Genomic DNA, 54642 nt, shown 5'->3' with positions numbered 1-54642 from the left:
TCACCCTAGCGCAAGGCCGCCTCTCCTAGCCATCTGGTTAAGTCGAATCAAGGTTTCCGCGCAAGGGAAAGTCCGAACGCGGCCAGCGGCGTTTTTGCGGTGTAGCAATTCCTTAACCGCGTCGCTTAACGAAATGCGGCGAAACCGCTTTCCCCCGGAGAACCTTCCCCTACAGTTCAACGTTGAACCTCACCTTCTCGCGTTCAAACAGGGGGAGTGCCATGATCAGGAAAACTGTTTGCCTCGCCATTTCCGGCCTTGCCGGTCTCGGCATCGTGTCCGATGCGGTTGCCGGCGGCCGGGCCGCCGAATGCTATGAGCCGGTGCACAGGCCGGCGCTCTATGACACCGTCTATGAAGACGTCATGGTCAGTCCCGGCGGGCAGCTGGTCGACTATGATCCGCCGATCTATGGCACCATGGAGCGCGTCGAGCAGATCGCGCCGCCCCGAGTCACCTATGACATCGTACCGGCGAGAACCCGCACCGTTTACCGCACGGTCCAGGTCGACGATGGCGGCTATGCCTGGGAATGGCGCGTCATCCAGGGCCGCAAGGTGCTGTGCAAGGTGTGGCGCAAGGCCCGCTACGCGCGTGTCGCCGAAACGGTGATGCTTGAACCGGAGCGCACACGCCGGGTTGTGCTGCCGGCCGAATATGAAAGCGTCGCCCATGAAGTGCTGGTGCGGCCCGAGCGGCGGCACGTCACCCAGATAGCGCCGTCATACCAGAGGGTGGCGCGCCGGGTGGTGGTGCAGGAAGGCTCGACCAGCTGGCGCCGCGTGCATATTGCCAGGCATTGCCAGGATTAGACTTCGGTACTTCGCCGAGGTCCGTCTCAGTTGGCTCAATTCATAGGCCCGTCGGGGCCAACATACGGTCTGGCACCAAGCCGGCAAGCCGCGCTAATGGTCTGGCATGACCACATCCATGCCGCCCTACCTCGCCTTTGATCCAGCCACGCGCCGCCTGCGGCTCGATCCGCACGAACCGGCGTTTTTCCAGAACCCTTACGACGCCTATGCCGTCCTGCATGGCGCATCGAATGCCTTCTTCTGGGAGGAATTCGGCTTCTGGTGCTTTGGCGGCTTCGACGACGTCAACCGGCTGTTGCGCGACCGCCGCTTCGGCCGCCAGAACCCGGCCGGCATTCCCGACAGCCGCGGCATCGGCGAGGATCGCTCGCATTTGGCCGCTTTCGACGGCATCGAGAGCAATTCGATGCTGGAGCTGGAGCCGCCGGTGCACACCAGGCTCAGAACCCTGGTCAACCGCGCCTTCGTCTCGCGCCAGGTCGAGCGGCTGCGGCCGCGCGTGGAGGCGCTGGCCAATGAGCTGATCGACCGTTTCGAACCGCGCCAGGTCGATCTTTTGCCCAGCTTCGCCGCGCCGTTGCCCATCACCATCATTGCCGAAATGCTTGGCGTGCCGGTCGAAATGGGGCCGCAACTGCTCGACTGGTCGCACCGGATGGTGGCCATGTACATGCATGGCCGCACGCGCGAGACCGAGCAAGCGGCCAATCGCGCCGCGCGCGATTTTTCCGACTTTTTGCGCGGCTATGTCACCGAGCGGCGCAAGAAGCCTGGCGACGACCTGCTGTCGCTGCTGATCGCGGCGCAGGAGGATGGCCAGAAGCTTTCTGAGGACGAACTGGTGTCGTCCGCCATCCTTTTGCTCAATGCCGGCCACGAGGCGACCGTTCATCAAACCGGCAACGCCGTGCGCACGCTGCTGGCGCAAGGCGGCGACCCCGCCCGCTTCTTCACCTCGCCGGAAGCAACGGCTGCAACGGTCGAGGAGTGCCTGCGCTTCGACGCGCCGCTGCATATGTTCACCCGCTACGCCTATCTAGAGGTCGAGGTGACATCGGGGGTTGTCGTACAACCGGGCGAGACGATCGGCCTGCTACTCGGCATGGCCAATCATGATCCGCTTGCCTTTGCCGAACCCGGCGCCTTCCAGCCCGGCCGACTAGACCAGAAGAATGTCTCGTTCGGCGCCGGTATCCATTTCTGCATCGGTGCGCCGCTGGCGCGGCTGGAATTGCAGGTGTCGCTGAAAACCCTGTTCGAGCGGCAGCTGCAACTCCATCTTGCGGAGCAGCCGCGCTTCCGCGACACCTATCATTTCCATGGGCTGGAAAAGCTTATTGTGAGCTTGTGAGGACGGCGGAGCCGACGCATGCCCGAGAAAATGAGATTCGCCTTTCTACAAGAACCACCCTTCTGCTTTATCGACGGATCGGGACGTCTGGGCGGCAGCGATGCCCAACTGGCCAAGAGGGTCTGCCTGACGCTCGGGCTGGAACTTTTGCCCATCGAGACCGAGTTTGCCGAGCTGCCGCCTGGGTTTGCCGAAGATCGGTGGGACATAACCACCGGCCTGTTCTTTTCCGACGACCGCCGGAAGCTGGTCGACTTCACAAGGCCGATCTGGATGCTGGCGGATGGATTGCTGGTCGCGAAAGACAATCCCCGCGCCTTCGATGGCTATCGGTCCGTCGCCAATGATCGGACGGCGCTGATCGGCGTCATATCGGGCCAGATCCAGCACCGGACCGCCCTGCAAAACGCTATTCAGCCCGAACGGCTAAGGATATTTGCCACTCAGCCCGAAGCAGCTAACGCCGTCGCGGCCGGCGTGGTGCATGCCTATGCGAGTGCAGCGCTCGCGCATCGCGGCTATCTGAGCCGGCGACCCGACGCGCCTCTCGACGTCGTCGACGTCCCGGCAGTCGAAAAACAGCCAGCGCCCGGCGCTTTCGCTCTCGCCAAAGGCAGTGCCACCCTGCTCCAGCGCGTTGATTTATGTCTCAGTGATTTGCTTGGAAGTCCCTGGCACAGGGAGATGATGAGCGGATACGGCTTTTCCGACACTGACATCGATCGGCTTTTGTGAAGTCCAAGCGCGACCGAGCGGTCAGAGCTTGATCACATACTCCTTGCGGGTCGTTTCAAGCACTTCCCAACTGCCCCTGAAGCCTGGCCTGAGCACGAAGCTGTCGCCGGCGCGCACCGTGCGCGCCTCGCCGCCATCCTCGGCAACCACCGAGACGCCGGACAGGATGTGGCAGAACTCCCATTCGTCATATTCGATGCGCCATTTGCCCGGCGTCGCTTCCCAGATGCCGGCATAGAGGCGGCCATCGCGCTCCTCGACATTCCAGGTGCGGAACTTCGGATCGCCCGCAATCAGACGATCCGGCGCCGGGGCGCCATGTTCGGCGTCGACGCTGTCGGTCGATATTGCCAAGTAATGCGCGGACAGGGCTTGCCTCCAACAGATTAGTGAGTAGTGAGTAGTGCAGTGAGTAGTGACTAGTGAGTAGTGAGTAGTGAGTAGTGAGTAGTGAGCGGAAAGCGCTCCCTCGAGCGGGTGGCTGATCACTAATCACTGCTAAATGGTGAATACCGACTACTACTCACTACTCACTACTCACTACTCACTACTCACTACTCACTACTCACTACTCACTACTCACTCAAAAAATCAAACCTTGGTCAAAGCCTGTTCCAGATCGGCGACGATGTCGTTGACATCCTCGATGCCGACGGAAAGCCGGACCGTGTCCGGTCCGGCACCCGCCTTGACCTTCTGCTCGTCGGAAAGCTGGCGATGCGTGGTCGAGGCCGGATGGATGACCAGCGACTTGGTATCGCCGACATTGGCGAGGTGCGAGAACAGTTCGAGCGCCTCGACGAACTTGATGCCTGCGTCGTAGCCGCCCTTCAGGCCGAAGGTGAAGACAGCACCGGCGCCTTGCGGCGAGTATTTCTTCTGCAGCGCGTTGTTCTTGTCGCTGGGCAGGCCGGGATAGTTGACCCAGGCGACCTTGGGGTGGTTGGACAGCCAGCCGGCTACGGTGATCGCATTGTCGCAATGGCGCTGCATCCTGAGCGGCAAGGTCTCCAGCCCGGTCAGGATCAGGAAGGCATTGAACGGCGAAATCGCCGGGCCGATGTCACGCAGGCCAAGCACGCGCGCGGCGATGGCGAAAGCGAAATTGCCGAAGGTTTCGTGCAGGACAAGGCCGCCATATTCGGGGCGCGGCTCCGACAGCATCGGATATTTGCCGGATTTCGACCAGTCGAACGTGCCGCCATCGACGATGGCGCCGCCGATCGAATTGCCGTGGCCGCCGATGAACTTGGTCAGCGAATGGACGACGATGTCGGCGCCATGCTCGATCGGCCGCACCAGATAGGGCGAGGCCAGCGTGTTGTCGACGATGAGCGGCAAGCCGTGCTTGCGGGCGATGTCGCCGATCTTCTCGATGTCGACGAAGGTGCCGCCGGGATTGGCCAGGCTCTCGATGAAGATCGCCTTGGTCTTGCCATCGATCTGGCTTTCGAAAGTGGAGATGTCGTTGGTGTCGGCCCAACGCACCTCCCAGCCGAAATTCTTGAAGGCATGGCCGAACTGATTGATCGAACCACCGTAAAGCCTTGTGGCGGCGACGAAATTATCGCCAGGCCGCATGAGATTGTGGAACACGATCACCTGTGCGGCATGGCCGGAAGCAACGGCAAGTGCAGCCGTGCCGCCTTCGAGCGCCGCGATCCGCTCTTCCAGCACCGCCTGGGTCGGGTTCATGATGCGGGTGTAGATGTTGCCGAAGGCCTTCAGCCCGAACAGCGAGGCGGCATGGTCGGCATCGTCGAACACAAAGGAGGTCGTCTGGTAGATCGGCGTGGCGCGTGCGCCCGTTGCCGGGTCGGGCTTGGCGCCGGCATGGACGGCGAGCGTGTTGAAACCGGGCGTGCGGGTCATCGAAAACCTCCCTGAGCGGTAAACGTGTGAATGGTGAAATGATGAATGGTGAGCGATAAATGGTGGTCGCAAAGTCGGCCAGTCCCACCTTGATTGCAAGCCGCTCATATGCGGCTTTACCCGGCTTCCAGGAAAATCCTTCTATTCACCATTCACCATTCACTGCCTTACTTCTGGCGCACACCGAAACTCTGGAATCCCGACCGCATCAGCGGCTTCTTCGACGAAAGCACACCGGAGTTGACGCCGGTCCAGCCGATCTCGCCCGACAGCTTGCCATATTCGATCTTCGGGCAGCGGTTCATCACCACCTTGATACCGGCCGCCTCGGCGCGCGCGGCCGCCTCGTCGTCGCGCACGCCAAGCTGCATCCAGATCACCTTCGGCAAGGGGTCGAGCTTCAGCACCTCATCGACAATGCCGGGCACCGATGCAGAGGCGCGAAAGATGTCGACCATGTCGACCGGCTCCGGCAGATCGGCAAGGCTGGCATAGGTCATGCGGCCGAGGATTTCCTTGCCGGCCTGCCCCGGATTGATCGGAAACACCGAAAAGCCCTTGGCCAGCAGATATTTCAGCACGAAAAAGCTCGGCCTGACATCGTTGGCCGACGCGCCGACCATGGCGATGGTCTTCACAGAATTGAGGATGCCGCCGATATAGGCATTGTCGTAGCTATCGTGATTCACTCGTCGGTCTCCCTCAGTGCTTCCTCCATAAAGGACTGCGGGTCCGTGCAGAAGTCGCGCATCATGCGAAAATGATCGGTATCGGTGAAATCGGTCGGATCGAGGCCGAAACGGCTGATTCGGAAGAGCCGCGCGCCGGGACAAGCCATCAGCAGCGGCGAATGCGTCGCCATGATCACTTGCGCCGTGCCTGACTGGTCCATGCGCCGCAGCATCTTCAACAATTCGATCTGCCGCGACGGCGACAGCGCGCTTTCGGGCTCGTCGAGGATGTAGATGCCTTGCCGGCGGCAGCGCTCCTCGAAAAAGCGAATGAACCCTTCGCCATGCGACCACGATAGAAAGTCCGGCGGCGGCGGTCCGAACGGGTCTTCGAGTGCCGCCTGGTCGAGATAGCGCGCGACCGAGTAAAAAGATTCGGCACGAAAGAACCAGCCGGCGGTGACTTTTGGCAGCCAGTGGCCGCGGAATGTATTCGCCAGTGCCGCACCGCTCTTGTCGATGGCGATGGAATGATCGACCGGACGATAGCCCTTGCCGCCGCCGGCCTCGTCGTAACCGGCCAGCGCGCCGATGGCTTCCAGCAGTGTCGATTTGCCGGTGCCGTTTTCACCGACAATGATGGTGATCGGCGTGGTGAATTCGAGCTCGAATTCACGGCCGCGAAACAGCGGCAGGTTCCATGGATATTTTTCCCAATCTTCCACGCGCTCGGGGTCAATCAGGATGCGTTTGAGATAAGGCGCCTTAAGCCGGGTCAGTTGCTTGCGATAGCCCATGCGGGCGCTCAGTCCGGCAGCGAGATGGTGCCGTCATCCGCGATCGGGAAGGCCGGATTGTGTGCGACTTCCCAGACATGGCCGTCGGCATCGGCGAAATATCCATACCAGCCGCCCCAGAAGGCGCGGCCTGCCGGCTTGACGATCCTGCCGCCGGCCTTCTCGGCGGCCGCCAGCACGTCGTCGACTTCGGCATCTGAGCGGGTGTTGTAGGCGAGGTAGACCGCCGACGGTGCTGCGGCGAAGGCAATGCCTGAATCCTCCTCGGCGCTTGGCCTCGGGAACAGGCCGAGAATGGCGCCGCCCATCTGGAAGAAGGCGACGCCATCGGTGATGCCGGCGTGGCGCTTCAAGCCCATGCCTTCGTAAAAGCGCACGGCGCGCTCGAGATCGTCGGTGGCGATGGTGATGATGGAGATGCGCGGTTCCATGGATCGAAAACCTATTCGTCCGTCCATTCCGGTTTGCGCTTGCCGATGAAGGCGCCGATGCCTTCCTCGGCGTCGCGGGCCAGCATGTTCTCGACCATGACGCGGCCGGTATAGGCATACGCGTCCGCCAACCCCATCTCGGCCTGCGCGTAAAAGGCTTCCTTGCCGGTCTTGACCACCAGAGATGATTTGGAGGCAATGGTTTGCGCGTATTTGGTGACGATCTGATTCAGGTATTCGCGCGGCACGACGCGGTTGACCAGGCCGAATTCCTTGGCGGTTGCGGCATCGATGGTCTCGCCGGTGAGCAGCATTTCCATGGCGTGCTTGTGAGACACGTTGCGTGACAGCGCCACCATCGGCGTCGAACAAAACAGGCCGATATTGACGCCCGGCGTGCAGAAGGTCGCTTCATGCGAGGCAATGGCGAGGTCGCAACTGCCAACCAGTTGCAGCCCCGCAGCAGTGGCGAGGCCATCGACTTCGGCGATGATCGGGAGCGGATGGCGCACGATCTGCTGCATCAACGCCGCGCAAGCCGAAAATGTCTGCTCGAAAAACCCCTTGCCCTTGTCGGCGTCGGCGCGGCGCGCGGTCATTTCCTTGAGATCGTGACCGGCGCAGAAGACTTTCCCGGCGGCCGCCAAGACGATGACGCGGACCGATTTGTTGGCCTTGGCACGGTCGAGCTCGGCGCTCAATGCCGCCATGACGGAAAGCGACAAGGCATTGGCGGGCGGATTGGCGAGCGTCAGGCGCAGCACGCCCTTGTCCAGCCCGGCGATGACCGGCCCGTCTATGGCAACAGGTTTGATCGAAAGGATTTCGGCCATGACAAGGGTCTCCGCGATTCCGCCGGGCGCCGCCAGACTATCTAATATCGGATCGAGTTTCATCAACACCCATCGCTTGCGCCAGAGGTGTTGCCAGAAGCGCATCATTGCGTTCATACAGGCCCGGCATAGAACGAGAGACCGACATGCCCGCCCAGGACAATCTCAAGCCGGTGCTGACGGCGGCTGAAGTCAATGCGCTGATGGCCAGCGTCTACCCCCAGCTCAACGACGAGTTCACGTCGTATGAGGCGCTCGATGTGTTTCCCGGCGGCTGCACGGTGCGGCTCAACGCCAGCGAACGGCATTTGCGTCCCGGCGGCACGGTGTCCGGGCCCTCGCTGTTCACGCTGGCCGACATTGGCGGCTATGTCTGCGTGCTCAGCCATGCCGGGCCGGATGCGCTTTCGGTTACCGTCAACCTCAACATCAATTTTGTCCGCAAGGCCGAAGCCGGGCCGATCGACGGCCATTGCCGCATCCTTAAGCTGGGCAAGAGCCTGATGGTGTTCGATATCGACATCGTCGCCGGACCGAAGGGACACACGGTAGCGCATGCGACCGGCACCTATTCGATCCCGCCGAAGCGCGCCGCCGATGTGGTAAAATAATACCTTTTGATCAAACCTTTGTTTTTATTACACTTTACGAGCAGACGTGCTTTTCCCGCGCCTTGACGTGCACCACCCCCTCGCCTATAAGCCGTCACGAAGCAGCGGCCCGCAAAGGCCGCCGTTTTGTTATTGGCGGCGGGCAAGTGCCTTGTCGCCAATCCAAGCAACAAGAAACGCCTTCTTCGGAAGGTCAAAATCGAAAGCAGAAAATCCATGGCAACCTTTTCGCAGAAGCCTGCGGATGTGGTGAAGAAGTGGGTGCTGATCGACGCCGAGGGTCTCGTCGTCGGCCGTCTCGCCACTGTCATCGCCAATCATCTTCGCGGCAAGCACAAGCCCACCTTCACCCCGCATGTCGACGACGGCGATAACGTCATTGTCATCAATGCCGACAAGGTGGTGTTCACCGGCAAGAAGTTCACCGACAAGGTCTATTACTGGCACACCGGTCACCCCGGCGGCATCAAGGAGCGCACCGCGCGCCAGCTGCTCGAGGGCCGTTTCCCCGAGCGTGTCGTCGAGAAGGCCGTCGAACGCATGATCCCGCGCGGGCCGCTCGGCCGTCGTCAGATGAAGAACCTCCGCGTCTATGCAGGCACGGAACATCCGCATGTCGCCCAGCAGCCCGTCACCCTCGACGTCGGCGCGCTGAACGCCAAGAACAAGAAGGTTGCATAAGATGGCTGAGCTTTCCTCGCTCGCAGAATTGGGCGCCGCCACCGGCAACACCAACACCCAGCCGGCAGCACCCGTGCATGTCCAGAAGCTCGACAAGTCGGGCCGCGCCTATGCCACCGGCAAGCGCAAGAACGCAATTGCGCGCGTCTGGGTGAAGCCGGGTTCCGGCAAGATCGTCGTCAACGACAAGGAATTCGCGACCTATTTCGCGCGTCCGGTCCTGCAGATGATCCTCAACCAGCCGATCATCGCTTCCAACCGCGCCGGCCAGTACGACATCGTCGCCACCGTCATCGGCGGCGGCCTCTCCGGCCAAGCCGGTGCCGTTCGTCACGGCATCTCCAAGGCGCTGACCTACTATGAGCCGGCACTGCGCGCCGTGCTCAAGAAGGGCGGCTTCCTGACCCGCGACAGCCGCGTCGTCGAGCGCAAGAAGTACGGCAAGGCGAAGGCCCGTCGTTCCTTCCAGTTCTCGAAGCGCTAAGCGCTGCGACGTTCCAGACATCGAAAGGCCGCCTCCGGGCGGCCTTTTCTTTTGGGTCTCGGCAGTCACCCCACCCGGCGCTTCGCGCCGACCTCCCCATCGAGGGGAGGTAGGAGGTCGCGGCAGTTTTGCCACCCGGACAATCCACGATGGTCCAGCGGCTAGCAAACCAGTTCGACCATAAAAACGCGGCACCCTACCTCCCCTCGATGGGGAGGTCGGCGCGAAGCGCCGGGTGGGGTGATGGCGCCGGCCTCGGTTCAAGTCTCAGAACTTGCCGGCCTTAATATAATCGATAAACGCCCGTAGCGGCGCCGGAACCAGACGCCGTCCGGGATAGTACAGAAATGGCCCGGGAAAGCTCTGCCACCACGGTTCGAGCACGGGCTCCAGGGCGCCGCTTTCGAAGTGGGGGCGAAGCCAGCCCTCGAAGAGAGCGACGATGCCGCTGCCGGCAATGGCCGCATGGACGGCAAGATCGCTCGCCCCGCCGATCCGCACGATCAACGGCCCCGTCGTGTCGACCCGCACCACCTCGCCGTCGCGCTCGAATTCCCACGGCAGCATCGCACCGCTGGCAAAACGACCGCGCAGACAAGCATGGCCAAGCAGGTCGCTCGGGTGCTGCGGCCGCCCATGGCGCTCGAGATAGGCGGGGCTGGCGCCAGTGGCGAAGCGCTGGACGCGCGGTCCGATCGGCACCGCGATCATGTCCTGCTCCAGTCGCTCGTCATAGCGGATGCCGGCGTCGCAGCCGGCCGCCAACACGTCGACGAAGTTCTCATCGGCGATGACCTCCAGCCGAATGCCGGGATAGGCGGCGAGGAAGCCCGGAACGATGTCGGGCAATATCAGCCGCGCGGCGCTGACCGGGACGTTGAGGCGCAGCGAACCGGCCGGCCTGTCGCGAAAGCCATTGACCACGTCGAGGGCCGCCTCCACCTCCGACAGCGCCGGGCCAAGCCTTCCCAAGAGGCTGAGGCCTGCGTCGGTTGGAACAACGCTGCGTGTGGTGCGGTTGAACAGCCTGACGCCGAGCTGCGTCTCCAGGCGGCGCACCGCTTCGCTCAGGCCCGACGCGCTGCCGCCGCCGGCGCGAGCCCCTTCGCGAAAACCGCCGGCACGCGCCACCGTCACGAAAGCGTTCAGATCGCCAAGGTCCATCATTGTTCGCCATTCCGCACAAGCTGTACGGATTGTACCTTATTATCCCGAGGTTGAGCAGCGTCTATCTTCGCCTCCTCAAAGGAGACCGACCATGTCCACCATCCAAAAATCCGGCACATTCACCCTCGGCAGCCACACCGTGAAACGGCTCGGCTACGGCGCCATGCAACTTGCCGGCCCGCACGTTTTCGGTCCGCCGAAGAATTATGACGCGGCCATTGCAGTGCTGCGCGAAGCGGTGGCCTCCGGGGTCAACCACATCGACACCAGCGACTATTATGGCCCGCATGTCACCAACCAGCTGATCCGCGAAGCGCTGGCGCCCTATCCGCAAGACCTCGTCATCGTCACAAAGATCGGGGCGCGGCGCGGCAGCGACGGCTCATGGCTGCCTGCCTATTCCGCCAAGGAACTTGAGCAGGCCGTGCACGATAATCTCAGGAATCTCGGTCTTGAGGTGCTGGATGTCGTCAATCTGCGCATCATGTTCGGGGTGATGGGTCCCGCCGAGGGCTCGATCGAGCCGCAGTTGACCGCGCTTGCCGAACTGCAGCGCAAGGGTCTGGTGCGCCATATCGGCCTGAGCAACGTCACCCCAGCGCAGGTCGAGGAAGGCCGTGGGATCGCCGAGATCGTCTGCGTGCAGAACCAGTACAATCTGGCGCATCGCGACGACGACGGGTTGATCGATGAACTGGCGCGCGCCGGTATCGCCTACACGCCGTTCTTCCCGCTCGGCGGTTTCAGCCCGCTGCAGTCGTCGACCTTGTCGGATGTGGCCGCGCGGCTCGGCGCCACACCCTTGCAGGTTGCGCTCGCCTGGCTGCTGCGCCGCTCGCCGAACATCCTGCTGATCCCGGGGACGTCGTCGATCGGGCATTTGAGAGAGAACCTGGCGGCGGCGGAACTGGAGCTGTCGGCCGATGTGCTAAGGGAATTGGATGGGGTGGCGAAAGCGGCGTGAAGATTTTGCGGGCGGCGCTGTCACCCCACCCGCGCCTTCGGCGCGACCTCCCCATCGAGGGGAGGTAGGAGGTCGCGGCAGCCTTGCATGCCTCGCAATCGCTACGACTGTCGGAATCTAAAGCGCCAACGCCCTACCTCCCCTCGATGGGGAGGTCGGCGCGCAGCGCCGGGTGGGGTGATGGCGCCGACGTACGATTACTAATTGATACTCGCCGTATTCGCGGCTCGGCCGGCTTCGCCTCATCCACATAAGGCACCCTAAACCCGTTGGCCCCCAGCCAGCCAATGGCAGCCTTCGGTTCGTCGGTCTGGATGATGGTGGCGCCGCGTTCGGCCCAGAAACCGTGGTCTCGGCCGGCATGCCGGCCTGCACCGCCAGTTCATCGCCGCAGCCGCCGGAGAGGAAGCCGCCGGGCCTTGCACCTTGGCGATACAAGTCCTTCGCCAAGCTGTGACTGGCATCTTGCGTGCCGGTTCTGTAGTTGTGGCAGCCCGATGAACAAAGAAGGACCCGTAATGGCGAACCAGACCATCGACAACGCGTTCACCGCCCGCTCCAAGACGGGGCCTTCCTTCGAGCCGACCTATGCCGGCGCGCTGTCGTTCATGCGGCGCAAATACACCAAGGATGCAAAGGGCGCGGACGCCGTCGTGTGGGGCATTCCGTTCGATGCCGCCGTCACCAACCGGCCGGGCGCGCGCTTCGGGCCGCAGGCGATCCGCCGCGCCTCGGCGATCCTCGACAACGACCCGCAATATCCGTTCTCGCGCGACCTGTTCGAGCATCTCGCCGTCATCGACTATGGCGATTGCCTGCTCGATTCGGGCAATCACCAGAAGACACCAGGCACGATCGAGCGCGAGGCGGCGAAGATCCTGAAATCGGGTGCCTTCCTGTTGTCGCTCGGCGGCGACCATTTCGTCACCTGGCCGCTGCTCAAGGCGCATGCCGCCATCCATGGGCCGCTGGCGCTGGTGCAGTTCGACGCGCATCAGGACACCTGGCCTGACGATGGCAAGCGCATCGACCACGGTTCGTTCGTCGGGCGCGCCGTCAATGAGGGCATCATCGATCCTGATCGTTCGATCCAGATCGGCATCCGCACGCATGCCCCCGATACGTTCGGCATCAAGATCCTTTACGGTCACGAGATCGAGGAGATGCGGGCTTCCGACATCGCCTATGCGATCGTCGACCGCACCGGCGGCAGGAAGACCTATCTCACCTTCGACATCGACTGCCTCGACCCGGCCTTTGCGCCCGGCACCGGCACGCCGGTTGCCGGCGGACCGTCCTCGGCGAAAATCCTGTCGACGCTGCGCCAGCTCGGCCAAGTCGATATTGTCGGCGCCGACGTCGTCGAGGTTGCGCCGGCCTATGATCACGCCGATATAACGGCGATCGCCGGCTCGATGGTGGCCATGCACTATCTCGGCCTGGTGGCCGAGCGAAAAGCGCGGGCGGAAGAGCTGAACAGCGGCAACCATGGCGCGGCAAACCATGGCCAGGGCATATAGGCCTGAATTAGCAGGGAATTGACGGGCACATGAAACCGAAAATCTTCATCGATGGCGAACACGGCACCACCGGCCTGCAGATCCGGGCGCTGCTGGCCGAGCGCGGCGACCTCGAGATCATCTCGATCCCGGCCGAGCGCCGCAAGGAAACGGCGGCGCGCGCCGAGTTCCTCAATGCAGCCGATGTCGCCATCCTGTGCCTGCCGGATGCGGCTGCCAAGGAAAGCGTATCGCTGATTGCCAACGACACCACCAAGGTGATCGACGCCTCCACGGCGCATCGCGTAGCCGAGGGCTGGGAATATGGCTTTGCCGAGATGGAAAAGGGCCAGGCCAAGATCATCGCCAATGCAAAACGCGTCGCCAATCCCGGCTGCTGGCCGCAAGGACCGATCGCGACACTGCGGCCGCTGGTCGCCGCCGGCCTGCTGCCGGCGGATTTCCCGATCACCGTCAATGGCATTTCGGGCTATTCGGGCGGCGGCCGGCCGATGATCGAGGACTATGTCGCCAAGGGCGAGGATGCCTCTGAATTCCAGGTCTATGGGCTGACCCTGCAGCACAAGCATGTGCCGGAGCTGCGCACCTATGCGAAGCTGTCGCACGATCCGATCATGCAGCCGGCGGTCGGCAATTTCGCCCAAGGCATGATCACGGTGGTGCCGCTGCAGCTCGGCGGGCTTGACCATGTGCCGGCCGGCGCCGAACTGCACGCGGCAATCGCCGACCATTTTGCCGCCATCAAGGGCGGCGTGGTCGAGGTAGCTCCTTACGAGCACGTGGAGCGCCTGCCCGAGATCAATCCCGAGGTCTATAACGGCACCAATCGGATGAAGGTCTATGTCTTTGCCAATGACGACAGGGCGCAGGCGCTGCTGATTGCGGTCTATGACAATCTCGGAAAGGGCGCCTCGGGTGCTGCCGTTCAGAACATGGATCTGATGCTCGGCCTTTAATTCAGTTGGAGAGAGCATGTTGCCCGAAAACCGCTTAACACTTTTCGGCATCACGCTCTGAATGGACGCGCCTGCATTTCCAAAGCGCTGGAAGATCAGCGCGCCCGAGCTCATTGCGGAGACGTTTTCGAGCCGCATCTGGAAGGTGCGGCGTGAGGACGGCTCGCCGGCCATCGTCAAGGCGCTCAAACCATTCGACGATGTCGAGGACGAGTTGCGCGCCGAGCACTACCTCGCATGGCGGCGCGGCGAAGGCGTGGTGCGGCTGCTTGGCCGGGACGGCCACCGCATGCTGCTCGAATATGCCGGCGACACCCTGCTTTCCGACGTTCTGGCCAAAGAAGGCGACAACGCCGCGACCGCAATCGCGGCCGAGTTGATGGGGAGACTGTTCTCGCCCACAAGACACCCTGCCCCGCCGGACCTGCAGCCGCTGCGGACACGGTTTGCCAGCCTGTTCAAAAAGGCCGGAGCCGATCGCGACGCCGGAGAGCACAGCCTCTATATCGAGACCGCCGAAATCGCGGACCGGCTGCTCGATGCCCCGCATGCGGTCAAGCCGCTGCATGGCGACCTGCATCACGACAACATTTTGCACGGTGCGCGCGGCTGGCTGGCGATCGACCCGAAGGGCGTGCTCGGCGATCCCGGCTTCGACGCCGCCAATCTGTTCTACAACCCACTGGGGCGCGACGACCTCTGCCTCGATCCCGAGCGCATCGCGCATATGGCCGAGATCTTCGCCAGGACACTCGGCCAGACGCCGGCTGCCATTCTCGACCATGCCATCGCCTATGGCTGCCTGTCGGCCGCATGGCATCATGAGGACGAGAATGCGGTCGACGAGAACCGCGAGCTGTCGGTTGCGGGAGTGATCCGAAAGGTGCGGCTCAGCTTCTGACCGGCGCAGCCTCGCGCGTTAGACGTAGCGAGGCAGTTCGTTCGCGAAATAGATTATTGCGACGGCCAAGACACCGTAGACGATGTACCTGCGTTCATGGGCGGCCGCGTTGGCAGTGGATAGGCGCCCTTGTTGCCGCGCCAGTGGGCGGCGGCAAATCCCAGCAGGACAAGCGCGAAGGCCTGATGGGTCAGCGCCATGTGCAGCGGCACCTGCATCAGCAGCGTGCCGATGCCGATCGAGGCCTGGACCAGCACCAGCAGAAACAGCAGCGTCGCGCGGCGTGCGTGTGTCGTGCCTGGTAAACGCCGGCGTGTCGCGATCATGTGCCAGAGCCCGACGGCAAAGACCGTGTAGGCGCCCAGTCGGTGGACGAACTGCACCGTCTTCGGGTTCTCGAACAAGTTGCGCCAGGCCGGCTCGAGCAGAAGCAAATCTGACGGGATCACCTTGCCGTCCATCAGCGGCCAGGTGTTGTAGCTCAGGCCGGCGTCGAGCCCTGCGACCAGGCCGCCGAGATAGATCTGGACCAGCACCAGCAGCACGATGAAGCCGGCCAGCCTTTGTGTCGGCCGGTCGGCGGCAGGCTCCGAATGCGGCGCCAGCCCGCGCGCGACCACCATGGTGGCAGTGAAGATCAGGGCGGCAAGCGTCAAATGCGTGGCCAGCCGGTACTGGCTGACGGAGACGCGGTCGACCAGGCCGGAGGCCACCATCCACCAGCCGATGGCGCCTTGCAGGCCACCAAGCAGCAGAATACCGACCAGCTTTGGCCCAAGGCCGCGCTCGATGCGGCGCGTCGCCCACAAGACCAGCAACGGCAGGCCGAAGACCAGGCCGACACTGCGCGCCAGGATACGGTGCGCCCACTCCCACCAGAAGATCGACTTGAAGGCATCGAGGCTCATGCCCTTGTTGAGCTCGGCATATTGCGGAATCTTCTGATAGAGCTGGAATTCCTCCTGCCACTCGGCGTCGTTGAGCGGCGGTATCACGCCGTGGATCGGCTTCCACTCGGTGATCGACAGGCCGGAATTGGTGAGCCTGGTGGCGCCGCCGACCAGCACCAGCGCAAACAGCACCAGAAGCACGACATACAGCCAGCCGCGCACCAGCGCCCGATTTTTCAAGTCGCGATCGCGGTCAATGTAAGGCGCGGCGGCTGATATGGCGGCCATGGTTGGTCCCGGCAGGTTGACGTGGCGGATTGGTGAACCATCGCAACCCGGCTGACAAGACCGGACGGCGCGGCACGCCGTCGCGCCGCATCTCCCGGGTTGCACAGGCGCGCGGTTGGGCCTAAGCGGAGGCGATCAACGAGAACGCTCATGCCCATCCGCCTGAAAAAGCTGATCGGAACTTTCCTGCTGGTGGCGCTGGTCATCATCTATGCGCTGGTCGCGTCGATCATAGCGGTCGCGCAGCTGTCGCAATCCAGCCCGCTGGTGCACTTCCTGTTCTTCCTGTTCAGCGGCCTGTTCTGGGTGCTGCCTGCGATGGGCATCATCAAATGGCTGATCCTGGAGCCGCCGCCGAAAGGCTGAAGAGCCCGCCCCAGGTTAGATGGTGACCACCATTTTGCCGGCATTGGCCAGCGGCGTCGTTAAGCCCGACAACATGGTGCGGATATGGGCGACGCTCTGGTAGCGGCCGTTGATCGAAATGCGCGGCAGCGCGTGCAGGAAGCCGGCGTGCTCGGCGTGCAGCACGCCGTGGCGAGTGGTCACCGCCGAGGCGTAGCCGGCGTCGCGGGCAAAGCCCACTTCGCGGCAGCCGACAGCGCTGGCGTAACCATAGGGGTAAGCGAGATGACGTGGGTCTTCGCCGAGCTGCGCCTGCAGCTGGCGCCTGACGTCGACGATTTCATGGCGCGCATCGGCTTCGTCGAGCCGCTTCAGGTTGCGGTGGTTGACCGTATGCGCGCCGATCGTCACCAGCCTGTGCCCGGCCACGGCGCGGATATCGTCCCAAGTCATCAGCGTGCTTGGGCGCAAGCCATCGAGGTCGATGCCGTTCGAGTGCGCCAGATCGCGCAGCACGGCGCGCTGATCCTCCTCGCGCACCTCGAGCGTCAGATAGGCATGCAGACGCGCATTGGCGTGGAGTTTCTTGCCGTGGGTCGAGCAGTCTATGGTCACCGGCCCCTTCGGCGTCGCCAGCGTCAAACGCTCCCGCGCGTTGACGATATCCTCGACCACGTCCCACCATAAATCGGCGCTGCCGTCGATCAGACCCGGCGCGACATAGATGGTGATCGGCGCGTCGTGCTTTTCCAGCACTGGCAGCGCTTCGGTCATGTTGTCGCGATAGGCGTCGTCGGCGGTGATGGTGGCGAACTGGCCGTCCTTGCCGCCGGCCTTGATGCGCTCGATCGCCTCGTCAAGGGTGACGAAGGCATAGCCCCTCGACTTCATGTCGGCGACGAGAGCGTCGAGGAATCGCGGGGCGATGTTGAGGTGGCGGTTGACGCCGTCCGGCTTCTCCGGCGTGGCGGTGACCCGATGCAACATGAGGATGGCGCCAATGCCGCCGACGAACGGCTTGGCCAGCGGTGCAAGGCCGGTAAAGCGGGCGATATTAAGCGCCAGTTTCCGAACTGCCTCACCACCGTCGATCATTCATTCACCTTTTGCGCCTAGGCTCGATCCAAGCACGGAACGCGCCGACGCGAACTCCTGATCGCGACGAATACGCCTTAAGGATTGAGGTATGGTTGACGCCACCGCGTCATTTGACGGCAATCGGCTCGCCGCAAGCAAGGCGTCTGCGCGCACGCCGGCTGCCGACCAGACCAGTCTGTCGGTGTCGATCGCAGATGCTGCCGCGCTCGCCTCTTACGGCGAATTCTGCCGTTCGGCGCTGTTTGCGCCGGCGCAAAGCGCGGCCTGGGTTCGTGCCTGGACGGCGCAGGCCAATCCCGATGCAGTCGTCGCCACGCTCAAAATCGAGGACAGGCCGGTCTTTGCACTGGCACTGGAAATCACGCGAACTGGTCCATTCCGCGTCGCCCGCTTCATGGGCGGGCGCCATGCCAACGGCAATTTCGCCGCCGCCGATCCGGCATGGCTGGCAAAGGCCGATGCTGGGGGGATCCGCAGGCTGGTGACGGCGATCGGCAAGGCGCGTCCCGACATCGATCTCGTTGCCTTGGAAAGGCTTCTGCCCGAACTCGATGGCGTTGCCAATCCGCTGGCGGCGTTCTCCAACTTTCCGAGCCCAAACCTGTCGCTCGCCGTCAATCTCGACGGTGGTTTCGATGCGCTGCTGTCGCGTGTGGGCGGCAAGCGCAAGCGCAAGAAGCACCGTTCGCAGACACGCAAGTTCGAGGCGGTCGGCGTTCATCGCCGCATCGAGGCGCAGACACCGGAAGACGTGAACCGGCTGCTCGACGCTTTCTTCGAGATGAAGGAGTTCCGCTTCGCCAAGATGGGCATCGCCAATGTCTTCGGCGAGCCGGAGGTGCGGGCTTTCTTCCGTGCCCTCTTCGCCGGCGCGCTGGCCGAGGAGAAACCGGCCTTTGTGCTGCATGGGCTCGAAGTGGCCGGCAAGCTGCGCGCAATCACCGGCTCGAGCCGCTCGGGCAAACGCCTGATCTGCGAATTCGGCGCCATCGCCGAGGACGATCTCGGCCACACCAGCCCCGGCGATTTCCTTTTCTTCGACATCATCGAGGAAGCCTGCCAAACAGGCTTCGATGTCTATGATTTCTCGGTCGGCGACGAGCCCTACAAGCGGCTCTGGTGCGATATCGAGACCAGGCATTTCGAGGTGCTGGCGCCCCTGACGCTGAAGGGACGCGCCCTGGCGTCGGCGCTGCGGCAGGGCGCACGTGCGAAAGCCTTCATCAAGAACAACCCGACGGTCTGGAAGCTGACCAAGATGCTGCGCCGCAAGGCCGTCGGACAGGCAGCGCCCGCTCCAGCGGACGACGAAAACTAGCCATCAGAAATTCAGCGCTTCGCGGAGCGCCGGGCCGGCCCTGACCCGCAGGTCGAGATCTGCCTCGATGTGGTCGATATGGTGCAGCATCAGCCGGCTCACCAACCCGCAATCGCCGCTTTCCAGCGCGCCGACCATTTCCGTGTGCTCACTGTGTCCGCAGGCCGACACGCCGGATCGTCCGTAAAGGGCGATCACCAGCGACGAACGCGCCACCAGCTCCTCCATGAAGCGCTGCAGGATGGCATTGCCGGCGACGGAGGCGAGCAGCAGGTGGAAATCGCCTGATGCCTTGATTTCGGAGCGCCGCGCGGTTGGGCCGCGCTCGGCGATGAAGCGGCCTTCCTCGTCGAGCTGCGCGCGGAACGCAGCGATATCGGTGGCTGTGACCCGCCCACAGGCGGCAATGGCTATGCCCGGCTCGATCAGCCGGCGCGATGCGAACACCTGGCGCGCTTCCTCGGGCGAAGGGTTGGCGACGAAGGCGCCACGGTTGCGCTCGGTACGCACCAGCCCCTCGAAGGACAGCATCTGCAGCGCCGCGCGCGCGACGGTGCGCGAGACGTCGAACAGCGTGCCGACCTCGCCTTCCGACAGCTTGGTGCCGGGCGTCAGCCGACGGTCGACGATGGCGTCCCGCAGATTGTCGCGGATCGCCTGGGCGCGATCCTGGTTGGCGCTGTCGGCGGAATGGATCTGATCGGCAATGTTCATGGCGATGATGGTTCCCAGCCTCTTCTAGCGCAACTCGTCGCCTGCGCACGAGAGGCAAAGTGGACACCAAGCCAAAAAAGATTGCATACGATTCTTGTGCAGATCGCGCACAATCGCCCATAATTTGTGCAATGCACAAGATAGCCTACCGGCTAGGCAGTGGGCAAGAACCCCGATTTTGCTGACGATTTAAACGCTTGGGCCGATTGCCGCCGATTGGCACGCATAATGCATTGGTTAATGCGACCAAACGGGGAAGCCTGAATGTCCAAAGCCGCCGAGATCGACATCGTGTCCGTTTCGAAAGTGTACGGAACGACGACTGCCGTCGAGGCCATCAGCCTGAAAATACCGGCAGGCACCTATTGCTGCCTGCTTGGCCCCTCCGGCTGCGGCAAGACCTCGACGCTGCGCATGATCGCCGGCCACGAAAGCATTTCGTCGGGCGATGTCCGCCTCGGCAACATTGTCGTCACCGACCTGCCGCCGGCAAAGCGTGGCACGGCGATGATGTTCCAGTCCTATGCGCTGTTTCCGCATCTCGACCTTGTCGACAATGTCGCCTTCAGCCTGAAGATGAAGGGCGTCGACAAGGAGCAGCGCCGTGCCAAGGCGCTCGACATGCTCAAGCTGATGCAGATGGAGGCCTATGCGACGCGCCGGCCGGCGCAGCTTTCCGGCGGCCAGCAGCAGCGTGTTGCACTCGCCCGCGCTCTGATCACCGATCCCGAGGCGCTGCTGCTCGACGAGCCGCTGTCGGCACTCGACCCGTTCCTGAAGATACGCATGCGCGCCGAGCTGAAGAAATTGCAGACCTCGCTTGGCATCACTTTCGTCCACGTCACCCACAGCCAGGAAGAGGCCATGGCCTTGGCGGACCTGATCGTGGTGATGAATGACGGCCGCATCGAACAGGCGGCACCGCCGCGCGATGTATTCGAGCGGCCGGCCACGGCCTTTGTCGCGCGCTTCATGGGCGACCACAATGTCATCTCCGGCCGGGTCACCGGCGAGCGTGGCGGCATGGTCGTCTTCGACGTCAATGGTGGCGCCTCGCTCGCCGCCCGCGGGCAAGGCCAGGAGGTGGGCACGCCGATCGACATCGCCATCCGCACCGACCATGTGCGCATCGGCGAAGCACCCTCTCCCGGCCTCGGCTTCACCGGCATCGTCTCCAACATCGAATATCGCGGCGCCACGGTGAAGCTGTCGGTCACCGGCGGCGGCATCGACGATTTCACCGTTATCATCGACGATTCCGACTTCTTCGCCAAACCCGTCGCCCTTGGCGACGCCGTACCGCTCGCCTGGGATTCCGAGGACGCCATCGTCCTCGGCCGCCTTCATTCATGAATTCAACGAAGCAAAACAAAACAGGGGAATAGGAATGACAAAAACAGTAGAAACAAAGACCGGAATTTCGCGCCGTTCGTTGCTCAAGACAGGTGCGGCCGCCGTCGGCCTCGCCGCAGGCTCGGGCGCCATTACAGGCTTCCCGACCATCTGGGCGCAGTCCAACATCACGCTGCGCCAGTTCGGCACCGGCGTGTCGAACCTGAACGCCATCGCCGACAAGTGCAAGGCCGACCTCGGCATCACGCTGGAAATGACGGCGACCGATTCCGACGCGGCCGCCCAGCGCGCCGTGACCCAGCCCGACAGCTATGACATCGCCGACATCGAATACTGGATCTGCAAGAAGGTGTTCCCGAGCGGCGTGCTGCAGCCGATGGATGTCAGCAAGCTGAAATATTACGACGAGCTGGTGCCATTGTTCAAAACCGGCAAGCTGACCCCCGACAGCGTCATTGCCCAAGGCACCGCGCCGCACACGGTCGGCTATGTCGAAGCGCAGGACTCAAAGACCTTCGCCAAGGCGCCGACCAACTGGTTCACCATGGTGCCGACGATCTACAACGCCGATACGCTAGGCATCCGGCCCGACCTCGTCGGCCGCGACATCACCACCTGGGCCGACATCATGGACCCGGCCTTCAAGGGCAAGACCGCGATCCTTAACATCCCGTCCATCGGTATCATGGATGCGGCCATGATCATGGAGGCCACAGGCAGCATCAAATATGCCGACAAGGGCAACATGACCAAGGAAGAGATCGACAAGACGATCGACTTCCTCATCAAGGCCAAGCAGGCCGGCCAGTTCCGCGCCTTCTGGAAGTCGTTCGACGAGAGCGTCAACCTGATGGCATCGGGCGAAGTGGTCATCCAGTCGATGTGGTCGCCGGCCGTCGCCGCCGTCCGCTCCAAAGGCATCGCCTGCCGCTTCCAGCCGCTCAAGGAAGGATACCGCTCATGGGGCGGCGGCCTTGGCCTTGCCGCCCATCTCAAGGGCGCCGAGCTCGACGCGGCCTACGAATACATCAACTGGTATACGTCGGGCTGGGTCGGCGGCTATCTCAACCGCCAGGGCTACTATTCCGCCAATATGGTCTCGGCCAAGAAGTTCATGTCCGAGGACGAATGGGGCTACTGGATCGAAGGCAAGCCGGCCAAGGGCGAGATCAAGGCGCCGGACGGCACCGTCATGGAAAAGGCCGGCGCCGTGCGCGACGGCGGCTCGTTCGAAGAGCGTATGGGCAAAGTCGCCTGCTGGAACTCGGTCATGGACGAGGACCGCTACATGGTGAAGCGCTGGAACGAGTTCATCGCGGCGTAGAGCGGACGCGTTCACTGTGATGTTGCGATCCTTCGCGCCCCCCGCTGTCCTGCCGGACATCTCCCCCACTTGGGGGGAGATTGGCAGCGTCATGGCCGGCTCTTCGTTAGCAACGTTGGAGATTGGCGAAGGCCGTTATGAGAGTTCGATCTCCCCCCTCGTGGGGGAGATGTCCGGCAGGACAGAGGGGGGCGCGAAGGATCGCAAGTCATCGCGATCACGCGGAGGATTTTCCCAATGACAGTCGCGCTCGAACGCCCCGCCATCGCAGCAGCCAAGCCCGCCAGACGCCGGCGCTTCTCCATCAGTGCCGTCACGCCCTACCTCCAATCGGCGCCGCTGGCGCTCATCCTCGGTGCGTTCCTGCTCTTGCCAATCATCATGATCGTCGTCGTCTCCTTCTGGGATTATGACTTCGCCGCCATGTATCCGGATTTCCTGACGACGAACTATTCCGACGTGCTGGGATCATGGGTCACCTGGAAGACCTATCTCAACACCATCAAATTCGCTGCCATCGTCTGGGCGCTGACCTTGTTCATCGGCTTCTGGGTCGCCTATTTCCTCGCCTTCCATATCCGTACCATCGCCATGCAGATGGTGCTGTTCCTTGTCTGCACGGTGCCGTTCCTGACCTCCAACATCATCCGCATGATCTCGTGGATCCCGGTGCTTGGCCGTAACGGGTTGATCAACTCGGCGCTGGTGCAATTGGGGCTGGTGCCAAAACCCATCGAATGGCTGCTCTATTCGGAATTCGCCGTGGTGCTGGCCATGGTGCATCTCTACACGCTGTTCATGGTAACGCCGATCTTCAACACGTTGATGCGCATCGACCGCTCGCTGGTCGAGGCCGCGCGCGATGCCGGCGCGTCCGGCTGGCAGGTCTTGTGGAACGTCGTCATCCCGCTGGCCAAGCCCGGCATGGCGATCGGCACCATCTTCGTCGTCACGCTGGTGATGGCCGATTTCTCCACTGTGCAGGTGATGTCGGGCGGCCAGAGCGCGTCGGTCGCACTGATGATGAAGAACCAGATGTCGCTGCTGCAGTATCCCGCAGCCGCCGCCAATGCCGTAGTGTTGCTGGTGTTGGTACTGTTGATGGTCGCGGGCATCCTGCGCATCGTCGACATCCGCAAGGAGCTTTGAGGTGAGCCACGAAAAACGCACCCTCGAATTCTATGTGCTTGCGGTCTTCTTCACTCTGTTCGTGCTGTTCCTCTACGGCCCGCTGTCGGCGATCCTGATCCTTTCTTTCCAAGGCGAGACCGGCGGCCTCACCTTCCCGCTCAATGGCGTGTCGCTGCACTGGTTCGCCAATCTGTTCGAGCGCCAGGCGGTCGGCGATTTCGGCGGCAGCTTCAAGCGCTCGCTCGTGCTCGGCCTTATGGTGATGATCGTCACCGTCGTCGTGTCGCTGCTGGCAGGGCTCGCTTTCCGGCAAAAATTTCGTGGCGCCACCGCTTTGTTCTACCTGGCGGTCGCCAGCCTCGTAGTACCCTCGATCATCATTTCGCTCGGCATCGGCGTCGTCTTCCAGCAGGTCGGCTTCCGCCCAGCCTGGTACACATCGGCCTTCGGCGCGCACCTGACCTGGACCTTGCCCTTCGGCGTGCTCATCATGTTCGCCGTCTTCAACCGCTTCTCGCCCGCCTATGAGGAAGCCGCGCGTGACCTGGGCGCCAACTCCTGGCAGACCTTCGCCCATGTCGTGCTGCCGATGATCGCGCCGAGCCTGATCGGCGTCGGCCTGTTCGGCTTCACGCTGTCCTATGACGAGTTCGCCCGCACGCTGATGACGTCGGGCACCTTCAACACGCTGCCGCTCGAGATCTACGGCATGACCACCAATGTCACGACGCCGGTGCTCTATGCGCTGGGCACGGTGACCACAGTGTTCTCCTTCCTGGTGATCCTGGCCACACTGGGCGCCATCCTCTATGTCGGCCGCAAGCGGGCCAGGGTTTGATCGTGCAGATACTGGTGGTGAATCCCAACACGACGGCGAGCATGACCGAGACGATCGCGGCGGCGGCGCGCGGCGTTGCCGGCGCCGGGACCGAGGTGATCGCGGTCACCTCCTCGATGGGCCCGGCCTCGATCGAGGGCTATTATGACGAGGCATTGGCCGTGCCCGGCCTTTTGATGGAGATCGCCGCCGGCGAACGTGCCGGGGCTCAGGCCGCCATCATCGCCTGCTTCGACGATACCGGCCTGGATGCGGCACGCGCCATGGCCTCCATTCCGGTCATCGGCATCTGCGAGGCCGCACTCGGTGTCGCCTCCTACATTGCCCAGCGATTCACAGTGGTGACGACCACCGAACGCTCGCGTGTCCCTGTCGAGGGGCTGGTGCAGCGCTATGGCATGGCCGGGCGTGCCCGCGTGCGCGCCGCCGACATTCCCGTACTCTCGCTTGAAGACGCTGCTTCCGGCGCTGTCGAGAAACTGCGCGCCGAGATCGCCCGCGCCATAGCGGAAGACCGCGCCGAGGCCATCGTGCTCGGCTGCGCCGGCATGGCCGACCTGGCACACCGGTTGCAGCACGAGTTCGACCTGCCCGTCATCGACGGCGTCGGCGCCGCCCTCAAACAGGCCGAGGCGCTGATCGCATTGGGCCTGTCGACCTCGAAGCGCGGCTCCTATGCCAGTCCGCTGGCCAAGCCCTATCGCGGCGTGCTGAAATCCTTCTCGCCGGGGGTGGTCGCCGCGGAGTGAACGCTATGAAGCCTACCGTCCGCGCATTGTCTCCGCCGGAACTGACCGTTCTCATCGACTGGGCGGCGGCTGAAGGCTGGAACCCTGGCCTTGATGATGCCGCCGCGTTCCGGCCAACCGATCCTGAAGGGTTCATCGGCGCTTTTGTCGACAACGAGATGACCGCCGCCATCTCGGCTGTCGCCTATGGCGGCAATTTCGGTTTCATCGGTCTCTACATCTGCCGACCAGACATGCGCGGCAAAGGCCATGGCAAAGCAGTCTGGAATGCGGGCATGGCCAGGCTGGCCGGCCGAACGGTCGGCCTCGACGGGGTCGCCGCGCAGCTGGCGAATTATCGCCGCACGGGATTCAGCTCGGCGTACGAAACCATCCGCTTCAGCGGCCGTATCGCGACCCCGCCCGTCCGAAGCGAAGGGGTGCGCATGATAACCACGCAACTCGTGCCCGACATCATCGTCTATGACGCCCGCTGTTTCCCCGCGCCTCGACGAGCCTTCCTGCACCGCTGGGCGCAGCCGCCGCATTGCGGGTTCGCCGCGATCAGTTCACTCGGCACCATAGGCTACGCCGTGGCTCGTCCCTGCCGTTCGGGTTACAAGATCGGCCCGCTGTTTGCCGACGACACCGAGACGGCGATGCAGCTCATGGGCAGTCTGGCTGCCGCATGCGAAGGTGGCGACCTGCATATCGACGTTCCTGCCGAAAATTTCGATTTCACCACGGCGCTTTCAGCAATTGGTTTCAGGCCGACCTTCACCACCACGCGCATGTACAAGGGCCCGCCTCCGAAGGTCGACTCGCGCCGAATATTTGGCGTGACGACCCTGGAGTTGGGGTAGATCCCGGCGCCGACTGACAGGCTTGGTTTTTCGGGAGCCGGCGGGCGATGGACGAGCCGATCCGTAGTAGCGCCGCCTAAGTCGAATTGTCTGATGTCTCAGGCGGCGCTACGTCGTCCCGGCACGGGGTTACCCGGCGTCTCGTGGCCGATCGGCGTCACCAGAGTGAGGTCGGGATAGCCGCTTTCGATCAGCTCGACGGCGGCCTGCGCCACCTCATCGTCCGCCTGCAGCATGGACATGAAGACCTCAGTGCTGTCGCCGACCAGTCGGCTGATGCCTTGCGCATCGGCCGGTCCGCATTCGACAATGACCAGATCATAGGCAGTGGTCAGCGACTGCATGATGATCGGCAGCCGGTCGGCGGCGCGCATGGCGCGAACCGGATCGGCGGTGCCGACGGGAACGACATGGCAGTCGGAATAGAGGTCAGCGTGAATGACGTCGCTGAACTGCGCTTCCGAAGCCAGCAGATTGGTGATGCCGGGGAAAAGTCCGCTGTCCAGCATCGGCCGCGAGGCGGCACCTGACGCCGTGAGATCGAGCAGCAGCACACGCAGGCCAGCGTCGGAGACTTCGCGCGCTACCAGCACTGCCGATGCAGCCGCCTCATCGCCTTCGGGCGACACGAAGATGGCGCGCGCAGCACCGCTGGCGATCAGCTTTTCCGCCGCCTTCTCGACATCGATCTCGCCAAGGCTGGAGCGTACCCGCTCGGGTTCGGATTGCGGTTCTGGATCGGCAGCCGCTGCTCCTTCCAGCACTGAAGGAGCCGGCTCCTGCTCCGGCTCGGGCGCCAGTTCAGACTCCATGGCCGTCCGCTGATCGACCACCTCCTCGGCCACGACTGCGGCCGGTTCCGGGTCGACGACCGGCGCCGACATTGCCGGCATCGCAACCTGTTCGATGCGGTCCAAGCGGGCGCCGGGCGCCGGGCGCATGGCGCGGCCGGAAAACAGCTCCTGCAGAAGCGTGATGACCGACATCAGCAGCAGCGAGCCGACGAAGGCAGCGCCGACGATCGGGACGAGTTTGGGGAAATAGGGCTCCGATGGCACGCGCGCCTCGGAAAACACGCTGGCATCGACCGGCAGATAGTTTTTGCGCGAGGACACTTCGCGAAAGCTCGCCATATAGGATTCGAGCTGCTGGCGCCGGACGTTCGCCTCGCGCTGCAGCGCATCCAGCTGGACCTGCTCCTCGCCGGCGCGCGACGACGCCGCTTTCAGCTTGTTGACGTCCGATATCAGCTGGTTTTCGCGCGCCTGGGCGGTCTGCGCCTGCGTCAGCAACCCGCGCATGATCTTTTGCGCCTCGTTGCGGATCTGACCGTCGAGATCGGCTAGCTGCGACCTCATCGCCCGCAGGCGCGGATGGTTGTCGAGCAAAGTGGTGGAAAGATCGGCAATGTTGGTCCTGAGCTCGATCTGACGCTCACGCAGGCGCTGGATCAGATCCGAAGACAGCACTTCGGGTACAGCGTCGAGCGAGCCGCCATTCTGCAAAGCCTGGCGCACCCTTTCGGCCGTTGCCTCGGCCGAGGCGCGGCTGGCGCGCACACGCGACAGCTCGCTCGATAGTTCGGACAATTGCTGTGTCGCCAGCACCGAATTGTTGCCAGCCATCAACAGGTCCGACTGAGCGGAGCGGAAGGCCGCGACCTTGGCCTCTGCATCCCTGACCTGCTTCTGCAGCTCGTCGATCTCCGGCCCGAGGAAGGCTGTCGCGGCCGCGTTCGACGTGGTCTTGGCATCCGCCTGATAGGCCATGTAGGCCTTGGCGATGGCATTCGGAATATCGGCGGCAAGCTGGCGGTCTTCCGAGGAAAATTCGACGGCGATGGCACGCGTCTTCTCCACTCCATAGACGTTTAGCTTGTCGCGCATCTTCGTCAGCACGCGCTCTTCGAGCGGAATCTCTGCCGGATCACTTTTCAGTCCGGCAATGACAAGAAGTCGGGCTACCGGCGACATGCCGAGCGCATCGTTGAACTCGGGCTTGTCGCCCAGGTTCAGATTGCCAGCCACCTTCTTGAGAATGTCGGACGAGGAAATGACCTGAACCTCGGTTGCTACACCTTCCGCATCGAGCACAGGTTTGTCGTCTTCATTGGTGCCGGCAGGCCGCGTATAGGCCGATTCGCTCAACTGGATTTTCAGCTGCGTCGTGGCCTTATAGTGCGGCGTCGCAAGCCAGGCGAACGCGAAGGCGAGACCAGTGACGAGAAGCGTGACCACTAGGATGCGCAGCCAGTTCCTCGCAAGGCTGGCGAAGAGCTGTCTCAGGTCGACATCGACATCTGCGGCCACGGACTGGTCGGACATGCATTCCTGCTCCGGAACATGAGTCTAGAAAGTACCGTAAACAACTATGGTAACTCAGGCGTTAAGATGGCGGTAAGCAGCCGTTAGAGTTTGCTGACGTCAGGCAAACAAAGGGCAGCAAAACTATACGGCTTTTTGTCGATTGCCGCCAAATCGGCCGCGTCCCTTTACCGGCCATTAACCCTAACAGGATGATAACAAACCCAGATCCTTAAGGTTTGCCGCCGTGTCCTGGCGGCCATAGCGACGAAGGTGTGTGTCCGATCATGAAAAGCGCTGCTGGTCTGTTTCGCGCTCTGCTGGCCGTGTCGATCCTCGCCGGCTGCTCCAGCTACCGGCCGACGCCGGCGGCCTTCCACGAGGTACTCGACCAGCCCTATCGGCTCGGCGCCGGCGACCGTGTCCGCGTCACCGTGTTCGAACAGGACGGTCTGACCAACACCTACAGTGTCGATCAGTCCGGCTACATGTCCTTCCCGCTGGTGGGCGCGGTGCCGGCGCGCGGCCACACGGCCCAGCAGCTGGAAAAAGCGCTCGCCGACAAACTGCGCCAAGGCTATCTGCGCGACCCCGACGTGTCGGTCGAGATCGATCGCTACCGGCCGATCTTCGTCATGGGCGAAGTGGGCGCCGCCGGCCAGTATTCCTACGTGCCGGGCCTCACCGTGCAGAAGGCCATCGCGATTGCCGGCGGTTTCTCGCCGCGCGCCAACCAGGAAAGCGTCGACATCACCCGCGACATCAACGGCAAGGTGATGACAGGCCGGGTGGTTACCTCCGATCCGCTGCTGCCGGGCGACACGGTCTACGTTCGCGAACGCCTGTTCTGACATCAACGTGGCGGACCAGCTCAGGATCGTCCACTGCTTTCGCTCACCCGTCGGCGGGATCTTCCGGCATGTGCGCGACCTGACGGAGGCCCAGCTCGCCGCCGGACATGTTGTCGGCATCGTCTGCGATTCGACCACCGGCGGCGAATACGAGGAACGCCTGTTCGACCAGATGAAGGACAGCCTGGCGCTCGGCATCCATCGCACGCCGATGCAGCGCCATGTCGGGCCGGGCGACTTCGCCTCGGCCTGGCGTACCTATCGAATCATCAAGGAATTGCGGCCGGACGTGTTGCACGGGCACGGCGCCAAAGGTGGCGCCTATGCCCGTCTGTTCGGCTCATTGTTGCGGGTATCTAGGTCTCGCGTAGCCCGCCTCTATTCGCCGCATGGCGGCTCCCTCCACTATGACGAAACGACGACGACCGGGAAGCTGTTCTTCGCGCTCGAGCGCTTCATGGCGCGCTTCACCGACTGCCTGCTGTTCGTCTCCGACTATGAGCGGCGCACCTATCGCAAGAAGGTCGGCGAACCGCCTATCCCGAACACGCTGGTCTATAACGGCCTGCGCGCCGCCGAGTTCGAACCGGCGGTCGCACAGCCCGACGCAGCCGACCTGCTCTACATCGGCATGATGCGCGACCTCAAAGGGCCTGACATTTTCATCGAGGCGCTGGTGCTGGCCGGGTCCCAGCTTGAGCGCCGCTTGACCGCGGTCATGGTCGGCGATGGCGACGACCTGCCGCGCTACCATGCGCAGGTGAAACGGCTGGGCCTCGAAAAACAGGTCCGCTTCTTGCCGCCTATGCCAGCCAGGGAGGCATTTTCGCTGGCCGATCTGGTCGTCGTCCCCTCCCGCGCGGAAGCCATGCCCTATATCGTGCTGGAGACGCTGGCGGCCGGCAGGCCGATGATCGCCACGGCCGTCGGCGGCATTCCCGAAATCTTCGGGGAGGGATCCCCTGCCCTGATCCGTCCCGATCCGCGCCAACTCGGCGACAAGATGGGTGAAGCGCTGCGCGATCTCGACGCCTACCGGCGCGCCATGCCCGATACGGCCAGCCTCAGGGCGCGATTCGGCGCCGATGTGATGGCCGCCGAAATCGAAAAGGCCTATTTCGCCGCGCTCAACAGATAGACGACCCTCCAAAACCACAAGTTGTCTCAAGGTTTTTTTAGCTCTCTTTCTGCTATCGTCATCGCGGAAGCTTGTGGGAAACCCGATGAACGAGACCGACCCCACGCGCCGCTTTTCGGCCGATGCGGTGCGCAAATTCGACAGTCCTGCCGAGAGCCCCACGCCCGGCGGCATGAACAGTGTTGCCCGCCAGGTCGCCTCGCAATACCGGCGCGATACGATGTCGCCGGTCATGGTCAGCGGCGTATTGCGCATCGTCGAATTCGGCTTGCTGTTCCTGTCGGGGCTCGCGCTCTACTTCCACTTTGTCGGCTTCTTCAACTATCTCGCCTGGCAATATCCGCTGACCATTGCCGCGGCGTCATTCGTGGCCGTGGTGCTGCTCGACGTCAGCGATTGCTACCAGATCTCCGCCTTGATGCGACCGATCTCCAATCTCGGCCGCGTACTGATGGTCTGGGCCGGCACCTTCGCGCTGATGGCGCTGACGGCCTTCATCATGAAAATGTCGGAGGATTATTCGCGTCTGCTGTTCGGCACCTGGTTTGTCGTCGGCCTGCTTCTGCTGTTCGGCCTCAGGCTGGTGATGTCGAAGCTGATCCGGCGCTGGGCGCGCAACGGCCGCATGGAACGCCGCGCCGTCATCGTCGGCGGCGGCAAGGCGGCCGAGATGCTGATCCGCTCGGTCGAGAAGCAGCCAGACAACGACATCCGCATCTGCGGCATCTTCGATGACCGCGGCGACAAGCGCTCGCCGCCGATCGTGGCCGGCTATCCCAAGCTCGGCACCATTTCGGAGCTGATGGAATTCGCTCGCATCGCGCGCATCGACATGCTGATCGTGTCGCTGCCGCTGACTGCCGAAACGCGCGTGCTGCAGCTGCTGAAGAAGCTGTGGGTGCTGCCGGTCGACATCCGGCTCTCGGCGCATTCGAACGCTTTGCAGTTTCGCCCGCGCGCCTATTCCTACATCGGCTCGGTGCCGATGCTCGATATCTTCGACAGGCCGATCAACGACTGGGATTCGGTCGCCAAGCGCGCCTTCGACATCGTCTTCTCGCTGATCGGCATCATCCTGTTCTCACCGGTGATGCTGGCGACTGCCATCGCCATCAAGCTCGACAGCAAGGGGCCGGTGCTATTCAAGCAGAAGCGGCACGGCTTCAACAACGAGATCGTCGAAGTCTACAAATTCCGCTCCATGTACACCGACCGCTCGGACCCGACCGCCAAGCAGACGGTGACCAAGAACGATCCGCGCGTCACCCGCGTCGGCCGCTTCATCCGCAAGAGCTCGATCGACGAGCTGCCGCAGTTCTTCAACTCGCTGTTCGGCACGCTGTCACTGGTTGGCCCGCGCCCGCATGCGATTGCCGCGCAGTCGCACAACCTTCTCTACAATGAGGTGGTCGACGGCTATTTCGCCCGCCACAAGGTCAAGCCCGGCGTTACCGGCTGGGCGCAGATCAATGGCTGGCGCGGCGAGATGGACACCAATGAGAAGATCCGCATGCGCACGGAATATGACCTCTATTACATCGAGAACTGGTCGATGCTGTTCGATCTGCGCATCCTGCTCATGACGCCGCTGCGGCTGCTCAATACGGAAAACGCCTATTGAGCGCGATTTCCCATGATTTGCCGCAGGCTGCGGTCAATGCCAAGCTGATCGCGCTGATATCGTCGGGGGCGGTGTTTTTTGGCGTCTTCCTGTCGGGCTTCGTCATCGACGAACCGGCGCCCTACGATCTTTTCATGCTCGGGCTGATCGGGGTGTGGGTGCTGTTTGGCCTGCGCATATCGCGCGCGGCCGTGCCGCTGCTCGTGCTGCTGATCACGATGAACATCGGCGGCATGATTGCAATGACTCAGATGGCCGATCTCGCCAACACACCGCTCTATCTCGCGGTCTCGCTGTTTCTCGCGTTCACCGCGGTGTTCTTCTCGTCGGTGACGGCGGTGCAGCCCGGCCTCTACCGGCTGATCTTCATCGCCTATGTCGTCTCCGCGGTGGTGACCTCGCTGCTCGGCATTGCCGGCTATTTCCACGCTTTCCCGGGCGCTGAAATCTTCACCAGATACGACCGCGCCCAGGGCGCCTTTCAGGATCCGAACGTGTTCGGGCCGTTCCTGGTGCTGCCCGGCATCTATCTGCTCTATCTGCTGTTGACCGGCTCAATCGCGCGCATGCCGCTTCTGGCGGTGCCGCTGCTGATCATCACCGCGGGCATCTTCTTTTCGTTCTCGCGCGGCGCCTGGGGCATGTTCGCCGTCTCGGCCATTCTGCTCACCGGCGCCCTGTTCCTGCAAAGCAACAGCGGCAAGTTCCGGCTGCGCGTCATCATCATGACCATTGCCGCCGTCACCCTGCTGGTGGTCGCCATGATCGTCATCCTGCAGCTGCCCGGCGTCGGCGAGATGTTTTCCAGCCGCGCCCAGCTCGAACAGAGCTACGACACGGCGCGCCTTGGCCGCTTTGCCCGCTACACGATCGGCTTCGAGATGGCGCTCGAACATCCGCTCGGCATCGGCCCGCTGGTGTTCGGCACCATTTTCGGCGAAGACACGCACGACATCTGGCTGAAGACGCTGATGGATTATGGCTGGCTCGGCTTCGTCTCGTTCCTGTCGCTGACGCTGTGGACGATCGCGGCCGGCTTCCGCATCCTTTTGCGCGACCGGCCGTGGCAGCCCTATCTGCTCTGCGCCTACGTCGCTTTCATCGGCAATATCGGGCTCGGCACCTTCATCGACATCGACCACTGGCGCCATGTCTACCTGCTGCTCGGCCTAATCTGGGGCGCGATCGCGCTGGAATACAGGCATCAGCGCGGGTTGCGGGCGGTGGCGCAACCGAGGTAGCCGAGTAATCCTAAAGGACAGGAACAGCCGCGCACGCCAATACCGGGGTTGTTCAGGCCCTCGCAGGCTTTGATCTGCTTGCTCCAACCCCTGGTCGAATTGAGCACGGTTGCCGGCGGCGCATTTATGTTGTGATGGTGGGAAAACGTCGCTAAACGCGACTGACAAAATTCCAATTGAGTTGGCGTGCTTGCCGGGCTGGATAATATTCCGGGTTGGTGGGCGCCACTAATCTGACGGGCGTGGTTATGCTGAGGGAAAGCTATTTCGAATTCATGCTGCGCTGGTACGCGTATCGCCGATGGCACAGGCCCCCGCGGCGTGTGCGGCAGGCCGAATACGACTTCCATCAGCTTATGAAAAAGCTTCCCGCCGATAGTCTGTTCATCGATCTCGGCGCCAATATTGGCGACGTCACGGGACATGTACTAGCCTATGGGATGCGGGTGATTGCTTTCGAGCCTGACCCTGTTGCTCGCCAGATTTTGACGACAAGGTTTGGCAACAACGACCGGGTGACGATCATTCCGAAGGCTGTTGGTGGATCAGCGCGAACGGCCACATTCCATCAGAGGCCGGACGTCAGCGATCTCCGCAGGACCGAATTGTCGTCCCTGATCCAGACTCACGAACATACGAACGGGAAAAGCTTTGAAGTTGAGGTGGTTGACCTGGTGCAGTTCCTGCAAGGTCTCCATGAGCCGATCGCCATCGTCAAGATGGACATAGAAGGGGCCGAAGCGGAATGCATCGAAGCCATGCTGGACGCCGGCATTCACCGTTCGATTGGACAAATCCTGGTCGAGACACATGAACGGTTCTCGCCAGACCTGGCCGACCGGATCGGCAAGCTGCGGGGCCGGATCGCGCAGGAAGGCATCCGCAACATCAATCTGGATTGGAGCTAAGTATCGGCTCGGCCTTGAGCGTGCTAGCCGGAGGGCATCAACCAGCGAGGCAATAGACTTATCGAGGAAGATTGGCGGGAGGAACAGCGTCCGGCGGAGCGTCAAGTTCTATCTGGCTATGCCAGCTACCCGTTCGGGGTATTGCACGGCCAACATCGAATTGTCCGCATGGCCGGCAAAGATGGCGCTGACCTTTTCGGCGTCGAACCGCGCCCGTCGCTTGCGCTTCTCGTCGTTCAGCAAAATCCCGCTGATGGCGTCGAACTTGCGGCCGAGGTTTTTCAATATGCCTCTCTTGATCGGCCAGTTGCTGTTGAAACGGCCGGCCCAGGGCGTGCCTTTCGCCAGATCACGATAGATCGCCATGGCGCCGACCTCGACACCGATCGGCGGACGGTCCCAGGGCTTGCCCCAGGCGAAGTGGCGGGCGTAGCAGCGGCTGAAAGAAATCTGGCTGGTGTAGTTGGTCATCACGTTCCAGAACGGGTGCATCGTCTGCCACCTGCCCTCGAAAGCCACGTTCAATGCACCTTGATCCATCCCGTAAACCTGCTCGGAGGCCAACTGCCGGGTACGCTCCAGAAGCCCCTCCTGCCTGACCAGTGGCATGTTGAACACCAGCACGCCGGCATTGAACTTCGGCGCGCCTGGCTGCATCGGTAAATGCTGTCGATACTTTACGTCGAAATAGGTCTGCTCATCGTGTGCGGCCAGCAGCGGAGCGTTGAGCGGGACGTTGCAGAGGTCTTCTATCGATCTGTTGAAAAGCACATCGGCGTCGGAATAGGCGATGCGGTCATATGGTTCGAACTCCGGCAATTGATCGGCAAACAGCCTGATGTAGGTCGCAAGGGTTGGGTGCGTTCCGCGGTTGAAGTTTGTCGCTTCCATGAATTTCGTGACATCCAGGATGCGGATCTTCCCACCGAGCAGACGCTCTCCGATAGCTCGGTCTTCGCTGGAGATGACACCGGTGTGCAAAATAAAGCCGTCGAGGTGGTCCGACACATTCAGCACGCGGCGCGCCGCCAGGCTGGCATACGGGAAATACCTCTGGTCGGTGGCGAAAAAGAAACACGATTTTTGCGGCATGCTACAACCTGTTGCCTGACCCATTCGCGAGAGCTCCGTTGCGGGTCTCAGGCGAAACCACCGAGTACTTCCGGAAACTGCACAGCCATCGCCCCGGCGTCAGCATGCTCGGCATATATCTTATGCACCTTGCTGCCGTCGTACCGTGCGCGCCGCCGATACCGGTCCTTGTTCGGCAACATCCCCATGATACCGTCGAACCTTCGGGCGAACCGCCTCATGACGCCCCGCTCGAAGGGAATACGCTGCCGGAAGGGCTCAAGCCACGGCGTATCCCTTGCCAGATCGCGCCAGACGGCAAGCGCCTCAGGCTCCACATCGACCTGGCTCCCCCATGGCTTGCCGCCGGCGAAATGCCGCGCATAGGCTTGGGCGAACCGAAACTCCTTCGTATCGTTGGACATCAAATTCCAGTTCGGGTGCATCGTCTGCCACTTGCCCTCGAAGACGATGTTCAGCGCGTTCTGATCGTTCATTTGCCCGGCAACGGCAACATCTCTGGCGCGGTGCAAAAGTCCCTGTTGACGCACCGGCGGCATGTTGAAGACGATGATGCCGGCGTTGAAATAAGGCGCCCCCGGCTGCATCGACAGTTTGTTCCGATAGCCCGGGCGGAAATACATGTAATCGTCGTGAGCGGCCAACAACGGAGCATGAAGTGTCTGGCCCACGAGATCCGCGATATCTCGATTGAACAGAACATCGCAATCGACATGGGCGATGCGGTCATAGTCCGCGAACTGAGGCAGTTGGTCGGCGAAAAGCCGAACAAAAGTGCCGACATTGCTTGGCCGGAAAGTATGGCCAGCCTCCGCAAACAGCCCCGAAACGTCCATTATGCGAAGACGGTTCTTCAGCAGGCGTTCAGCAACACGCATATCGGCATCACGTGCGCCGACATGCAGGATGAAGCCTGGCGTTGCGTCTCCCGAAACCTCCAGAATTCTGCGCGCCGCCAAGCATGCATACGGAAAATAATTGGCGTCGGCCGCCAGAAAAAAACAGGAATTTGCCACGCGCAATCCTTCGTATCGATACTGCGCGAGCCATATCGCCTTGGCGTTGCGGCGACAAGGCCGAATGCTGGCGACTTTCAGGCCCGGCGCGCCGTTTTAGCGCTTGCACCATACCCCTTGAAAATATATGGCTTTGCGCGGTCCGGAGTGTAGCGCAGCCCGGTAGCGCACTTGACTGGGGGTCAAGGGGTCGTCGGTTCGAATCCGGCCACTCCGACCATTTTTAGACAGGACTTGCCCCCAAAGGTCCTGCTTCTCAAATCACCAACATTCATCCTTGGCAGACGTCGACCCATTCGGCGCCGACGATGTCGGCCATGCGCTGCGGGCTGAGCCTTACAGCGGCGTTGGTGGCGCCGGCCGCGGGCACGACTTCATCGAAGGCGCGCAGCGAGACGTCGCAATAGACCGGCAGCGGCGCCGGCAGGCCGAATGGGCAGACGCCGCCGACGGGATGGCTGGTAATCGCGACAACCTCGTCGGCGTCAAGCATGCGCGGCTTGCCGCCGAAACGGTCCTTGAATTTGCGGTTGTCGAGCCTCGACATGCCGCCGGCCACGATCAGCATGGTCTCACCGCCGACGCGCAGGCAGATGGTCTTGGCGATCTGCGCCGGCTCCACGCCATGCGCCTCAGCCGCCAGCGCCACCGTCGCGGAACTCGCTTCGGTGACGAGCACTTCGACATCGGGCGCATGGGCAGCCAGGAAGGCGCGCACGGATTCAAGGCTCATCTCGGCATTGTCCCATTCGAAAACGGTTAGCGTTCACACTGGATAGCTTCACGCTCGGTCGGCGGCAACCTCCCCGCCCCTCGACGGCTGCAGCGATACCAGGCCAGGCGGGTCGCGCCGCATGTCAGCAACGCAAGGCGCATCCCCCGTGCGGGAGATGTGTTCGGGCTGCTGCCTTGGTAGGTCGCAATGGATCGGGGCCGGCGCTGATGCTGTGCTCCCACGACCAACCGGAGAGATCATCATGCTCAAGCTCGCCTCGGCTCTGGCGCTGCTGCTTATCGGGACGGCGCCGCTGCTTGCCGACGACATGCCGATAAACGCGGACGCCATCAAATGGGGCCCTGCTCCTGCTGTCCTGCCCGCCGGCGCGGACATGGCTGTCATCGCCGGGGACCCCTCGAAGGATGGCATCTACGTGCTGCGGTTGAAGCTGCCGGCCGGCTACAGGATTGCCGCGCACAACCATCCCACCTCGGAATATGTGACGGTGATTTCCGGCAATTTTCATATCGGCATGGGCGACAAGCTCGACGAGACCAAGGGCATCGAACTGACCGCCGGCGGCTTCGGCGTAGCCCCACAGGGAATGAACCATTACGCTTGGACGACAAGCGCTACGATCGTCCAGGTTCATGGCGAGGGGCCGTTCGCGATCACCTACGTCAACCCGGCGGACGATCCGAGCAAGAAGTGACATTCGCCGTTGGGCGAATGCAACAAGCCCGCCAGGGCAAACCATGGCGGGCTTGTTGAACGACGCTTGGCCGTTGTTTATGAAACGGACCGGTTTTCCACAGGCGCCGTGGGCGCCGGGGCATCGATCAGGGCCGTTTCCGGCAATTGCAATGCTGCGGCGATCCGGCGAAGTTTCGTCGGATCGGTGTCCTTGCCGCTCTCTATGTCGGCAATCTCGCTGGTCGACAGACCGCAGGTCAGGGAAAGCTCTTCAATACTGTATCCCTTTGTCTCCCGGATGGCTTTGAGGCCGGGGTGCTCGAGCGCAACGTCGGCCGCCAGCCTGGAGAAGGGTTCGTGTTTTGCAGTTTGGGGCATTGGCAACTCCATGGGGCTAAAGAGTTTTGGATCAAATGATAGGGTGTTGCCTGAGAGCCGGGACAATGCCCGCTTGACGGCGATTTGCCAAGGCCCAAACCGACCGTCACAGCATCGTGAACCGGCGTCAAAACCGCAGGCGCCAGGGCACATATAGGATCTCCGCCCCGATCTCCCAATCAAGTTCTTTTGAAGGGCCGCAGGCCGAAGTGTTCAGCGGTTTTGCGCCGCTCGCGCGTTAGCCTGATGTTGCTGGCAGCCGCATCGGGCCAGCTTTTCCCAAGAGGATCAGATCCATGACATTCAAGACATCAGCCATCGTGCTCGCCACGATTTCAGGCCTCGCTGGCGCGAGCATGGTCGCGGCGCAAGCCGCCGAGGCCGTGCGCATTCGCGGCACGGTGACCGCCTTTGCCGGAGCGACGCTGACGGTGAAGACCCGCGAAGGCGCTACCGACGCCATCGCGCTGGCTGAAGGGTGGAAGATTTCCGGCGTCGCCAAGGCGGATGCCGGGGATATCAAGCAAGGCGATTTCCTCGGCATTGCCTCTGTTTCGAAGGCCGATGGCGGCAGCGGCGCGCTCGAGGTGGTGATCTTCCCGGCCGCGCTGAAGGGCGCCGGCGAAGGCGACCGCCCGTGGGATCTCGAGCCCAACAGCCGGATGACCAACGGCACGGTCGCCGATGTCACCGAGATTGCAGGTCGCACGGTGACGCTGACCTACGACAATGGCCAGAAAAAGCAGATCGCGATCCCGCAGACGACGCCGGTGGTGACCTTCGCGCCGGCGACGCCCGCCGACCTCAAGCCTGGCGCTGTGGTGTTCGTCAACGCCGAGCGCGGCAGTGACGGCAAGCTGACCGCGGGCCGGGTCGTTGTCGGCACAAACGGCGTCATTCCGCCGATGTAAGTTGCCGACGAAGCCGCCAGACACAATCCAGAAACAAAATTCTACAGTCCGGAAAAACTGTCGAAAAGTTCGGAGGCGATAGTCATGACTGCGGGGTTCACCGGCACCGATCTTGCTCGGTGACGGCCAAATTCAGCCCGCGCAGAAAAGGAAACGAAGTCATGAAGAAGTCCCTCCTGTCGGCTCTCGGGCTGGCTTTTGCCCTGGCTGTCTCTCTGCCGCTCATCGGCGCCAGCAGCGCCGACGCAGCACCGCTGCACAAGAAGCATCACCACCATCATCATCATCACAACAAGCATCACCGCCATCACCATCACCACCACCACCACCACCACCACCACAAGAAGGTGGAGGCCAAGAAGGCCTGACACGGCCGACTTGCCCAACGGGAAGGCTGGCCCTGGAGTCCTCGCCAAGGCCGCCTTCCCGTTGGTTTTTGCCAGGCGACACGTGGAAAAGCTGAAGGCAGGATTCGATGGCGCCGATGCGCCAGAACGCGAGCAACCACAGCGCACCCCAACGAACGTATCAGGCGCAAGGCCGACAACACAGCGGTTGCCAGTTGCAGGACACCACGGGTCTCTCAATGCTGTCGGAACCCGCTAGGACGGCGCCGCGAACGCGAGCACTATTGCGATCAAAATCAAAAGCGGTCCCATCCATTTGAAATGCTTCGCGACCTGCAGCCACCATGGCTGCTGACCTTTCTGGGCCTGAAAAGGACTTTGGAGCAGCCCAAAACCAACGCCTGTCATCCACAGCCCAGCGCAGAACATGATGAACTCGTCGATGTAATTTGCGACCACGCCCGTCTCCTCCGCCGGTACCTTTGGACTGGCGTTATAGTCGCAGCCGGGAGTGGCAGAAAGCGCGGTGCCAAGTGGCGGCAATGACTGCTGCCGCTACCTGACAAGAGCCGGGCGCGGACTAGGTCTTGGCCGGCCATTTGGGCACGCCACGGTGTGACCTTCGCATGGGATGCCGCGCCGCTACCTCAGCGGCCTTCACGCGAAAATGCATGATCGATGCCGGCCCCGCCAGGCGCCGTCCGTTGGCGAAGGCTAAAAATCGACGTCGCGAAAAAACGCGAAGAAAATTCGAACCACGCATGAACCTTTGCTTTGGAGGCCGCACTAACCGGCATGGACGCCGAGAAGGCGATCCCAACACAGAAGGACGCCATGGTGGCGATCCTCGATCCAGAGAAGGAAATGCTCAAATGACCAACTTCAAGCGCATCACGCTCGCCGCGGCCCTCATCGTCTCGGCCTTCGGTTCGGCTTCCGTTCCGACCTCGGCTTTCGCCAACGGCACGCATCCCACGGGCGACGGCGGCGCGGTTTGCAAGGGCTCCGGTCATTGCCTGGTGCTCTCGATCGAGTGCAAAGGCACCTATACCGACGCCACGGACAAGAATGGCACTGTCTATGGCAAGTGCAGCCAGACCGCGCAGGTTTCGCCGCAGGCCAAGATCAAGCTCGCCAAGTAATCGGCCGCAGATCAGGGAAATGGCAGTCGTCCGCGGGACGGCCGCCATTTTCTTTTTGTTTTCGTGAATTGTTTTAGCGCCGGCTGAGCAACAAGCTGGCGAGAAGGCCGACCACGACCAACCCAACAGCAGCGGCTGTTGCCGGACGATCGCGCGCCGTCTTTTCGATCGCCCTGCCCTGCTTCCTGATCGCCGGCAGCGCATCGCTGACAAGGTCGGCAAGCTGCCCATAATAGTCCGAAGCGGCATCGCGCCCGTCCTCGTAGTAAGCACCGCCGCGTTTGGCCACGACTTTGCGCAAGGCGGCGAGCTCTTTGGAAAGGGTCGCGACCTGCTTTTCGAGATCGAGATCGGAGAGGGTCGAAAGCGATGCCATGATTGTTTTCCTTCTTTTTGAGAGAAGGCCAAACGCATGGCCGCAGAACCGGTTCCGGTCTGCTTGCCCGAGGCAGCGGAAAGGTTAGCGCACCTGGTCGAGCAGGCGCTTGCACTCCAGGAGGTCAAACAGCGCCTCCTGCAGCAAGGCCCGGTTGTCGCGCGACAGTTTCGATGCGCCGGGCTGGACCGGACCTTCCTCCTCGGTCTTGCCCAGGCCGAAAAAGCGGCGGCTGGGTTTTACCTTGGGCTGACCGACCAGCATCTCGTCATCCATGCCGCGCGGCTGGGCGGCTGGCGTCAGCGGCACCTGATCGGCCTGCCTGCGCTGCGAGATCGCTTCGACGGCAGCCATGTCGCCATTGCCGATGGCGACCAGGAAATGGTTGCCGTTCTCGCGCAGCAGTTTCTGCACGCCCTTGATCGTGTAACCCTGGTCGTAGAGCATGTGGCGGATGCCCTTGATCAGTTCGACATCCTGTGGCCGGTAGTAGCGGCGGCCGCCGCCGCGCTTCATCGGCTTGATCTGGTTGAAACGGGTTTCCCAGAAGCGCAGCACGTGCTGCGGCAGATCGAGATCCTCCGCGACCTCGCTGATGGTGCGGAAAGCGTCGGGGCTCTTGTCCATGGGCGAAATCCTCACGCTGGACGGCGATCCGGCCCAGTCTGCCGAATCGGGTATCATTTCAGCGGTTTATGAAACAATATTCAAGCCCGGCGTCAAAACGGCCCGGCGTTTTCAACCGAAGCCTGCGGCAGAACCTATTTGCCGCCCTTGGCCTTGCTGTTCTGGTGCGAGCGCAGGATACGGCTTTTCAGCACGTTCGACGACTTGAAGGTCATCACCCGGCGCGGCAGGATCGGCACTTCCTCGCCGGTCTTGGGATTGCGGCCGATGCGTTCGTTCTTGGAACGGACGTGGAAGGTGGCGAAGGACGACAGCTTCACCGTCTCGCCGCGTACGATGGCTTCACAGATTTCGTCCAGCACCGCTTCGACGAGTTCTGCCGATTCAGTGCGTGACAAGCCGACCTTACGGTAAACAGCTTCGGCAAGGTCGGCGCGCGTAAGTGTCTTTCCCCCCATGCGACCGTCCCATCAGTTCAAAAAACATAAATCGATACAGGTAAAGGCAGAGCCTAAGTAATTGATCCGGCAAGGTCAAGGACCGAAACCGGACCGTTCGGCACTTACCAGCGAACGAGAACCGCGCCCCAGGTGAAGCCGCCGCCCATCGCTTCCAGGAGCACGAGATCACCCTTCTTGATGCGACCGTCGGCGACGGCCACCGAAAGCGCCAGCGGCACGGAAGCAGCCGAGGTGTTACCGTGCAAATCGACGGTGACCACCACCTTTTGCTCAGCAATCCCGAGCTTCTTGGCCGAAGCGTCAATAATGCGTTTATTGGCCTGATGCGGCACGAACCAGTCGAGGTCGTCGGCGGTTATGCCGGCCTGCGAAAACGTCGCCTCGATGACATCGGTGATCATGCCGACGGCGTGCTTGAACACTTCGCGGCCTTCCATCCTGAGATGGCCGACCGTGCCGGTGGTCGAGGGACCGCCATCGACGAAAAGCTTGTCCTTGTGGGCGCCGTCGGAGCGCAGGCTCATCGCCAGCACGCCACGGTCGGCAATGCCGCCGGTGCCCTCATCCGCTTCCAGCACCAGCGCGCCGGCGCCGTCGCCGAACAAGACGCAGGTCGAGCGGTCGCTCCAGTCGAGGATGCGAGAAAAGGTCTCCGCGCCGATCACCAGCACGCGCTTGGCGAGGCCGCCTCTGATGTAGAGGTCGGCGGTGGTCACCGCATAGACGAAGCCCGAGCACACCGCCTGCAGGTCGAAGGCAAAGCCGTGATGCATGCCGAGCCGGTTCTGGATCTCGACGGCGGTCGCCGGAAAGGTGTTGTTGGGCGTCGAGGTCGCCAGCACGATCAGGTCGATGTCGGCAGGCGTAAGACCAGCATTGTCGAGCGCTGCGCGCGCCGCCGCCTCGCCCAGCGACGCCGTCGTCTCGTCATCGGCGGCGATATGGCGCTGGCGGATGCCGGTGCGCTGGGCGATCCACTCGTCCGAGGTCTCGACCATGCCTTCGAAATCGGCATTCTTCATGATGCGGCGGGGCAGCGCAGCACCGGTGCCGCGCACGACTGATCTGATCAAAGCTCTTTCCTATTCCTTTTCGTCGACGGTGGCGTCGGATTTCCTGCTTGCCTGGGCATGCGGGTTGCGCGCATGGAACAGGTCGAGATCGGCCTCGATGCGGTCGATCAGATTGTTGCGCACCATGTCGTAGCCAAGCTCGATGGCCGCCGCGAAACCGTCCGAATCGGCGCCGCCATGGCTCTTTACCACGATGCCGTTCAGACCCAGGAAAACACCGCCATTGGAGCGGCCTGGATCGAGCTTTTCGCGCAGGCGGTCGAAAGCGCCCTTGGCGAAGACATAGCCGATCCTGGCCATCAGCGTGCGGTTCATCGCGGCGCGCAGATAGCCTGAGATCTGGCGCACAGTGCCTTCTGCCGTCTTGAGCGCGATGTTGCCGGCAAATCCTTCGGTGACGACCACGTCGACCGTGCCCTTGCCGATGTCGTCACCCTCGACGAAGCCATGATAATTCATCGAGGCCATGTTGGCCTCGCGCAGCATGCGCCCGGCTTCCTTGACCTCTTCCTGACCCTTGATCTCCTCGACGCCGACATTGAGCAGGCCGACTTTCGGCCGGTCGATGCCGAACACCGAGCGCGCCATGCCGGTGCCGAGAATGGCAAAGTCGATCAGCTGGTGCGCATCGGCGCCGATGGTGGCGCCGACATCCAGCACCACGCTCTCGCCGCGCATCGTGGGCCAGATCGCCGCGATCGCCGGACGGTCGATGGTCGCCATCGTGCGCAGGCAGAATTTCGACATCGCCATCAGCGCGCCGGTATTGCCGGCCGAAATGCAGGCCTGCGCGCTGCCACTCTTGACTGCTTCGACAGCCTTCCACATCGACGACTTCCAGCGGCCGTGGCGCAGCGCCTGGCTCGGCTTGTCATCCATCCTGACCGCGACTTCGCAATGGTGGAACTCGCTGACCTCGGCCAATTTGGGGAATTTGGCGAGTTCGGGGCGCACCAATTCCTCGCGCCCATAGATGACGAAGCGGATGTCGGGACGCCTGACGGCGACCGTCATGAGTGCCGGGATGACCACGTTTGGCCCGTGATCGCCACCCATGGCATCGATGGAAATCCTGATCACGCGGTCTTTATCTCACTAGCTTGGGCCAGGGCACATGGCCCGCGAAAGAAATACTAAACTCGCGAAATTCGGGGGCTCGCGAAGGTTCGGCGAAAATAGCGGTTTTGGGCTGCCGCACAACCGGCTTTTCTCCGATCGCTTCGTGTTTTAGGATTTTCCAAGCAAGGATCGCAGCTTTTGCTGGAATTCATTCTCGACGGGCTCGTCCGGGCCGGCGGCATCGAGAGAGGCGCCTGCCTTGCGCGGATAGGGATCGATCGCCAGCCCGAAGAACTGTTCGGCGAGCGCGCCGACGTCGATCGTGTCGCCGGAGAATGTTTCCGGGCCGTCTGGCCCGTCGGCGTCGAGCAGGATCTCGCCGCCGCCTTCGAACCCTTGCCGTCCGAGCTTGGATTGCTCCGGCAGGAACAGCGCCTCGACCTCCTCGTCGATATGGGCCGCGACCGGCTCAAGGGTGACGATGCAGGCCTGGGTGATATCAGCCTCGACGCGGCCGCTGACCTTGACGCCATTGCGCTTCCACGGCGCCACCAAAAGCTCAGCACGGTAGTTTTCGACCGAAAGCAGCTCGTGCTCGCGCGCAAGCGTTGCGCGCTGCGCGGCGTCGGCGTCGATCACCACCTGCAAACCTTTGTGCGGCAGGCGGCCGACATTGGCCGCGAATGAGACCGGGCTAGGCGTGTCCAGATGTTTCATCTTGGTCTCCCTCCTCACTCCGCTTTCGCGACCGGAAACGCCACGGCACCGGAAACGATCGATTCGGACGGCTGTGCTTCAAGCTGCCTTGCTGCATCGATTACATAGGACGCCAGCGGCAAGGCTTGCGGCCAGGCGCCGGCATCGGGCCTGACATTGCGCGCCAGGGCGGCAGCAAGCGCGTCGGGGTCGCTGCGTCCCAGCGCGTCGTCATAGGCGGCGGTACGGCCGTAGAACATTTTGGCCAGCCTCTTCATGCGCTTGGGCACGCCGACATCGCCAATGCCCAGTTCCCGCAGCGAATGCTCGACATCGAGAAAGAACTCGTCGATCAGCACCTGCGCGACCTCTTGCGCGACGCCCTCTTCGCCGCGCAGCCGGTGCTGAAACAGGAACATATGCAGCGAAAGCATCTCGAAACGGCCGAGTGGCGTATCCGGCACATTCCAGTGGGAATAAAACACGATCTGCCGCGCCGCCGCCACGATTTGTGCGTAAAGCGCCTCGGTGATAGCGCGGTTGGCCTTGCGTTCGCGGCCAAAAAGGCGCTGGAACATTGAGGGTGGTCTCCTGGGGACCGATTGTTTGAATGGGCCTTGTTGCATCGGCAAGCAAGCTGGTTTACCGGTTTTGCCGCCCAGCGCAAGTTGCGGCCAGCTAATGGAGTTGTTGTTGCGCGCGCTGAAATTCAAGTCGACTTTTCTGCCCGGGGCCACCGCCGCGGTTTCGCTGGTGCTGGTGGCTTCCGCGCTGTCGGGCTGCAATTCGTCCAAGATGTTCGGCGACCTTAACCCTAGCGAGACGCTGACGCAGGGCTATGTTATCGACCAGCAGGCGGTCGATTCAGTGCCGGTGGGCTCCAGCCGCGAACAGGTGCTTCTGGCGCTCGGCACGCCATCGACGAAAGCCACCTTCGACAATGAGGCGTTCTATTACATTTCGCAAACGCGCAAGCGCTATGTCGCTTTCGACAAGCCGCGCCTGGTCGACCAGAAAGTGCTCGCGGTCTATTTTGGCGAGGACGGGCGCGTCACCCAGATTGCCAATTACGGTCTGAAGGACGGCAAGATTTTCGACTTCATCTCGCGCACCACGCCGACCGGCGGCAAGGACCAGAACTTCCTCAGCCAGATCATCAAAGGCGCCAGCAAGCTGGCGCCCCCCATTCCTGGCGGCGGCGCCTAAGAAGCGACCGCCTTCCTCAGATTTTTGCTTCCCCCGAAGCGACACCATCTCAGGCGACCAAAAGCCCGCGGGAGCGATCCTGCGGGCTTTTGTTTTGAGGTTATGCGGCCGCAACACCCGTCGCGCTTTGCCGCGCGTGGCCTGTTCGGCCGCCGGGCTCCAGCGAGGCGCGGTGCACAGCCGCACTCTGCCGCGCTTCCGAAGGCGTCATGCCGAAATGCCGGCGGAAGGCGTGGTTGAAGGTCGAGAGATCGCCGAAGCCGGCGTCGAAGGCGATGGCGCCGATGGTGCGGTGTGCCAGGCGCAGGTCGGATAGCTTGCTGCAAACCAGCGCCAGCCGCCGGCCAAGCACGAACTGCGACAGCGAGGTACCCTCACCCTCGAACAGCTTTCTGATATAGCGCGCGCTGACGCGGTGGCGCCCGGCCAGCGCGTCCGACCCAACATCGCCGGAAGCCAGATTGCTTTCGATATCGGCTTTGATGGCGCGAAGCCGCGCGGCGCGTATGCCGCGGCCTGCGGCGACCTCGGTGGCGTCCTGCGTTGCCCCGACCACGACCGCGATAAGGTCCTGTATGTGCTTGGCGGCAAGCCAGCGCAATTCGGACGCGGCCAGGTTCGGCTCCTGCATCAGCAGACGGACATAGCTGGTCAGCAGCAAGAACTTTTCGCCCACGCATGACATCGGCGTCATCAGGGCGGCATCCGCATTCGCAGCCATGGGCCCGAGCGCTGCCTTGGGGATGGTGATGAAGAGATGATGCGACATCGCCCGCTCGATCACATGCGGATCAGAGGAGGACAGAAGGATTGCCTGGCCGGCCTCGATGCTGGCCTCGCGGCCGAGATGCGAGAAGGTGGCAGCGCCCTCCAGACACATGAAGAAAATGTAATCATCGGTCCCCTTGGCCATGGCGCGGGAACGGATGGTGCGGAAGGCGGTGGTCCTCGAATCGGCAATGCCGACGCCCGGCAGCCGCAGGATGGTCGCGTCGACGGAGAGCTTTTCCTCCGTGACGTTAAAATCCATGTCGGTCACCATCCGGCGCAACAGGTCGCAATAGACGTTTCGCCATTCCGCTCGCGGCCACATGGCGGTCGAAAAGCGCGCATGCGCAAACTCGGGGGGTCGAATAGTCATGGGGTACTCCCAAGCGATTGTCTTCATTTCACTGTCGTTCGTAGTCGAGGCTCGTTCCATGAACGGCCTCTCATTCCGACGGCGGCAATCGGGGGGCAGTGGATGGCTACAATGATTTGCGCACTTGGACAAAAGACTATTTACGAAGCTATGGATGAGCTTAGTTCATTCATGCTAAGAAACCCAGGGGCAGGATAGGGTAACGGCAGATGACAAGACGGCTTCCACAACTGGAATCCATTCGGGCTTTCGAGGTCATTGCCCGGCTGGGCAGCTTCAAGCGCGCCGGCGATGAGCTGAATGTTACGCCAAGCGCGCTCAGCCACCGCATCGCCGATCTCGAAGCCGATCTCGGCGTGCTTCTGTTCACCCGCCATGTCCGCCGCGTCGAACTAACGCTTGAAGGCGAAAGATTGTCCGCGGGCGTGAGACGCGCACTGCTGGAAATCCAGAGCACGATCGCGAGTGTCGCGCGCAACGAGCGCACGAGGCTGAGGGTCACCGCCATTCCTTCGCATGCCGTGCGCTGGCTGGCCCCGCGTCTGCACAGGTTTCGCAAAAAGCATCCCGAAACAGAGATCGACATCAATGCGGATCTTGCAGTCGTCGACCTTTCGCAGCGAACAGTCGACATCGCATTGCGCTTCGGCGGCGGACACTATCCGGCCGTCGAGACCGAATGGCTGATGGCTGATGCGATCTTTCCTGTCGTCAGTCCCGACTATCTCGCCGCCAACGGCCCGGCCAGAGACCAGCACGATGTGCTGCGACTGTTTCGCATCCTCGACACGACGGCCGAAAATGACGAGAGCGGCGCCAATTGGCGCCACTGGTTCGAGAGAAACAATCTGCCGCTGGATACGGTTGGCGACGGCATGAATCTGAACGGCACCTTGCTGGCGGTCGAAGCGGCGGCCAGCGGGCTGGGCGTCGCCATCGCGAGGAAGTCGCTGGTCGAGAGCGATTTGCGCACCGGCAGGCTCGTCCGCCTCCTGACGACGGACATACCGACGAACTGGAACCACTACGTCGTCGTGCACCCGTCCATCTCCGCCTGGGAGCCTGCCAGATCGTTCATCAACTGGCTGAAGGCGGAAGCCGGCGACAGCGCCGGCGCCGGTTGACCTCGGCGGCCGTTTGGGAACTCTCCTCGGGAGGTCAGCAGAAGGCGCCCCCCGGTGCTCAAGGACTCATTGCACCGGCCGGTTGCTCATCCTTGCGGCCCGACTGGTTCGCGGCCTTGGCGGCAAGCGCTGCCGCCATCTGGCTCTCCAACTCGCGCAGCTTGGCGTCGAGTGTCGCCATGCCACCCCAGCCGAATGTCGCGCGGTACAGCGGTGCGATCTCGGGCGTCAGGAATTCGACGAGGGTTTCGTCCTCGACCCAGACCTTGAGCACCTTGAACAGGCGCGCATCGATCAGCTCGCTATGCCAGCCCATGCGGGCGGCAATGCCCTGGATGGTTTCGGTCGAATTGGGCGTGCTGAGCAGCACATGCGAGCCGGAGCGCAGGCGCATGTTCGGGTCGAAGCCGATGCCGAGCGGCGCTTGCTGGTCCAGAACCGTGCCGCACGGCAGGATTTCGATCAGCGAGCCGAAATCGTCGCCGAGGCAGACGAACCATGCTCCCTCAGGAAATGGCGGCGACGGCGCACGAACCGCGGTGGCGACAAGCATTTCGGCAAGGACGCTGGCGACGGCCTGCGGATCGCGGGCGTTGAATGAAGCGTGGTGCAGCATGGCAATACTCCTGTTTTCAACGGCGGCGGCCGGCAGAAGTGCCGACCCATGCCGCGGCGTTCCGCGAAAACTGAATCACCGGCTGAGCGTCAGGATGACCGCGGCAAACAGGCAGGCGTATTCGGCCAGTCCAAGCACAAGGCGCAGATTGTGGTTGGCCGCCCAGCTGTCGCGCGTCTGCGCCCAATCATCGGGGATGGTCACCGGCGTCCAGCTCTGCACCCGTTTGTTGAGCGGCACCTGACGGCTGACGGTGAAGCCAATGTCGATCACCACCAGCGCCGCGGCGACGATCGTCAGGATGCGCGGCAGGCCGGCATCGACCGCAAACATCGCCGTCGCCGCGATCAGCACCAGCGTCGTCAGCCTGACGACCGGCATCACCCGGGTAAACGTTCCGGTCGCGCATCTGATGCATGGCCATGTACTGGCCGGCGGTAAGATCATCGATGCGAAAATCATGGATTACGCCCGAGACGTAGATGCCGGCAATAATTCCAGCCAGCGCAAGCGAAGCCGTCATCAAAAACATGTCCATGTCTTTTCCTGCCGAAATGCCTTTCCCTGCCCGAAATCGCCGCGAGGGCGAGCAGACACCGCGTCGATCGCAATGTCCTGGCCATGGCCGGGGTATTAAAGCAGGCGAACGGTCCGGGCTTGGGCAGAACGGAACGATGTTTTGGGCAATGCGGCCCTCCGATTGCATCAAAACATCAAGTGCCGTGAGATCGAAACCCATCAGCAAACCTTGACGCGTACTTGCCAGCGACCGGTCAAATTCGTATCAGACCGTGCTGGCCAATGGCGCATCACGCTGAATTGGGAGGAGCATCCGTGCCGGAAAAAACCCGGACAAAACCGACAGGCTGGATGGCGACCGGAACGGCTGACAGCCAAGTGGTCACGGCTGACTGGATGCCCATCGAGCAGGTGACGATCGATGGCGTGAGGGTCAAGGAGATCAGGCCGGTCGCAACCTCCACCGGCTATCTGACCGAGATCTTTCGCGAGGAGTGGGAGCTCGATTCGGAGCCGGTCGGCCAGGTCTTCCAACGCACCTTGTATCCCGGCGCGGTGACGGGCTGGCATGCCCATGCGGTGACGACCGACCGGCTGTTCTGCTGCGTCGGCAGCGTTCGCATTTCGCTGTTTGACGGACGCAAGGCCTCGCCGACCTTCGGCGCCGTCTGGCACAAGATTATCGGCCCGCTGCGCCCGGCGGTCGTCATCATTCCGCCCGGCATATGGCACGGTGTTGTTTCGCTCGGAGCGGAGACGGCGGTGCTGCTCAACCTCGTCGACAAGGCCTATGCCTACAATCAGCCCGACCATTGGCGCCTGCCGCCAGACACCGACCACATTCCCTACAGACTGGTGTAGCGTGGAAGCATCGGCGCAGCGCGATCAGGCCGGCGGCGAACCGCTGGTTTCGATCGTGATCGCGACGCACAACCGGCCGGCAGCACTGCGGCAGGCATTGACCAGCGTCATGCGCCAGACGTTGCAAGACTGGGAAGCCTTGGTCATCGGCGACGATTGCAGGCCGGATACGGCGGCCGTTGCCGCCGAATTTGACGATACCCGCATCGTCTACATCGATCTTCCCGTCAATTTCGGCGAACAGTCCGGTCCCAACAATATCGGCTTTGCCAGGGCGCGTGGCCGCTTCGTCGCCTTGCTCAACCACGACGATCTGTGGTTTCCCGACCATTTGGCGGCGATGACCGGCTGGATCGACGCCTCGGGCGCCGACGTGGTGCTGGCGCGCGGTGCCGTCATCCAGCCGCCGTCGGCGGCCGGCAATCCTGTCAATTCGATCTTCGGGATCGGCAAGGATGGTTTTTACGACCCCGTCACGACGGAAGGATTTGGCTCGGCACACATGTTTCGCCGCGCTTCGTTCAGCCTGCTCGGACCTTGGCGACCTGCCAGCCAGTGCTTTTGCGAAAGCTCGCAGGACTGGCTGTTTCGGGCATGGCGAAAGGGCGCGGTGATCGCGACGATGCCGCACCTCACGGTGATCAAGCTGCATTCCGGCATACGCAAGGGTTCCTATCTCGGCGACAATGCGCAGGAACAGAAGGATCTTCTGGACGCCATGCAGACGCCGGACGCCTTGCGCGTGAAAATCCTTGGCTGCGCGGGCGAACCCATTCGCGTGGCAGCATCGAGTTATCTCAGGCGCAGGCTGATGGCGGCTCTTGGCATCCATCCCCGCGCCCGCGCCTTCCGCCGCAAGTATAAGCGAGGCGCCTTCCTTGCCAAGCTGCGGCGCCTGCGTGGCCTGGCGCCGATGCCTGAGCGCGAACCTGGCGTGAGCGAATTGCTCGATCGCTACAGCAAGCGCGGCGATGCCGGGACCGAGCCGGATGAGGGTTGACTGCCACCAGCGTAAATCTCAAACAAAAACCCGCGGGATCGCTCCCGCGGGTTTGTTCCTGAAGCAGTGGCGTTGCCTTAGCCGTGCGCGAGCACGGCCAGCAGCAGAAGCGCCACGATGTTGGTGATCTTGATTGCCGGGTTGACCGCCGGGCCGGCGGTGTCCTTGTAGGGATCGCCAACCGTGTCGCCGGTGACCGAAGCCTTGTGCGCTTCGGACCCCTTGAGGTGCTTGACGCCGTCCTTGTCGACAAAACCGTCCTCGAACGACTTCTTGGCATTGTCCCAGGCGCCGCCGCCCGAAGTCATCGAGATGGCGACGAACAGGCCGTTGACGATGACGCCGAGCAACGAGGCGCCGAGCGCCGCAAAGGCGGACGCCTTGGAGCCCGAGATCAGCTGCACGCCGAAATAGACGACGAGCGGCGCCAGCACCGGCAGCAGCGAGGGGATGATCATTTCGCGGATCGCCGCCTTGGTCAGAAGGTCGACGGCGCGGGCATAGTTTGGCTTGGAGGTGCCGGCCATGATGCCCGGATCCTCGCGGAACTGCTTGCGCACTTCCTCGACGATGGCGCCGGCCGCACGGCCGACGGCCGTCATGGCGATGCCGCCGAACAGATACGGGATCAGACCGCCGAAGATCAGGCCGGCTACGACGTAGGGATTGGAGAGGTCGAAGGAGACATCGCCCATGCCCTGGAAGTACGGATATTTGTCGCCATTGGCGGCAAAGAACTTCAAATCGTTCGAATAGGCCGCAAACAGCACCAGCGCGCCGAGGCCGGCCGAACCGATGGCATAGCCCTTGGTCACCGCCTTGGTGGTGTTGCCGACCGCGTCGAGCGCGTCGGTGGAGTGGCGCACTTCCTTGGGCAGGCCGGCCATTTCGGCAATGCCGCCGGCATTGTCGGTGACCGGGCCGAAGGCGTCGAGGGCGACGATCATGCCGGCAAGGCCGAGCATGGTGGTGACCGCGATCGCCGTGCCGAACAGGCCGGCGAGCTGGTAGGTCGAGATGATGCCGCCGACGATGACGATTGCCGGCAGTGCGGTCGATTCGAGCGACACCGCAAGTCCCTGGATGACGTTGGTGCCGTGACCGGTCACCGAGGCCTGGGCGATGGAGTTCACCGGGCGCTTGTTGGTGCCGGTATAGTATTCGGTGATCACCACGATAAGACCGGTCACAACGAGACCGATCAGGCCGCAGATGAACAGGTTCTTGCCGATGATGGTCATGCCGGCGACGGTGCCGACCTCGCCCCAGCCGACGGTTGCCGAGGTAGCGACACCGAGACCGACGATCGACAGCAGGCCGGTGACGATCAGGCCTTTGTAGAGGGCGCCCATGATCGAGCCGTTGGAACCGAGCTTGACGAAGAAGGTGCCGACGATCGAGGTCAGGATACAGGCGCCGCAGATCGCGAGCGGATAGAGCATCGCCGCACCCAGAGCGGCGGTTCCGCCGAAGAAGATGGCAGCCAGCACCATGGTGGCAACGACGGTCACCGCATAGGTCTCGAAGAGGTCGGCGGCCATGCCGGCGCAATCACCGACATTATCGCCGACATTGTCGGCGATGGTGGCCGGGTTGCGCGGATCGTCTTCGGGAATACCGGCTTCGACCTTGCCCACGAGATCGCCGCCGACGTCGGCGCCCTTGGTGAAGATGCCGCCGCCCAGACGGGCGAAGATCGAGATCAGCGAAGCGCCGAAGCCGAGCGAAACCAGCGCATCGATGACGATGCGGTCATTGGGCTGCAGGCCCATCGGGCCGGTCAGAATATAGTAGTAAATCGACACGCCGAGCAGCGCCAGGCCAGCCACCAGCATACCGGTGATGGCGCCCGACTTGAAGGCGATGTCGAGACCGGCGGCGAGGCTGTTGGACGCAGCCTGCGCGGTGCGCACATTGGCGCGCACCGAGACGTGCATGCCGATGAAACCGGCGGCGCCCGAAAGCACGGCGCCGATCAGGAAGCCGACCGCGGCGGTGATCGAAAGCAGCCACCAGGCGAGCACGAGCACGACCACGCCGACAATGGCGATGGTGGTGTACTGGCGCGCCAGATAGGCTTGCGCGCCTTCGCGGATGGCGGCGGAGATTTCCTGCATGCGTGCGTTGCCCTGATCGGCTGCAAAAACCGATCGTGTCGCCCAGATGGCGTAAAGGATTGAAAGCAAGCCGCAGGCGATGACGGCAGAAATGATGGTCATTGCCGAATTTTCCTCGATTGATGGCCCAAAAGAACCCCTCCCTGGGCCGTTGGTGCGGGGAGCGGATAAGCCTAGGCGGAATCCGTCCTTCGCAGCGGTGTATGCGAAACAGGGCTCGGAACGTCAAGATATTGTTCGGTTTTTGCCCCGCTTTCAGCCAAAAGGTTTAGGCCAGAACATTCCCGTGGCCGATGCCTTGCTATTAGATCGGTTGAAATGACGCTGCGTCAGTCAATGCTTTGCCCGCAGTCCAGCGAAGGTCAGTCGCCAGTCTCCTGCCCCATCTTGCGCGCCGTATAGCGCTCGATGGCGGACAGTCCGTCATAGATCAGCATCGCCAGCGCCGCGACGATCAGGCCGCCTTGCAGGACGAAGGCGAGATTGTTGGACAGCAGGCCGGCGATGATCACCTCGCCCAGCGTCTTGGCGGCAACCGTCGAGCCGATCGTCGCCGTGGCCAGGCTGATCACCACCGACAGCCTTATTCCTCCCAGAATGATCGGCGCGCTCAGCGGCAATTCGACCTTGACCAGTCTTTGCCAGCCCGTCATGCCGGCGCCGCGCGCGGCCTCCATGATGTTGCCGGGCAGCGTTGTGAGGCCGGTCAGCGCGTTCTCGAAGATCGGCAGCAGGCCGTAGAGAAACAGCGCAATCAGCGTCGGCTTCTCGCCGAAACCGACGGCGGGCACCGCCAGCGCCAGCACCGCCACCGGCGGAAAGGTCTGGCCGATATTGACCAGACTGCGCGACAGCGGCAGGAATTCGGCGCCCGCCGGCCTGGTCACCAGGATGGCAAGCGCCACGGCAACGATGGTTGCGGCGACGGTAGCGATCAGCACGGTCCTGAGATGCAGCAGGGTCAGCGTCAGCAGGCTGCCCTGATTGTAGATCGCCGGCGCATTGTTTTCGGTCAGCGGCTTCAACAGCGGCTCGAACCAGCCGGGATTGGTGACGAAGGCTATGAGAAGCACCACCAGTGCAAGCCTGAGCAGCGAAGGCAGCCAGGCTTTTAGACCGGCCCCTTTCATGCCGGCCTCGCCGCGCGCTTCACCAGCCCGTCGACGGTGACGCGGCCGAGCAGCTTGCCGTCTTCGCCCTTGACCGGCAGCGCCGGCCGGCCCGACCACAGAAGCTCGGCCAGCGCGTCGCGCTGGCTGGCGTCGCCTGGGATCGCCTCGCCTTCGGCAGTCCCCTTTTCCACGGCGTCGCGCACGCGGCCGAGCGACAAGAGCCGGAACGGCTTTTCGCTGGCGCCGACCAGGGTTTCGACGAAGGCGTTCGCCGGCCGCGCCAGGATCTCTTCCGGCTTGGCGTATTGCACCAGCTTTCCGGCATCCATGACGGCGATCTTGTCGCCCATGTGGACCGCCTCCTCCATGTCGTGGGTAACGAGGATGATGGTGGTGCCGAAGCGCTTCTGGATTGCCAGCAGGTCCTCCTGCGCCTTGGTGCGGATGATCGGGTCGAGTGCGCCGAACGGTTCGTCCATCAGAAGCACATTGGGCTCGGCGGCGAGCGCGCGGGCGACGCCGACACGCTGCTGTTGCCCGCCGGACAGTTCGTGCGGGTAGCGCGGGCCATAGGCCTCGGGGTCGAGCTGGTAGAGTGTCATCAACTCATCGACGC

Annotated in this window: 60 protein-coding genes, 1 tRNA gene and 1 pseudogene (1 of these 62 only partly in view); 32 read left to right on the top strand and 30 right to left on the bottom strand. The window is 62.7% G+C overall.

Going from position 1 to position 54642, the window contains the following annotated elements; genetic code table 11:
• The first annotated feature begins 221 nt into the window (after nt 1-221).
• The 3 genes from AC3EML_RS17660 to AC3EML_RS17650 all read left to right on the top strand — a co-directional run bounded on the left by AC3EML_RS17660 (nt 222) and on the right by AC3EML_RS17650 (nt 2901).
• Nucleotides 222-812, top strand: coding sequence for a hypothetical protein (locus AC3EML_RS17660; protein WP_023669419.1), 591 nt, complete (start codon nt 222-224; stop codon nt 810-812).
• Between the two features lie 106 nt (nt 813-918).
• A complete protein-coding gene (locus AC3EML_RS17655; RefSeq protein ID WP_023669418.1) occupies nt 919-2166 on the top strand; it encodes a cytochrome P450 in 1248 nt (415 codons plus the stop codon).
• 18 nt (nt 2167-2184) lie between these two features.
• Nucleotides 2185-2901 carry a transporter substrate-binding domain-containing protein gene (locus AC3EML_RS17650; protein ID WP_023669417.1) on the top strand — a complete coding sequence of 239 codons (717 nt, stop codon included), beginning with the start codon at nt 2185-2187 and terminating at the stop codon, nt 2899-2901.
• A gap of 21 nt (nt 2902-2922) precedes the next feature.
• Here the strand turns inward: AC3EML_RS17650 and AC3EML_RS17645 are convergent, their stop codons facing one another.
• From AC3EML_RS17645 to AC3EML_RS17620, 6 genes are all read right to left on the bottom strand, one after another.
• Entirely contained in the window at nt 2923-3255 is a 333-nt protein-coding gene (locus AC3EML_RS17645; protein ID WP_488505273.1) for a cupin domain-containing protein, read from the bottom strand.
• A gap of 237 nt (nt 3256-3492) precedes the next feature.
• Nucleotides 3493-4773, bottom strand: a complete 1281-nt coding sequence (locus tag AC3EML_RS17640) for an O-acetylhomoserine aminocarboxypropyltransferase (protein WP_352521832.1) — start codon at nt 4771-4773, stop codon at nt 3493-3495.
• 167 nt (nt 4774-4940) lie between these two features.
• Nucleotides 4941-5462, bottom strand: coding sequence for a CoA-binding protein (locus AC3EML_RS17635; RefSeq protein ID WP_023711525.1), 522 nt, complete (start codon nt 5460-5462; stop codon nt 4941-4943).
• Nucleotides 5459-6241, bottom strand: coding sequence for an AAA family ATPase (locus AC3EML_RS17630; RefSeq protein ID WP_023736498.1), 783 nt, complete (start codon nt 6239-6241; stop codon nt 5459-5461). Before AC3EML_RS17630 ends, AC3EML_RS17635 begins: the two co-directional genes overlap by 4 nt.
• Nucleotides 6242-6249: 8 nt before the next feature.
• On the bottom strand, nt 6250-6672 hold the full coding sequence (locus AC3EML_RS17625) for a VOC family protein (RefSeq protein WP_023689472.1): 423 nt from the start codon (nt 6670-6672) through the stop codon (nt 6250-6252).
• Between the two features lie 11 nt (nt 6673-6683).
• Nucleotides 6684-7505, bottom strand: coding sequence for an enoyl-CoA hydratase (locus AC3EML_RS17620; RefSeq protein ID WP_023669411.1), 822 nt, complete (start codon nt 7503-7505; stop codon nt 6684-6686).
• 146 nt (nt 7506-7651) lie between these two features.
• On the opposite strand from AC3EML_RS17620, the gene AC3EML_RS17615 reads away from it, so the two are divergent.
• From AC3EML_RS17615 to rpsI, 3 genes are all read left to right on the top strand, one after another.
• On the top strand, nt 7652-8116 hold the full coding sequence (locus AC3EML_RS17615) for a PaaI family thioesterase (RefSeq protein ID WP_023693292.1): 465 nt from the start codon (nt 7652-7654) through the stop codon (nt 8114-8116).
• A gap of 216 nt (nt 8117-8332) precedes the next feature.
• A complete protein-coding gene (gene rplM, locus AC3EML_RS17610; RefSeq protein ID WP_023669409.1) occupies nt 8333-8797 on the top strand; it encodes a 50S ribosomal protein L13 in 465 nt (154 codons plus the stop codon).
• 1 nt (nt 8798) lies between these two features.
• Nucleotides 8799-9281 carry a 30S ribosomal protein S9 gene (gene rpsI, locus AC3EML_RS17605; protein WP_023669408.1) on the top strand — a complete coding sequence of 161 codons (483 nt, stop codon included), beginning with the start codon at nt 8799-8801 and terminating at the stop codon, nt 9279-9281.
• Between the two features lie 267 nt (nt 9282-9548).
• Here the strand turns inward: rpsI and AC3EML_RS17600 are convergent, their stop codons facing one another.
• A complete protein-coding gene (locus AC3EML_RS17600; RefSeq protein WP_023693291.1) occupies nt 9549-10448 on the bottom strand; it encodes a LysR family transcriptional regulator in 900 nt (299 codons plus the stop codon).
• A 91-nt stretch (nt 10449-10539) separates the two neighbouring features.
• Between AC3EML_RS17600 and AC3EML_RS17595 the strand changes: the two genes are divergently transcribed.
• Complete coding sequence (locus AC3EML_RS17595) at nt 10540-11412, top strand: aldo/keto reductase family oxidoreductase (RefSeq protein WP_352521831.1); 873 nt, start codon at nt 10540-10542, stop codon at nt 11410-11412.
• Between the two features lie 200 nt (nt 11413-11612).
• On the opposite strand, the pseudogene AC3EML_RS17590 reads toward AC3EML_RS17595, so the two are convergent.
• Nucleotides 11613-11832: pseudogene (locus tag AC3EML_RS17590) on the bottom strand (glycerophosphodiester phosphodiesterase family protein); the annotation flags it as partial.
• Nucleotides 11833-11930: 98 nt separating this feature from the next.
• Between AC3EML_RS17590 and speB the strand changes: the two are divergent.
• The 3 genes from speB to AC3EML_RS17575 all read left to right on the top strand — a co-directional run bounded on the left by speB (nt 11931) and on the right by AC3EML_RS17575 (nt 14789).
• On the top strand, nt 11931-12932 hold the full coding sequence (gene speB, locus AC3EML_RS17585) for an agmatinase (protein WP_023669405.1): 1002 nt from the start codon (nt 11931-11933) through the stop codon (nt 12930-12932).
• 29 nt (nt 12933-12961) lie between these two features.
• Nucleotides 12962-13888, top strand: a complete 927-nt coding sequence (argC, locus tag AC3EML_RS17580; RefSeq protein ID WP_023669404.1) for an N-acetyl-gamma-glutamyl-phosphate reductase — start codon at nt 12962-12964, stop codon at nt 13886-13888.
• 61 nt (nt 13889-13949) lie between these two features.
• A complete protein-coding gene (locus AC3EML_RS17575; RefSeq protein WP_352521830.1) occupies nt 13950-14789 on the top strand; it encodes an aminoglycoside phosphotransferase family protein in 840 nt (279 codons plus the stop codon).
• 53 nt (nt 14790-14842) lie between these two features.
• Here AC3EML_RS17575 and AC3EML_RS17570 read toward each other — a convergent pair whose 3' ends face one another.
• Nucleotides 14843-15967: a COX15/CtaA family protein gene (locus AC3EML_RS17570; RefSeq protein ID WP_023823249.1), complete on the bottom strand. Its 1125-nt coding sequence runs from the start codon at nt 15965-15967 to the stop codon at nt 14843-14845.
• 150 nt (nt 15968-16117) lie between these two features.
• Between AC3EML_RS17570 and AC3EML_RS17565 the strand changes: the two genes are divergently transcribed.
• Nucleotides 16118-16333: a DUF2842 domain-containing protein gene (locus AC3EML_RS17565; RefSeq protein WP_023669401.1), complete on the top strand. Its 216-nt coding sequence runs from the start codon at nt 16118-16120 to the stop codon at nt 16331-16333.
• 15 nt (nt 16334-16348) lie between these two features.
• Here AC3EML_RS17565 and AC3EML_RS17560 read toward each other — a convergent pair whose 3' ends face one another.
• The gene (locus tag AC3EML_RS17560) at nt 16349-17407 is read right to left on the bottom strand and encodes a polysaccharide deacetylase family protein (protein WP_023693288.1); all 1059 of its coding nucleotides are present in this window, start codon (nt 17405-17407) and stop codon (nt 16349-16351) included.
• 91 nt (nt 17408-17498) lie between these two features.
• Between AC3EML_RS17560 and AC3EML_RS17555 the strand changes: the two genes are divergently transcribed.
• A complete protein-coding gene (locus AC3EML_RS17555) occupies nt 17499-18728 on the top strand; it encodes a GNAT family N-acetyltransferase (RefSeq protein WP_023750745.1) in 1230 nt (409 codons plus the stop codon).
• Nucleotides 18729-18731: 3 nt separating this feature from the next.
• Here the strand turns inward: AC3EML_RS17555 and AC3EML_RS17550 are convergent, their stop codons facing one another.
• On the bottom strand, nt 18732-19442 hold the full coding sequence (locus AC3EML_RS17550; protein ID WP_023669398.1) for a GntR family transcriptional regulator: 711 nt from the start codon (nt 19440-19442) through the stop codon (nt 18732-18734).
• A 264-nt stretch (nt 19443-19706) separates the two neighbouring features.
• On the opposite strand from AC3EML_RS17550, the gene AC3EML_RS17545 reads away from it, so the two are divergent.
• The 6 genes from AC3EML_RS17545 (at nt 19707) to AC3EML_RS17520 (ending at nt 25679) form a co-directional block, all read left to right on the top strand.
• Nucleotides 19707-20795, top strand: coding sequence for an ABC transporter ATP-binding protein (locus tag AC3EML_RS17545; RefSeq protein WP_023750744.1), 1089 nt, complete (start codon nt 19707-19709; stop codon nt 20793-20795).
• A gap of 34 nt (nt 20796-20829) precedes the next feature.
• A complete protein-coding gene (locus AC3EML_RS17540) occupies nt 20830-22119 on the top strand; it encodes an ABC transporter substrate-binding protein (RefSeq protein WP_352515015.1) in 1290 nt (429 codons plus the stop codon).
• A 237-nt stretch (nt 22120-22356) separates the two neighbouring features.
• Complete coding sequence (locus AC3EML_RS17535; RefSeq protein ID WP_352521829.1) at nt 22357-23268, top strand: ABC transporter permease; 912 nt, start codon at nt 22357-22359, stop codon at nt 23266-23268.
• 1 nt (nt 23269) lies between these two features.
• Nucleotides 23270-24088, top strand: coding sequence for an ABC transporter permease (locus tag AC3EML_RS17530; protein ID WP_352462912.1), 819 nt, complete (start codon nt 23270-23272; stop codon nt 24086-24088).
• A gap of 2 nt (nt 24089-24090) precedes the next feature.
• The gene (locus AC3EML_RS17525; RefSeq protein ID WP_352521828.1) at nt 24091-24837 is read left to right on the top strand and encodes an aspartate/glutamate racemase family protein; all 747 of its coding nucleotides are present in this window, start codon (nt 24091-24093) and stop codon (nt 24835-24837) included.
• 5 nt (nt 24838-24842) lie between these two features.
• On the top strand, nt 24843-25679 hold the full coding sequence (locus tag AC3EML_RS17520; RefSeq protein ID WP_023669392.1) for a GNAT family N-acetyltransferase: 837 nt from the start codon (nt 24843-24845) through the stop codon (nt 25677-25679).
• Nucleotides 25680-25777: 98 nt separating this feature from the next.
• On the opposite strand, the gene AC3EML_RS17515 is transcribed toward AC3EML_RS17520, so the two are convergent.
• Nucleotides 25778-28003 carry a GumC family protein gene (locus tag AC3EML_RS17515; protein ID WP_352521827.1) on the bottom strand — a complete coding sequence of 742 codons (2226 nt, stop codon included), beginning with the start codon at nt 28001-28003 and terminating at the stop codon, nt 25778-25780.
• A 266-nt stretch (nt 28004-28269) separates the two neighbouring features.
• Here AC3EML_RS17515 and AC3EML_RS17510 point away from each other — a divergent pair, with 266 nt between their 5' ends.
• From AC3EML_RS17510 to AC3EML_RS17490, 5 genes are all read left to right on the top strand, one after another.
• The gene (locus tag AC3EML_RS17510) at nt 28270-28833 is read left to right on the top strand and encodes a polysaccharide biosynthesis/export family protein (protein WP_023682330.1); all 564 of its coding nucleotides are present in this window, start codon (nt 28270-28272) and stop codon (nt 28831-28833) included.
• A gap of 7 nt (nt 28834-28840) precedes the next feature.
• Nucleotides 28841-29971: a glycosyltransferase gene (locus AC3EML_RS17505; protein ID WP_352521826.1), complete on the top strand. Its 1131-nt coding sequence runs from the start codon at nt 28841-28843 to the stop codon at nt 29969-29971.
• Between the two features lie 85 nt (nt 29972-30056).
• Nucleotides 30057-31592 carry an undecaprenyl-phosphate glucose phosphotransferase gene (locus AC3EML_RS17500; RefSeq protein ID WP_023689486.1) on the top strand — a complete coding sequence of 512 codons (1536 nt, stop codon included), beginning with the start codon at nt 30057-30059 and terminating at the stop codon, nt 31590-31592.
• A complete protein-coding gene (locus tag AC3EML_RS17495; protein ID WP_352521825.1) occupies nt 31589-32833 on the top strand; it encodes an O-antigen ligase family protein in 1245 nt (414 codons plus the stop codon). Before AC3EML_RS17500 ends, AC3EML_RS17495 begins: the two co-directional genes overlap by 4 nt.
• A 218-nt stretch (nt 32834-33051) precedes the next feature.
• Complete coding sequence (locus AC3EML_RS17490; protein WP_488505405.1) at nt 33052-33741, top strand: FkbM family methyltransferase; 690 nt, start codon at nt 33052-33054, stop codon at nt 33739-33741.
• 108 nt (nt 33742-33849) lie between these two features.
• On the opposite strand, the gene AC3EML_RS17485 is transcribed toward AC3EML_RS17490, so the two are convergent.
• Nucleotides 33850-34833, bottom strand: a complete 984-nt coding sequence (locus AC3EML_RS17485; RefSeq protein ID WP_352521824.1) for a glycosyltransferase family 8 protein — start codon at nt 34831-34833, stop codon at nt 33850-33852.
• A gap of 47 nt (nt 34834-34880) precedes the next feature.
• Nucleotides 34881-35849, bottom strand: coding sequence for a glycosyltransferase family 8 protein (locus tag AC3EML_RS17480; protein WP_352521823.1), 969 nt, complete (start codon nt 35847-35849; stop codon nt 34881-34883).
• A gap of 143 nt (nt 35850-35992) precedes the next feature.
• On the opposite strand from AC3EML_RS17480, the gene AC3EML_RS17475 reads away from it, so the two are divergent.
• A tRNA-Pro gene (locus tag AC3EML_RS17475) sits at nt 35993-36069 on the top strand.
• A gap of 51 nt (nt 36070-36120) precedes the next feature.
• On the opposite strand, the gene AC3EML_RS17470 is transcribed toward AC3EML_RS17475, so the two are convergent.
• Nucleotides 36121-36582 carry a YbaK/EbsC family protein gene (locus tag AC3EML_RS17470; RefSeq protein ID WP_352521822.1) on the bottom strand — a complete coding sequence of 154 codons (462 nt, stop codon included), beginning with the start codon at nt 36580-36582 and terminating at the stop codon, nt 36121-36123.
• 244 nt (nt 36583-36826) lie between these two features.
• Between AC3EML_RS17470 and AC3EML_RS17465 the strand changes: the two genes are divergently transcribed.
• A complete protein-coding gene (locus AC3EML_RS17465; protein WP_023730864.1) occupies nt 36827-37279 on the top strand; it encodes a cupin domain-containing protein in 453 nt (150 codons plus the stop codon).
• 77 nt (nt 37280-37356) lie between these two features.
• Here AC3EML_RS17465 and AC3EML_RS17460 read toward each other — a convergent pair whose 3' ends face one another.
• Nucleotides 37357-37638 carry a helix-turn-helix domain-containing protein gene (locus AC3EML_RS17460; protein ID WP_023689492.1) on the bottom strand — a complete coding sequence of 94 codons (282 nt, stop codon included), beginning with the start codon at nt 37636-37638 and terminating at the stop codon, nt 37357-37359.
• A gap of 296 nt (nt 37639-37934) precedes the next feature.
• Here AC3EML_RS17460 and AC3EML_RS17455 point away from each other — a divergent pair, with 296 nt between their 5' ends.
• Nucleotides 37935-38549, top strand: coding sequence for a hypothetical protein (locus AC3EML_RS17455; RefSeq protein ID WP_023669379.1), 615 nt, complete (start codon nt 37935-37937; stop codon nt 38547-38549).
• A gap of 161 nt (nt 38550-38710) precedes the next feature.
• On the top strand, nt 38711-38917 hold the full coding sequence (locus AC3EML_RS17450) for a hypothetical protein (protein ID WP_084559020.1): 207 nt from the start codon (nt 38711-38713) through the stop codon (nt 38915-38917).
• A gap of 234 nt (nt 38918-39151) precedes the next feature.
• On the opposite strand, the gene AC3EML_RS17445 is transcribed toward AC3EML_RS17450, so the two are convergent.
• On the bottom strand, nt 39152-39355 hold the full coding sequence (locus tag AC3EML_RS17445; protein ID WP_023669377.1) for a hypothetical protein: 204 nt from the start codon (nt 39353-39355) through the stop codon (nt 39152-39154).
• 413 nt (nt 39356-39768) lie between these two features.
• Between AC3EML_RS17445 and AC3EML_RS17440 the strand changes: the two genes are divergently transcribed.
• Nucleotides 39769-40038 carry a hypothetical protein gene (locus AC3EML_RS17440; RefSeq protein ID WP_023669376.1) on the top strand — a complete coding sequence of 90 codons (270 nt, stop codon included), beginning with the start codon at nt 39769-39771 and terminating at the stop codon, nt 40036-40038.
• 73 nt (nt 40039-40111) lie between these two features.
• Here the strand turns inward: AC3EML_RS17440 and AC3EML_RS17435 are convergent, their stop codons facing one another.
• The 7 genes from AC3EML_RS17435 to AC3EML_RS17405 form a co-directional block, all read right to left on the bottom strand.
• On the bottom strand, nt 40112-40414 hold the full coding sequence (locus tag AC3EML_RS17435) for a hypothetical protein (protein WP_023705060.1): 303 nt from the start codon (nt 40412-40414) through the stop codon (nt 40112-40114).
• Between the two features lie 84 nt (nt 40415-40498).
• Nucleotides 40499-41041, bottom strand: coding sequence for a MerR family transcriptional regulator (locus AC3EML_RS17430; RefSeq protein WP_023669374.1), 543 nt, complete (start codon nt 41039-41041; stop codon nt 40499-40501).
• A gap of 134 nt (nt 41042-41175) precedes the next feature.
• Entirely contained in the window at nt 41176-41499 is a 324-nt protein-coding gene (locus AC3EML_RS17425) for an integration host factor subunit alpha (RefSeq protein ID WP_006201891.1), read from the bottom strand.
• A gap of 104 nt (nt 41500-41603) precedes the next feature.
• The gene (locus tag AC3EML_RS17420; protein ID WP_023689495.1) at nt 41604-42575 is read right to left on the bottom strand and encodes a beta-ketoacyl-ACP synthase III; all 972 of its coding nucleotides are present in this window, start codon (nt 42573-42575) and stop codon (nt 41604-41606) included.
• Nucleotides 42576-42584: 9 nt separating this feature from the next.
• On the bottom strand, nt 42585-43655 hold the full coding sequence (plsX, locus tag AC3EML_RS17415) for a phosphate acyltransferase PlsX (protein ID WP_023700539.1): 1071 nt from the start codon (nt 43653-43655) through the stop codon (nt 42585-42587).
• 147 nt (nt 43656-43802) lie between these two features.
• Nucleotides 43803-44351: a YceD family protein gene (locus AC3EML_RS17410; RefSeq protein ID WP_023734143.1), complete on the bottom strand. Its 549-nt coding sequence runs from the start codon at nt 44349-44351 to the stop codon at nt 43803-43805.
• A gap of 14 nt (nt 44352-44365) precedes the next feature.
• Entirely contained in the window at nt 44366-44908 is a 543-nt protein-coding gene (locus tag AC3EML_RS17405) for a ubiquinol-cytochrome C chaperone family protein (protein ID WP_023734144.1), read from the bottom strand.
• Nucleotides 44909-45023: 115 nt separating this feature from the next.
• Here AC3EML_RS17405 and AC3EML_RS17400 point away from each other — a divergent pair, with 115 nt between their 5' ends.
• Nucleotides 45024-45536 (top strand): outer membrane protein assembly factor BamE, encoded by a 513-nt coding sequence (locus AC3EML_RS17400; protein WP_023669368.1) that lies wholly within the window; start codon nt 45024-45026, stop codon nt 45534-45536.
• Between the two features lie 100 nt (nt 45537-45636).
• On the opposite strand, the gene AC3EML_RS17395 is transcribed toward AC3EML_RS17400, so the two are convergent.
• Complete coding sequence (locus tag AC3EML_RS17395) at nt 45637-46677, bottom strand: helix-turn-helix domain-containing protein (protein ID WP_352498377.1); 1041 nt, start codon at nt 46675-46677, stop codon at nt 45637-45639.
• A gap of 209 nt (nt 46678-46886) precedes the next feature.
• Here AC3EML_RS17395 and AC3EML_RS17390 point away from each other — a divergent pair, with 209 nt between their 5' ends.
• Entirely contained in the window at nt 46887-47801 is a 915-nt protein-coding gene (locus tag AC3EML_RS17390; RefSeq protein ID WP_352521821.1) for a LysR substrate-binding domain-containing protein, read from the top strand.
• A gap of 58 nt (nt 47802-47859) precedes the next feature.
• Here AC3EML_RS17390 and AC3EML_RS17385 read toward each other — a convergent pair whose 3' ends face one another.
• Both AC3EML_RS17385 and AC3EML_RS17380 read right to left on the bottom strand, forming a co-directional pair.
• Nucleotides 47860-48417 (bottom strand): hypothetical protein, encoded by a 558-nt coding sequence (locus AC3EML_RS17385; RefSeq protein WP_352521820.1) that lies wholly within the window; start codon nt 48415-48417, stop codon nt 47860-47862.
• Between the two features lie 75 nt (nt 48418-48492).
• The gene (locus tag AC3EML_RS17380) at nt 48493-48798 is read right to left on the bottom strand and encodes an anthrone oxygenase family protein (RefSeq protein ID WP_352521855.1); all 306 of its coding nucleotides are present in this window, start codon (nt 48796-48798) and stop codon (nt 48493-48495) included.
• Between the two features lie 453 nt (nt 48799-49251).
• Between AC3EML_RS17380 and AC3EML_RS17375 the strand changes: the two genes are divergently transcribed.
• Nucleotides 49252-49797, top strand: a complete 546-nt coding sequence (locus tag AC3EML_RS17375; RefSeq protein ID WP_352521819.1) for a dTDP-4-dehydrorhamnose 3,5-epimerase family protein — start codon at nt 49252-49254, stop codon at nt 49795-49797.
• A gap of 1 nt (nt 49798) precedes the next feature.
• Entirely contained in the window at nt 49799-50797 is a 999-nt protein-coding gene (locus AC3EML_RS17370; protein WP_023834247.1) for a glycosyltransferase family 2 protein, read from the top strand.
• A 77-nt stretch (nt 50798-50874) separates the two neighbouring features.
• Here the strand turns inward: AC3EML_RS17370 and AC3EML_RS17365 are convergent, their stop codons facing one another.
• The 3 genes from AC3EML_RS17365 to AC3EML_RS17355 all read right to left on the bottom strand — a co-directional run.
• Entirely contained in the window at nt 50875-53016 is a 2142-nt protein-coding gene (locus AC3EML_RS17365) for a sodium-translocating pyrophosphatase (protein WP_352521818.1), read from the bottom strand.
• A gap of 260 nt (nt 53017-53276) precedes the next feature.
• A complete protein-coding gene (locus tag AC3EML_RS17360) occupies nt 53277-54044 on the bottom strand; it encodes an ABC transporter permease (protein WP_023834248.1) in 768 nt (255 codons plus the stop codon).
• On the bottom strand, nt 54041-54642 hold the 3' portion of the coding sequence (locus AC3EML_RS17355) for an ABC transporter ATP-binding protein (protein WP_023689503.1). It continues 337 nt past the right edge of the window; 602 of the gene's 939 nt are visible here — the last part of the coding sequence; its start codon lies beyond the right edge, outside the window; the stop codon is at nt 54041-54043. Before AC3EML_RS17355 ends, AC3EML_RS17360 begins: the two co-directional genes overlap by 4 nt.

The sequence above is a fragment of the Mesorhizobium sp. P170090 genome (assembly GCF_057786115.1).
This window is presented reverse-complemented; position numbering and strand designations above follow the sequence as displayed.

Coding starts and splice junctions, on each gene's coding strand:
- AC3EML_RS17385 (WP_352521820.1), bottom strand. CDS start 48,417: ATGCTGCACCACGCTTCATTCAACGCCCGCGATCCGCAGGCCGTCGCC.
- AC3EML_RS17595 (WP_352521831.1), top strand. CDS start 10,540: ATGTCCACCATCCAAAAATCCGGCACATTCACCCTCGGCAGCCACACC.
- AC3EML_RS17425 (WP_006201891.1), bottom strand. CDS start 41,499: ATGGGGGGAAAGACACTTACGCGCGCCGACCTTGCCGAAGCTGTTTAC.
- AC3EML_RS17460 (WP_023689492.1), bottom strand. CDS start 37,638: ATGCCCCAAACTGCAAAACACGAACCCTTCTCCAGGCTGGCGGCCGAC.
- AC3EML_RS17390 (WP_352521821.1), top strand. CDS start 46,887: ATGACAAGACGGCTTCCACAACTGGAATCCATTCGGGCTTTCGAGGTC.
- AC3EML_RS17575 (WP_352521830.1), top strand. CDS start 13,950: ATGGACGCGCCTGCATTTCCAAAGCGCTGGAAGATCAGCGCGCCCGAG.
- AC3EML_RS17360 (WP_023834248.1), bottom strand. CDS start 54,044: ATGAAAGGGGCCGGTCTAAAAGCCTGGCTGCCTTCGCTGCTCAGGCTT.
- AC3EML_RS17660 (WP_023669419.1), top strand. CDS start 222: ATGATCAGGAAAACTGTTTGCCTCGCCATTTCCGGCCTTGCCGGTCTC.
- AC3EML_RS17640 (WP_352521832.1), bottom strand. CDS start 4,773: ATGACCCGCACGCCCGGTTTCAACACGCTCGCCGTCCATGCCGGCGCC.
- AC3EML_RS17485 (WP_352521824.1), bottom strand. CDS start 34,833: ATGCCGCAAAAATCGTGTTTCTTTTTCGCCACCGACCAGAGGTATTTC.
- AC3EML_RS17410 (WP_023734143.1), bottom strand. CDS start 44,351: ATGAAACATCTGGACACGCCTAGCCCGGTCTCATTCGCGGCCAATGTC.
- AC3EML_RS17450 (WP_084559020.1), top strand. CDS start 38,711: ATGAAGAAGTCCCTCCTGTCGGCTCTCGGGCTGGCTTTTGCCCTGGCT.
- AC3EML_RS17500 (WP_023689486.1), top strand. CDS start 30,057: ATGAACGAGACCGACCCCACGCGCCGCTTTTCGGCCGATGCGGTGCGC.
- AC3EML_RS17555 (WP_023750745.1), top strand. CDS start 17,499: ATGGTTGACGCCACCGCGTCATTTGACGGCAATCGGCTCGCCGCAAGC.
- AC3EML_RS17440 (WP_023669376.1), top strand. CDS start 39,769: ATGACCAACTTCAAGCGCATCACGCTCGCCGCGGCCCTCATCGTCTCG.
- AC3EML_RS17465 (WP_023730864.1), top strand. CDS start 36,827: ATGCTCAAGCTCGCCTCGGCTCTGGCGCTGCTGCTTATCGGGACGGCG.
- AC3EML_RS17430 (WP_023669374.1), bottom strand. CDS start 41,041: ATGGACAAGAGCCCCGACGCTTTCCGCACCATCAGCGAGGTCGCGGAG.
- rplM (WP_023669409.1), top strand. CDS start 8,333: ATGGCAACCTTTTCGCAGAAGCCTGCGGATGTGGTGAAGAAGTGGGTG.
- AC3EML_RS17655 (WP_023669418.1), top strand. CDS start 919: ATGACCACATCCATGCCGCCCTACCTCGCCTTTGATCCAGCCACGCGC.
- AC3EML_RS17435 (WP_023705060.1), bottom strand. CDS start 40,414: ATGGCATCGCTTTCGACCCTCTCCGATCTCGATCTCGAAAAGCAGGTC.
- AC3EML_RS17515 (WP_352521827.1), bottom strand. CDS start 28,003: ATGTCCGACCAGTCCGTGGCCGCAGATGTCGATGTCGACCTGAGACAG.
- rpsI (WP_023669408.1), top strand. CDS start 8,799: ATGGCTGAGCTTTCCTCGCTCGCAGAATTGGGCGCCGCCACCGGCAAC.
- argC (WP_023669404.1), top strand. CDS start 12,962: ATGAAACCGAAAATCTTCATCGATGGCGAACACGGCACCACCGGCCTG.
- AC3EML_RS17470 (WP_352521822.1), bottom strand. CDS start 36,582: ATGAGCCTTGAATCCGTGCGCGCCTTCCTGGCTGCCCATGCGCCCGAT.
- AC3EML_RS17620 (WP_023669411.1), bottom strand. CDS start 7,505: ATGGCCGAAATCCTTTCGATCAAACCTGTTGCCATAGACGGGCCGGTC.
- speB (WP_023669405.1), top strand. CDS start 11,931: ATGGCGAACCAGACCATCGACAACGCGTTCACCGCCCGCTCCAAGACG.
- AC3EML_RS17625 (WP_023689472.1), bottom strand. CDS start 6,672: ATGGAACCGCGCATCTCCATCATCACCATCGCCACCGACGATCTCGAG.
- AC3EML_RS17540 (WP_352515015.1), top strand. CDS start 20,830: ATGACAAAAACAGTAGAAACAAAGACCGGAATTTCGCGCCGTTCGTTG.
- AC3EML_RS17455 (WP_023669379.1), top strand. CDS start 37,935: ATGACATTCAAGACATCAGCCATCGTGCTCGCCACGATTTCAGGCCTC.
- AC3EML_RS17550 (WP_023669398.1), bottom strand. CDS start 19,442: ATGAACATTGCCGATCAGATCCATTCCGCCGACAGCGCCAACCAGGAT.
- AC3EML_RS17405 (WP_023734144.1), bottom strand. CDS start 44,908: ATGTTCCAGCGCCTTTTTGGCCGCGAACGCAAGGCCAACCGCGCTATC.
- AC3EML_RS17650 (WP_023669417.1), top strand. CDS start 2,185: ATGCCCGAGAAAATGAGATTCGCCTTTCTACAAGAACCACCCTTCTGC.
- AC3EML_RS17545 (WP_023750744.1), top strand. CDS start 19,707: ATGTCCAAAGCCGCCGAGATCGACATCGTGTCCGTTTCGAAAGTGTAC.
- AC3EML_RS17570 (WP_023823249.1), bottom strand. CDS start 15,967: ATGGCCGCCATATCAGCCGCCGCGCCTTACATTGACCGCGATCGCGAC.
- AC3EML_RS17535 (WP_352521829.1), top strand. CDS start 22,357: ATGACAGTCGCGCTCGAACGCCCCGCCATCGCAGCAGCCAAGCCCGCC.
- AC3EML_RS17630 (WP_023736498.1), bottom strand. CDS start 6,241: ATGGGCTATCGCAAGCAACTGACCCGGCTTAAGGCGCCTTATCTCAAA.
- AC3EML_RS17560 (WP_023693288.1), bottom strand. CDS start 17,407: ATGATCGACGGTGGTGAGGCAGTTCGGAAACTGGCGCTTAATATCGCC.
- AC3EML_RS17380 (WP_352521855.1), bottom strand. CDS start 48,798: ATGCCGGTCGTCAGGCTGACGACGCTGGTGCTGATCGCGGCGACGGCG.
- AC3EML_RS17365 (WP_352521818.1), bottom strand. CDS start 53,016: ATGACCATCATTTCTGCCGTCATCGCCTGCGGCTTGCTTTCAATCCTT.
- AC3EML_RS17510 (WP_023682330.1), top strand. CDS start 28,270: ATGAAAAGCGCTGCTGGTCTGTTTCGCGCTCTGCTGGCCGTGTCGATC.
- AC3EML_RS17520 (WP_023669392.1), top strand. CDS start 24,843: ATGAAGCCTACCGTCCGCGCATTGTCTCCGCCGGAACTGACCGTTCTC.
- AC3EML_RS17395 (WP_352498377.1), bottom strand. CDS start 46,677: ATGACTATTCGACCCCCCGAGTTTGCGCATGCGCGCTTTTCGACCGCC.
- AC3EML_RS17600 (WP_023693291.1), bottom strand. CDS start 10,448: ATGATGGACCTTGGCGATCTGAACGCTTTCGTGACGGTGGCGCGTGCC.
- AC3EML_RS17565 (WP_023669401.1), top strand. CDS start 16,118: ATGCCCATCCGCCTGAAAAAGCTGATCGGAACTTTCCTGCTGGTGGCG.
- AC3EML_RS17615 (WP_023693292.1), top strand. CDS start 7,652: ATGCCCGCCCAGGACAATCTCAAGCCGGTGCTGACGGCGGCTGAAGTC.